We start from the raw sequence: 57,671 nt of genomic DNA, 5'->3' as shown, positions 1-57,671 counted from the left end.
ATCATGGGACCCTCGCTCGGCGCATGGCTGACCGAGACCTATTCCTGGCACTGGGTGTTCTTCGTGAACCTGCCGTTCGGTGCCATCACGGTGCTCGGGCTGATCGTCTTCATGGACGAGACCGAGACGAACATCAGCCTCAAATTCGACTGGTTCGGTTTCGCCGCCTTGGCGGTCGCGATCGGCGCGCTGCAGCTCGCCCTCGACCGCGGCGAGCAATTGGGCTGGCTGGAATCGAACGAGATCCTCGCCGAGTTCATCGTGTCGGCCGTCGCGTTCTACTTCTTCCTTGCGCATTCCTTCACGACTTCGACCCCGTTCATCCGCTTCGCACTGTTCCGGGACCGCAACTTCGTCACCGGCTGCATGTTCATGATCGTGATGGGGCTCGTGCTGTTCTCGACCATGGCGCTGGCCTCGCCCTACATGCAGAACGTGATCGGTTATCCCATCATCACCGCCGGCCTGCTGTTGGCGACCCGCGGCATCGGCACCTTCTTCGCCATGATGCTGGTCGGCCGCATGATGCGTTATTTCGAGGCGCGCACGCTGATCATCGCCGGGCTGGCGCTGACGGCCGCCTCGCTGTTCCAGATGACCGGCTGGACCGAACTGACCCAGGTGCCGGAGATCGTGACCGTCAGCGTCATCCAGGGGTTTGGCTTCGGCCTCGTCTTCGTTCCGCTCTCGACCGTGGCGTTCCTGACATTGTCGAACGAGCTGCGCACCGACGGCACTGCGATGCTGACCCTGATGCGAAACGTCGCCAGTTCGGTCGGCATTTCCATCGTGATCGCGCAATTGACGCAGGGCACGCGATGGACCTACGCGATCCTCTCCGAGCACATCAATCCCTTCAATCACGCGCTGCAGATGCCCGGCGTCAGCGGCCTGATCAATCTGTCGACCGACGCCGGCCGCGCCATGGCCGACCGAATGGTCAGCGTGCAGGCACAGATCATCGCCTTTTCCCATGATTACCAGCTGGTGATGATCTTCGTGCTCTGCACCATCCCGCTCGCGCTCCTGATCGGCTCGACCAAGGCCACGCTGCGCAAGCAGGCGGCCGGGCCGGAACATGCGGTGATGGAGTAATTGGCAGATCTCCTGCCCCGGACGCAGCGCAGCACACCAGTGATGCGCTGCTGAGCCGGGGCCATGCCACGCGGCATGCTGGGTCCCGGTTCTGCGGCGCACCGCTACGCGCTGCACCGCGCCCGGGACACGAGAGCCTTACAACAATTCCTCGCAGCCCAAATCGTCCACCGCCGCCATCACCCGCTCCAGATTGTTCCACCAGATCACCGGCGGGATGTCGATGCTCCACTGCCAGACCGGCCGCGTGATCTGCCAGAGCACCGCCCAGCGATAGTCGCGATCGAGCGCGCCGCGCGTATAGCCGGTGATACCGCCCTCGATCAGCGTGTCATGGTAGAGATTGAGCAGCGGGCGTTCGAGCGCCTGCCGGCGTTCCGGATACCAATGCATCGCCATCATGTAGGCGAGGTCGTGGGTTGGAACGTTGATGCTCCACAGATCGAAATCGAAGATCCGCACGGTATCGTCGACGCCCGCGCGCGGCAGCAGGAAATTCCAGACATGGGCATCGCCATGGGTGATGCTGAGGTGGCGGCGTGAATGGTAGCGCTGGGACAGCCGATCCGATTGATCGATCAGGCGCCGATAGAGCGTGCGCCGCTCCTCGCTGAGGCGGTCACCGAGATAATCGGCAAAGCGGTCGTAATGTCCGGCGAACGTTTCCATGCGCTCGGCGCTGTCCTCGGGGCTGGCGAAGGTGCCGACGGCATCGCCGAGGCCTGGATGGTCCCACCACGCCGCGTGCCAGCGTGCGAGCGTCGTCACGATCGCGATCGCCTGATCGCGCGATGGCGGCAGCGGCCAGGCCGCCGCGATGGCGTGGCTGTCGGTGAGGTCCTCGAGCAGAAGATGCCAGGCGAGGCTGTCCTCGTCGAAATGTCCGTCGAAGCAGCGGGGCACGAGTCCTGGCGGCATGCTCGGCGTCAGCTGCGTGTAGTATTCCACCTCGCGCCGGCCGCCATTGGCAAGTCTCTCGGCGAACGCGGAATTTGCGGTCTTCAGGATCAGCGATTGCGGGGCGCCGGCGGATTCGCCGACATAGCGCAGGCCAAGCCGGATGATGTGCGACACCAGGGTGTCGCGCTGGTGCAGCACCTTGACCTCGCGCACCGCGCCGGCGTCCAGCACGCCGCCGCGGCGCAGCGCGGCTGTCAGTCGGGCGGGCTCAACGACCGCCGGCAATTGTGGAGATGTCATGAACCACGATGCCCCTGTCCCGCGCCATCCTGCACGATTCGCACTCCCGGGCACCAGCAGCCGAAATGCCGCCGGGCTCAGGCTGCCGCGGTCGAGTCGCGCACGGTCCGTACCACGACCGAGCGCAGCTGTTCGAGATTGGCCGCCATGCCGGCGATCGCCTGCCTGACCTCGGCTGCGCGCTCGTTCACGGAGGCGGCGTCGCGGCTGACATTGCCGATCTTGGCCGAGACCTCCTTCGCTGCAGACGCCGATTCGGAAATCGACCGCGTGATCTCCCGCGTCGCGGCGTCCTGCTCTTCCATCGCAGCGGCAACAGAGGTCGCCACGCCGTCGATCTCGACGATGTGGCCTCCCATCGTCTCGACGGCATCGACCGCCGCCTGCGTCGAGGCCTGGATCTCGGCAATCAGCCGCGCGATCTCCTCGGTGGATTTGGCGGTCTGGTCCGACAGGGATTTCACCTCGGCGGCGACCACGGCGAAGCCGCGGCCGCCCTCGCCGGCGCGCGCCGCCTCGATCGTGGCGTTGAGCGCCAGCAGGTTGGTCTGGCCGGCAATGCCGCCGATGAGGTCGGAGACCTCGGCGATCTTCTTCACTGATCCGGCCAGCGCCTGGATGGTCGAACGCGCCTGCTCGCGGCCGGCGACCGCCGATTTCGTGACTGTGCTGGTCCGCGCGACCTGGCTCGCGATCTCGCGGATCGAGACGCTCAGTTCCTCGGCCGCGGCCGAGACGGTCTGCGAACTTCCGAGGGCCTGGGTGGAGGCTGCGGCGACGGCCTGCGACTGCGCCGAGAGCGAACTTGCAATCTCGGACAGGCTGGTGGCAGCCCGCTCCACGCCTTGGCTCGCCGCGCTGGCGGTGTCGACCGAGCGGCCGGTCTCACGCTCGACGGTCTCCGCCATCTGTTGCAGCGCACCACGTTTGGCCAGCGCCGCCTCCTGCTCCTGCCGCAACTGTTCCTCGCGCAGGCGGGAATTCTCGACCGCCGCCTGCTTGAACACCACGAGCGCACCCGCCATCGAGCCGACCTCGTCCTGGCGGTGGGCGAACGGAATGTCGGCGGCGAGATCGCCGGTCGAAAGCTTCTGCATCGTGTCCGTCATGCGCACGATCGGGCGCACCACGCCGACGGCAACGCCGAGCAGGCCGGCGGCAACAAAGGCCAGGACGGCGGCGGCGACGCCGAGGAGGATCCAAAGCATCGAGCTGTCGCGGTCCGCGGCCAGCTTCTCCATGGCGGCATTCTGCTTGTTGGCGCTCTCGACGATGCTGTCGATCACGGCGCGATGCGCGGTATAGGCCTCCTTGACCTGGGCATAGGCGCGCTCGGAGGCAGCCGTGTCCCTGGCCTTGAGGGCCGGCAGGAGCTGGTCGGACGCCTTCCAGAATTTCTGCACTTCGGCATCGGATTTCGACACCAGCGCCGTCTTCAGGTCGGCCGCAAGGCTGGAGGAGACCCAGAAGGCCTTGCGCTCGTCGTAGTCCTTGCGGAGCTGAACCAGGCGCTCGCCGTGGGCCGCCAGCTGATCCGGCTCGCGCATGGCCAGGGTCGCCTCGAGATAGGCCTCGATGACATATTCCGGCGGCGGCAGGATGTCCGCGATGAGATCGTTGCCCAGCTTGATGTCGGAATAGAGCGGACCCCCGACCTTGAGCTCACGGAGCGTATAGAGGCTGGTGGAGACCACCGCCGCAAAGCCAATCGCGAGAACGATTCCGAATGCGATGATCGCGGAGGACAGCGACAAACGAATTTTCATGAAATAATCCAGGGCGCGCGCCGAAACCGCGTGCAGCCTAGATCAATGTGGTAAATACGGGCTTGCACCCCGGGGCGGTGCTGAAAGAAAGGCTCCGCAAGACTACGGCAATTGGTCGCCGGTCAGTCGGTTTTAGGTCAACGGGACTGACGCACCGGCAACCAGAGAGACGCATGCGGCCGGAGACCAAGGCCGCTTGCGCTGGATGAGAAATGCGGTGCCGGCGATCTGGCGTCAGCGGCACCGTTTGTCTCACACGTCGAAGAACACCGTCTCGTTGTCGCCCTGAAGCCGGAGGTCGAGCCGGTAGACCGGCTTGCCACCCTCCCGCACGGCAATCAGCGTGGCGCGCCGATCGGCGGGCACCAGCGCCAGCACGGGATCGGCGGCATTACCGGACTCGTCGCTGAAATAGATGCGGGTGTAGAGATGCCGCAGCATGCCGCGGCCGAACACCGCGAGCAGGATGTGCGGCGCCTGCGGCTTGCCGTCGGGATCCGGCACCGCGCCCGGCTTGATGGTCTCGAAAGCGTAATTGCCGTCCTTGTCGGTGCCACAACGGGCGAAGCCGCGGAAGCTCGCATTCGGCAGCGCACGCTTGTCCTGGGGGTCGGCGAAGCGGCCTTGCGCGTCCGCCTGCCAGATCTCCAGCATGCAATCCGGCACGGCGACGCCATCGCCGTCGAACACGCGGCCTTCGATCCGGGCGCGATCGCCCGTGACGTCTGGGGTCAGCGTCGAGTTGGTGAACGCATCGTTCCAGGCATACTCGCCGGCCGGCGTCAGGCCGTATTTGAAGAACGGACCGACCGTTTGCGATGGCGTGATCCCATTGGGTTTCACAGAGTCTTGCACTTAGTGGTTCTCCATGGGGGTGGCGTTCTTGCCGCGCAGCACGATGTCGAAGCGGTAGCACAGCGCCCATTCGGGCTGGGTGTTCTCGAGATCGAACGAGGAGACCATGCGCGCCCGCGCCTTCTCGTCCGGCACCGAGTTGAAGATCGGGTCGAACGGAAACAGCGGATCGTTCGGGAAGTACATCTGCGTCACAAGGCGCGTGACGAAGGAATAGCCGAACACCGACAGATGGATATGCGCCGGCCGCCATGCATTGTGGTGATTGCCCCAGGGATAGGCGCCGGGCTTGATCGTGACAAAACGATAATAACCGGAGGCATCGCTCACGGTGCGGCCTGCGCCGGTGAAATTCGGATCGAGTGGCGCCGGATGCTGGTCGCGGACATGGACGTAACGCCCGCAGGAATTGGCCTGCCAGATCTCGACCAGCGAGTTCGGTACGCCGCGGCCGTCCTCGTCGCGCACGTGGCCGTGGACGATGATGCGCTCGCCGAGCGGCTCGCCGCTGTGCTGGCGGGTGAGATCGTTGTCGCCCTCGCGCACGGTCTCGTGGCCGTAGACCGGACCGGTGAGCTCCGACAAGGTATGACGCATCGGGATCAAGGGCCTGTTCGGCGCACGCTTGACCGAGCTCTTGTAATCGGGCGACAGCGGCAGCGGATGCGCCTTGTTGCTGTCGGTGGGATAGATGAACGTCATTGGCGAACTCCTCCCCGGCCATGTTGCTCCGGCCGGTCGGTCAATGAATACCGCCGATCATTATAGGATATAACTAATTTGGGGAAGCCGGTTTCGCGGGCTTTCCGAAGCTGTCATTCCGGGGCAGCCCGCAGGGGCTGAACCCGGAATCTCGAGATCCCGGGTTCAGCCCTGACGGGCTGCCCCGGGATGACCGGACGTTGCGCGTCCGGTCAGTTCAGCTTCTCGATCGCCACCGCGACACCCTGGCCGACGCCGACGCACATGGTGGCGAGTGCGAGCTTGCCGCCACGCTTTTCCATGCCGTGGACGGCGGTGAGCGCGAGGCGCGCGCCGCTCATGCCGAGGGGATGACCGAGCGCGATGGCCCCGCCATGCGGATTGACGAAATCGGCATCATCGGCGACGCCGAGCTGGCGCATGCAGGCGATGCCCTGGGAGGCGAAGGCCTCGTTGAGCTCGATCAGGTCGAAATCGCTGATCTTCTTGCCGAGGCGTTCCATCAGCTTGCGGGTCGCGGGCACCGGGCCAATGCCCATGATACGCGGCGGCACGCCGGCCGAGGCCAAGCCCAGGATGCGGGCGCGGGGCGTCAGGCCATGCTTCTTCACAGCTGCCTCCGAGGCCAGGATCATCGCGGCAGCGCCGTCATTGACGCCGGAGGCGTTGCCGGCGGTGACGGTGCCCGGATTGCGCACGATCGGCTTCAGCTTGGCGAGGCCCTCCAGCGTGGTCTCGGGGCGCGGATGCTCGTCCTTGTCGACGGTGATGGGGCCGGCCTTGCCGCCTGGAATGGTGATCGGGGTGATCTCTTCCGCAAAATAGCCGGAGGCGATCGCCTTGCCCGCGCGCTGCTGCGAGCGGATCGCGAAGGCGTCCTGGTCGGCGCGCGAGACCTGGAATTCCTCGGCGACGTTCTCGCCGGTCTCGGGCATGGCGTCGACGCCGTACTGTGCCTTGAGCAGCGGATTGATGAAGCGCCAGCCGATCGTGGTGTCGAAGATTTCGGCCGAACGCGAGAAGGCCTCCTGCGCCTTGCCCATCACGAACGGCGCGCGGGTCATCGACTCGACGCCGCCGGCAATGGCGAGCTCGATCTCGCCGGAGCGGATGGCGCGGCCCGCGGCGCCGACCGCATCGAGACCGGAGGCACACAGCCGGTTCAGGGTCTGGCCGGGAACCGAATCCGGCAGACCTGCGAGCAGGAGCGCCATGCGCGCGACGTTGCGGTTGTCCTCGCCGGCCTGATTGGCGCAGCCGAAGAAGACCTCGTCCACCTGCGCCCAGTCGAGATTGGGGTGCTTGGCCATCAGCGCCTTGATCGGGGCGGCGGCGAGATCGTCGGCGCGCACCTTGGCGAGCGAGCCGCCGAAGCGGCCGATCGGGGTCCGCACGGCATCGCAGATAAAGACGTCACGCATCGTTGTTCTCCCTGAATGCCGCGGTTCGGCCCAAATTCTTCAATGACGGCGGAGTTTTAGGAGGGCGCCCGCGGCAGGTCAATTGACGGATTCGCAGGTGGCGTATTCGGAACTCCCTGTCATTCCGGGGCGCGCCATTTGGCGCGAACCCGGAATCCATTTGTCCGCGCGACCTGCGGCCCGATGGATTCCGGGCCAGCGCCTGGCGGCGCATCCCGGAATGACGACCGAGAATGTGGCAACCGCGTGCATACACGGACAACGTGGAAAACCTTCTCTCTCCGGCCAAAGCGATAGGAGCAGGTGCCGAAATTTTGTAGGTTGCGCCGCCCATGACGATGCAGCAGCCGATACAAGCACCGCCCCCCGACGAAGCGCCCGCACCGCCGGCGGAAGCCGCCGCGCGCGTCACGCCGATGATGGAACAATATCTGGAGATCAAGGCGGCGCATCAGGGCCTGCTGCTGTTCTACCGGATGGGCGACTTCTACGAATTGTTCTTCGAGGATGCCGAGATCGCCTCCAAGACGCTCGGCATCGTCCTGACCAAGCGCGGCAAGCATCAGGGCGCCGACATCCCGATGTGCGGCGTGCCGGTCGAGCGCTCCGAGGATTATCTGCACCGCCTGATCTCGGCCGGTCACCGCGTCGCGGTCTGCGAGCAGACCGAGGATCCTGCCGCCGCGAAAGCGCGCGGCAACAAGAGCGTAGTCCGCCGCGGCGTGGTGCGGCTGGTCACGCCGGGCACGCTGACCGAGGACACGCTGCTCGACGCCCGCGCCAACAATTACCTGCTGGCGATCGCGCGCGCCCGCGCCTCCGGCGGCGGCGATCGCTTCGGCCTTGCCTGGATCGACATCTCGACCGCCGAGTTCATGGTCACCGAATGCGCGAGCGGCGAGCTCGCCGCGACGCTGGCGCGCATCAACCCGAACGAGGCGATCGTCACCGACGCGCTCTATAACGACAGCGAGCTCGGACAGACCCTGCGCGAGCTGCCGGCGGTGACGCCGCTGACCCGCGACGTGTTCGACGGCGCCACCGCCGAGAAGCGGCTGTGCGACTATTTCGCGGTCGCGACCATGGACGGGCTGGCGCAGCTCACGCGGCTCGAGGCGACCGCCGCGGCCGCCGCAATCACCTATGTCGACCGCACCCAGGTCGGGAAGCATCCGCCGCTGTCGCCGCCCGCGCGCGAGGCCTCGGGCGCGACCATGGCGATCGATCCGGCCACACGCGCCAATCTCGAGTTGACGCGGACGCTCGCCGGCGAACGCCGGGGATCGCTGCTCGATGCGATCGACTGCACCGTGACCTCGGCGGGCTCGCGCCTGCTGGCGCAGCGGCTGGCGGCGCCGCTGACGGATGCGCCCGCCATTGCGCGCCGGCTCGATGCGGTCAGCACCTTCGTCACCGATTCGGCCGCGCGCGAGGACATCCGCAGCATCCTGCGCGGCGCGCCCGACATGTCGCGGGCGCTGGCCCGTCTCTCGGTCGGTCGCGGCGGGCCGCGCGATCTCGCCGGCATCCGCGACGGCATTATCGCCGCGGACCAGGTGCTGACACGGCTCTCCGAACTGGATGAGCCGCCGCAGGAGATCGCGGCGGTGATGGCAGCGCTGCAGAGGCCGTCGCGCGAGCTGGCGACGGAATTCGCCGGCGCGCTCGACGAGCAGCTGCCGCTGATCAAGCGCGACGGCGGCTTCGTCCGACAGGGCTACGAGCCGGCACTGGATGAAGCGCGAAACCTGCGCGACGCCTCGCGCCTGGTGGTGGCCTCGATGCAGGCCCGCTACGCCGACGCGACCGCCGTCAAAGGCCTCAAGATTCGCCACAACAACGTGCTCGGCTATTTCGTCGAGGTCACGGCGCAGCACGGCGACAAGCTGATGTCGGCGCCGCTGAACGCGACCTTCATCCATCGCCAGACGCTGGCGGGCCAGGTGCGCTTCACCACCTCCGAGCTCGGCGAGATCGAGGCCAAGATCGCCAATGCCGGCGATCGTGCGCTCGGACTGGAGCTCGAGATCTTCGAGCGGCTGTCAGCGAAGGCGATGGCGATCAGCGACGATCTGCGCGCCGCGGCGCACGCCTTTGCCCTGCTCGACGTCGCGACATCGCTCGCAAAGCTCGCGGTCGACGATCATTACGTGCGGCCGGACGTGGACGATTCCCTCGGCTTTGCGATCGAGGCCGGCCGCCATCCCGTGGTCGAGCAGGCCCTGAAGCGCAATGGCGAGCCGTTCATCGCCAATGCCTGCGATCTTTCGCCGGCGCCTGGCCAAAAGTCCGGTCAGCTCTGGCTGCTGACCGGCCCGAACATGGCCGGCAAATCGACTTTCCTGCGCCAGAACGCGCTGATCGCGCTGCTCGCCCAGATCGGCAGCTTCGTGCCGGCCACCCGTGCGCGGATCGGCATCGTCGACCGCCTGTTCTCGCGCGTTGGCGCCGCCGACGATCTCGCCCGCGGCCGTTCCACCTTCATGGTGGAGATGGTCGAGACTGCGGCGATCCTCAATCAAGCCGGCGAGCGCTCGCTGGTCATCCTCGACGAGATCGGCCGCGGCACCGCGACGTTCGACGGCCTCTCGATCGCCTGGGCCGCGATCGAGCATCTGCACGAGAGCAACCGTTGCCGCACCCTGTTCGCTACGCATTATCACGAGCTGACCGCGCTCTCGGCCAAGCTGCCGCGGATGTTCAATGCCACCGTGCGGGTGAAGGAATGGCAGGGCAATGTCGTGTTCCTGCACGAGGTGCTGCCGGGCTCGGCCGACCGCTCCTACGGCATCCAGGTGGCCAAACTCGCCGGGCTGCCGCCGGCGGTGATCACGCGCGCGAAGTCGGTTCTCTCCAAGCTAGAGGCACAGGACCGCGGCCAGACCGCGCGCGCGCTGGTGGACGACCTGCCGCTGTTCGCCGTGCCCTCGCGCGCCGCAGCGGAAGCCGCCCCGCCGAGCGAGGCCGAGCTGCTGATGGACGCGGTGAAGGCGCTGCACCCCGACGAGATGTCGCCACGCGAGGCGCTCGATGCGCTCTATGCGTTGAAGGCCAAGCTGCCGAAGCAGTGACGGTGCCGCAGGGTGGGCAAAGCGAAGCGTGCCCACGCGCATCTGCTGGATCGCGAAGAGATGGTGGGCACGGCGCGCGAGAGCGCGCCCTTGCCCACCCTATTGTCTATCCTATGCCCGGTTGGCCATCGCCGCGGCTTCCGCCGCAGCGCGCTGCATGCTGGTCGACATCTCGTTCGTGACGGTGCTCTGCTCCTCGATCGCCGCGGCCGTCGACGTCACGTATTCGCTGACATTGTTGATGGCCTGCTTGATCGAGCCGAGCGCGCTGACGACGTCGCCGGAGATGCCGTTGAGGCTGCCGATCTCCGCGCCGATCTTGTCGGTGGCCTGCTTGGCCTGGTTGGCGAGGCTCTTGACCTCCGAGGCGACCACCGCGAAGCCGCGGCCGGCTTCGCCCGCGCGTGCCGATTCGATCGTGGCGTTGAGCGCGAGCAGGTTGATCTGTCCGGTGATGTTGTTGATCAGCTCGACGATACCGCTCATCGCCTGCGCGGCTTCCGTGAGGCGCTGCGCCTGCGCGTCCGCGGTGGCGACCTGATCCACCGCGCTCATCGCGGTCTCGCGCGATTTGGTCATCGCCTCGGAGATCTCCCGCACCGAGGCGTTGAGCTCCTCGGAACCCGCCGCGACCGATTCCATCATGCCGCGCACGCGCTCGTTGCCCATGCGGACCAGCACCTGCCTGGTGACGTCGGTGGCATATTTGACGACCTTGAACGGCTTGCCGTTGAGATCCATGATCGGATTGTAGGAGGCTTGGATGTAGACCTCCTTGCCGCCCTTGCCGATGCGCTTGTATTCGGCGGCCTGGTATTCGCCGCGGTTGAGCGCCGCCCAGAACTCGCGATAGGCGCTGCTGTCGCGCTCGCTGGGCTCGACGAACATGCTGTGATGGTGGCCCTTGATCTCGGCCAGCGAATAGCCGAGCGCGCCGAGGAAGTTGGCGTTCGCGGTGATGATCGTGCCGTCCATGTTGAACTCGATCACGGCCTGGGCCTTGTCGATCGCTGCGATCTGGCCGGCGAGATCGGCGTTCTTCAGCTTCTCCGCGGTCACGTCGGTCGCGAACTTGACGACGCCGTAGGGCTTGCCGTTCTCGTCGAGCAGCGGGTTGTAGGAGGCGAGGATCCAGACCTCGCGGCCGCCTTTGCCGATGCGCTTGAACTCCCCGGCCTGGTAGTCGCCGCGGTTGAGCTTGGCCCAGAACTCGCGATAGGCGGCGCCGTTGCGCTCGGCCTCGGCGACGAACAGGCTGTGGTGCTTGCCCTCGATCTCGGACAACGAATAGCCGAGCGCCTTGCAGAAATTCTCGTTGGCAGTGACGATGGTGCCGTCGAGCCTGAACTCGATCACGGCCTGGGCGCGGCCGATGGCGGCGATCTTCGAGGCATCCGTCATGCTGCGGATCTTCTTCGCGGTGATGTCGGTCGCAATCTTGGCGACCATCACCGTCTTGCCGTTGCCGTCGAGCACCGGATTGTAGGATGCCTCGATCCAGACCTCGTGGCCATCCTTCGCGATCCGCTTGAACTCCCGCGCCTGATACTCGCCACGGTTCAATGCCGCCCAGAACGCCTTGTACTCGGCGCTATCGCGCTGGTCGGCCGGCACGAACATGGAATGATGCTTGCCCTGGATCTCGTCGAGCCGATAGCCGAGGGCGTCGAGGAAGTTCTTGTTGGCCGTGATGATCGTGCCATCAAGGTTGAACTCGATCATGGCCTGCGAGCGGCCGATCGCATCAAGCCGGGCTTGGGCATCAATCTGGGACTTGCGACCGAACATCAAGAAATCTCCATCTCGAAATTGCGTGGACAGCTCGTCGGGGAAGTGACCGTTGCGGCGAAACAGCCGTACTCAAATCTACAATTCCCGCGAGTCCCCTGCACTCGGATGCAGCTCGGACGAGTTCGCGCCGATGACGGCGGAAGCGGGTACGCAGGATGTTCGTAAGGCAAAAGCTCGAACAAAGTTCTAATAGACGTATCGGAAATCGGCGGGTGCCGAAATGACCACTGCTCGCGTCGCGATCAGCGCGACCGGCGGCACGGTTTTGAAATGACGCATCTCATTCAACGGCTTACGAAGATGCCGCGCTGCATGCCGGACACGGACTTTTCGCCACCGCCGTCGCGCTCTGATCCGTAGTCTTACGGCTGCGACGTCTTGTGCATCGCTCGCCGACCGATGCCCCACAGCGTCAGATTCCAAGCAACGCAGGTGCCGAGCGCGAGGCACAGACCGACGCTTGATCCGAACGACACCACTGCCACGTGCAGGACGGCGATTGCCGTGCCGAATCCGAGCAGGCCCCACGCGGAGTTGGCGAGCACGGCGGCTGTCGGCGGGCCGCCGATGCGCGGATGCAGGATCACCATGATGCTGGAGAACACGACGGGATACAGCGCGATGATACCGCTGATGCGAGGCCCGACCCAGCCCGAGGTCGAGACCACGATGGCGACGAGCGTCGCCACCAGCGCAGCCCGCATCGGAACGTCATACCAGCGGCGCGTCACCAGCGGCATCTTCACGTGGCGGTAGCCGGCCAGCAGCGGAATGCAGATACCGAAGGCGATCAGGTTCGCGGCCAGTCCGGCGGTGAGCGACCATTCGAACTGACGGACGATCGACGCAAGCACGATCCAGACCGCGACCGCGCTGCCACAACTCACCAAAAGGTCGTACCGCTGCGCCAGCACGACATAGGTGAGGCACATGAAGATGGTCGCCGCATTGATCGGAAGACTCGCCAACGCGCCCTGCGCGATGAAGGCGGCGTCGTGGTCGAGCGCGAGGAAGACGTAGGACGGGCCGGCTGAGATCGGCAGGGTCGCGACCAGCGCGCCGATCACCGGTCCTGCGCGTTCGGTGATGATCGACGCCGTCACGACGAACGTCGCCGCGATCGCCATGCGCAGGAGCAGCAGGAGGATGAAATGGAGGTCGGGGGACATTCTGTCTGTCATTCCGGGGCGCGCAAAGCGCGAGCTCTGGTGCGAAATTGCGCACCTGAGAATCCATAACCACAGCCGGAGTGGTTTATGAGCTGAAGCTACGGCCGTCTGAAATCACGACGGCCTGGGGTTATGGTTCCCGGGCTCGCGCCAAGCGGCGCGCCCCGGGACGACACCGATGTTGTGCTGCGTCTCGCGCCTCACATCCGCTGCATCGACACCGAGACCTTCGGGCCGTTCTTGATGGTCTGGTAGACCACGCAATAGCGCTCGGTCAGCTTGAGCAGGAGATCGAGCTTGTCCTGCGGCGCGTCGGTGTCGACCTCGAAGCGCAGACGGATCTCGGCGAAGCCGACCGGGGTCTCCTTGTCGATGCCGAGCGTGCCGCGGAAATCGAGATCGCCCTCGGCATAGACGTTGCCGGTCTTCATGGGCACCTCGATCGCGGTCGCAACCGATTTCAGCGTGACGCCGGCACAGGCGACCAGGGCTTCGAGCAGCATGTCGCCGGAGCAGAGTTCGAGACCGGAGCCGCCGGTGGCCGGATGCAGGCCTGCCATCGCGATGGCGCGGCCGGTCTCGACCTTGCACGCGATGCCTTCGCTGTCGGTGGAGCCCTTGGCTTTCAGTGTGATCAGCGCGGTCTTGGGATCGGTTTTGTAGCGCTCCTTGATCGGAGCCTGCATCTGGCGCAGTTGGACGGCGTCCATCTTGTTCTCTCCCGGAAAGATTACCTTCGATGTACCGGCTCGAAGCGAAATTGTCACCACCACATGGCCTGACCGGGACCCTGGGTTGCGTCACGGTCGGGCACGCTCCGGTCCAGCGAGCGGTCGAGTGACGTCAGCACGCTCCGCTTGAAATTCTCGAACAGCGGCGAATTGCGGTCGCGCGGCCGGCCCAGATTGATCTCGATCTGGTCAAACAGCCGCCCGGGACGTGGCCGCATCACCAGGACGCGGTCGGCCAGCACCACGGCTTCGTCGACGTCGTGTGTGACGAGAATGAGCGTCGGCCGCGTGTCGGCCCATAGATCGAGCAGATGATCCTGGAGATCCCTGCGGGTAAAGGCATCGAGCGCGGAGAACGGCTCGTCGAGCAAGAGCACCTCGGGCTGCGGAACCAGCGCGCGTGCGATCGCGACGCGCTGCGCCTGCCCGCCCGAGAGCTCGCGCGGCCAGGCCTGCGCCTTGTCGGCGAGTCCCACGCGTTCGAGCGCGCGCATCACCTTCTCGCGCCGCTTCGCCGCCGGCAGATCGGCAAGTCCAAAGCCGATATTGTCGGCGACGCTGAGCCAGGGCAAAAGCCGCGGCTCCTGGAAGATGATGCCGATCTTGGCATGCGGCGAATTGATCGCCTCATTGTCGAGCGCGACCGTGCCCGAGCTGGCGCGATCAAGGCCGGCGATGGCGCGCAGCAATGTCGACTTGCCGCAGCCGGAGCCGCCGATGATGGCGATGATCTCGCCTTGCCTGATCTCGGCGGAGAAGCGCGCCAGCGCCTCGACGCCGTTGGGATAGGTCTTGCTGACCCGATCGAGCGCCAGCATCGCGTCACGCTCCCTTGGTGCGGCCGAACGCGTCCTGCCAGCGCAGGAAGGGCGCGGCCGCGACCTCGATCAGCCAGTCGGTGAGCTTGCCGAGGATGGCGAAGATCACGATGGCGGCGAGGATCTGCGCGGGCTTGCCGAGCTGCTGGCCGTCGAGCAGGAGATAGCCGAGGCCCTCGGAGGCGCCGATCAGCTCGGCCGCAACCACGAACATCCAGCCGAGACCAAGCCCGACGCGCAAGGATACGACATAGGCCGGCAGCACGGCGGGCAACAGGATGCGGCGGATCATCGCGAAGCCGGAAAGGCGGAAGGTGCGTCCGACCTCGACGATCTTGCGATCGACCGAGAGGATCGCTCCCATCACGCCGAGATAGACCGGGAAGAACACGCCGACCGCAATCAGCGCGACCTTCGAGGTCTCGAAGATGCCGAGCCAGAGGATGAACAGCGGCACCCAGGCCAGCGACGGGATGGCGCGCAGCGCCTGCACGGTCGGATCGAGCAGCCGCCGCGCCAGCGACCAATAGCCGGAGATGGCGCCGAGCAGCGTGCCTGCGACCACGCCGAACGCGAAGCCGAGCGAGACCCGCCACAGCGTCGCTGCGATGTGGCGGACCAGCTCGCCGGAGCGGGCAAGCTCAGCGATGGTGGCAAAGACGCGCGAGGGCGGCGGCACCAACCGCCCGTTGGACCAGCCGAGCCAGACCGCGAGCTCCCAGCCGAGCGCGAGCGTCAGCGGCAGCAATATCCCAAGCAGCGGCCGCGCATAGCGCGACATGCGCGAGGGCGCGGCAGCGCTTTCGGCTTGTTTTGAGGTTTGTTGCAACACTTGCGCGTCGGAGATCATGGTCATTAGCAAGCGCGTCTGGTCGGGGAATGCAAGGGCGTGCGGCTATCTCCGCCGTCGTCCCGGACAAGTGAAGCGCCGAACCGGGAGCCATCACCACGGGCCGCTGTCATTACGGGATTTGGGATAACCATCTTCGCGTCCAACCCCTCCCTGGGGCTGTGCCGTCCCGGGTTCGCTTCGCGCCCCGGGACGACAGCGGAGTTTGTTGCGCGCGGCTTGCCCTTTCCCTGCGAACTAATTCGTCGGCAGCGGGACCTGGTCGTCGATCAGGGCATCCAGCGTCGCCTTCACGTCGACCTTGGCGTCGACGACGCCGGCCTGCTGCAGCGCGAGGCCGGCGGCAAGGATCGACTCGCGCTGCGGCGCGCCGATACGGCTGTGGGTGAGCTCGGTGCGTTCCTTCAGCTGCTTGTCGACGACGGCCTCGGGAAGCCTGGTCACGGCGATGAAGGTCTTCTTCAGCTCGTCGTAGTTCGCCAGCGAATACTTTCGCGCTTCCTCGTACACAGCGAGCACGCGGCGGACGGCATCAGGATGGTCCTTCAAGAATTGCTCGCGCACATTGAGGATGCCCCAGGTGTTGGCGTCGGCCTTGCGGTAGAACAGCTTTGCGCCTTCCCCGACCTCGGCCTGCGCCATCATCGGATCGAGGCCGGCCCAGGCGTCGACGTCACCGCGGATCAGCGCGGTCTTGCCATCGGCGTGCTGCAGCAGCACCGGCGTGATGTCCTTCTCGGTGAGACCGGCACCAAGTAGCGCACGCACCAGGAAGATGTGCGGATCGGTGCCGCGCGTCACCGCGACGCGCTTGCCTTTGAGGTCGGCGACGCCAGCAATCTTGGAATCCTTCGACGTCACCAGCGCCGTCCATTCAGGGCGCGAATAGACATAGATCGACTTGATCGGGTTGCCGTTGATCTTGGCCACGAGCGCCGCCGAGCCCGCGGTCGAGCCGAAATCGATCGAGCCGGCATTGAGGAATTCGAGCGCCTTGTTGGAGCCGGCCGACTGCACCCAGGTGACCGTGATCCCGTCCTTGGCGAACTCCTTCTCGAGCAGTCCCTTCTGCTTCAAGACCATCGACACCGGATTGTAGGTCGCCCAGTCGATGCGGATTTCCTTGAGCGGATCCGCCGCCTTGGCCGCAGGCGTCACGGCGAGCGCAAACGCGCCCGCCAGCAGAATGCGTCGTGTCATCCAGATCATGCCCAGCCTCCTCCAAAACTTGATTGTTTTTCAAGGAGTTATATCTGGAAATCAACGAGAAAATCCGTCCCCTGAAGGCCCGCCGGCCGAGAACAGACTTGCCCGAAGCCGCGGCTTTCCAGCATGGAACGACTATTGCCAGAGAATGGCGGGTGACAGCGCCCGTCACCTCTTATATCCGGTGAGATATGGACAGCATCGCGACTGAGCAGAAGACCGGGGTGGACGATCGATTCGACACCGCGCGGATCACCGCCGCGGTCGATGCGCTTGCCGAAAAGCATCAGGGACGCGAAGACGCGTTCCGCACCGCCATGGCGCAATTGCTCAAGGCCGAGCTGATCGCGGCGCGCGCCGCGGCACAGGAAATCCTTTTGAAGGACCGCCACGGCCGCCGCTGCGCCGAGCGGCTGTGTCACGTCCAGGACGAGATCATCCGCATCCTGTATTCTGCGGCGACCCGTCATCTCTACCGCTCGCCGATCCCGAGCGGCGCCGAGCGCATGGCGGTGGTCGCGACCGGCGGCTACGGCCGCGGCCTGATGGCGCCCGAATCCGACATCGATCTGCTGTTCATCCTGCCCTACAAGCAGACCGCCTGGGGCGAGCAGGTGGCGGAGGCCATCCTCTATTGTCTCTGGGACATGGGGCTGAAGGTCGGCCACGCCACGCGCTCGGTCGACGAATCGATCCGGCAGGCGCGCGGCGACATGACCATCCGCACCGCGATCCTGGAGACGCGCTTCCTCACCGGCGACAGGCCGCTTTATGACGAGCTGGTCGCGCGCTTCGACAAGGAGGTGGTGCAGGGCACCGCCTCGGAGTTCGTCACCGCAAAGCTCGCCGAGCGCGAGGAGCGGCATCGCCGCGGCGGCCAGTCGCGCTACCTGGTCGAACCCAACGTCAAGGACGGCAAGGGCGCCCTGCGCGACCTGCACACGCTGTTCTGGATCGCCAAATACGTCTACCGCGTCCGCGACACCAGCGAGCTGGTCGAGCGCGGCGTGTTCGACGCGCAGGAATATCGCAGCTTCCGCCGCTGCGCCGATTTCCTCTGGTCGGTGCGCTGCAATCTGCATTTCTACTGCAACCGCGCCGAAGAGCGCCTCTCCTTCGACCTCCAGCGCGAGATCGCGGTGCGGCTCGGCTACACCTCGCATCCCGGCATGCAGGACGTCGAGCGCTTCATGAAGCACTACTTCCTGGTCGCCAAGGAAGTCGGCAACCTCACCGCCATCCTCTGCGCCAAGCTCGAGGATCAGCAGGCCAAGCCTGCGCCGGTGCTGAGCCGGATGATGGCGCGGCTGCGGCCGAGCACGGTGAAGCGGCGCGTCCCCGACAGCGACGATTTCATCGTCGACAACAACCGCATCAACGTCGCCGCGCCCGACGTCTTCAAGCACGATCCGGTCAACCTGATCCGCATCTTCCGTCTCGCGCAGAAGAACAATCTCGCCTTCCATCCGGATGCGATGCGCGGCGTGACGCGCTCGCTGGGCCTGATCAACGCAGGCTTGCGCGAAAATCCCGAAGCCAACCGGCTGTTCATGGAGATCCTGACCTCCGACAACGCCGAGATCGTGCTGCGGCGGATGAACGAGACCGGCGTGCTCGGCCATTTCATCCGCGCCTTCGGCAAGATCGTGTCGATGATGCAGTTCAACATGTATCATCACTACACCGTCGACGAGCACCTGATCCGCTGCATCGGCTTCCTCCAGGACATCGAGCGCGGCGGCGTCGAGGAATTCGCGCTCGCCAGCGATCTCATGCGGAAGACGAGGCCCGAGCACCGCGCGGTGATCTATATCGCCACGTTGCTGCACGACGTCGCCAAGGGCCGGCCGGAGGATCACTCGATCGCCGGCGCCAAGGTGGCGCGCCGGCTCTGCCCGCGGCTCGGCTTCAGTCCGGCCGACACCGAGCTGATCGCCTGGCTGATCGAGGAACATCTGACCATGTCCACCGTCGCGCAGTCGCGCGACCTGTCCGATCGCAAGACCATCGAGAATTTCGCCGCGGTGGTGCAGTCGGTCGAGCAGATGAAGCTCCTGACCATCCTGACCACGGCCGACATCCGCGGCGTCGGTCCCGGCGTGTGGAACGGCTGGAAGGCGCAGCTCTTGCGCTCGCTGTATTACGAGACCGAGCCGGTGCTCACCGGCGGCTTCTCGGAGGTCGATCGCGGCAAGCGCCTCGCGGCCGCTTATGCCGAGTTCCGCATGGCCTTTGCCGAATGGCCGGCGGACGAGCTCGATGCCTATATCGGCCGCCACTATCCGGCCTATTGGCTCAAGGTCGAGCTGCCGCGCAAGATCCGTCACGCCCGCTTCGTCCGCTCCAGCGAGCAGGCCGGCCACAAGCTCGCGATCAATGTCGGCTTCGACGAGGTGCGGGGCGTCACCGAGCTGACGATCTTCGCGGCCGACCATCCCTGGCTGCTCTCGATCATCGCCGGCGCCTGCGCCTCGGCCGGCGCCAACATCGTCGACGCCCAGATCTACACCACGACCGACGGCCGCGCGCTCGACACCATCTCGATCTCCCGGGAATACGACCGCGACGAGGACGAGGGACGGCGCGCCACCCGCATCGGCGAGATGATCGAGGACGTGCTGGAAGGCAAGCTGCGGCTGCCGGAGGTGGTGGCGCGGCGCACCGTGCGCAGCAAGGCGCGGCCCTTCGTGATCGAGCCGGAAGTGACCATCAACAACCAATGGTCCGACCGCTACACGGTGATCGAGGTCTCCGGCCTCGATCGCCCCGGCCTGCTCTACGAGCTGACCACCGCGATCTCGAAACTGAATCTCAACATCGCCTCAGCCCATGTCGCGACCTTCGGCGAGCGCGCGCGCGACGTGTTCTATGTCACCGACCTCCTGGGCGCCCAGATCAACGCGCCGACCCGCCAGGCCGCGATCAAGAGCGCGCTGACCCACGTGATGGCCGGCGACAAGGCGGTTCAACCGGCGGCGTGAGGCCTACCGTTCGAGCGCGTCTCTTTCCACTTGTCATTCCGAGGCGATGCGGAGCATCGAGCCCGGAATCCATCGAGCCACTCATCGCGCGGATAAATGGATTCCGGGTTCGCGGCTCGCGCGCCCCGGAATGACTTGGAGAGAGACCTAAACCTGCACCCCCTCGTGCCTTAGCAGCCACCTCTTCCGCTGCAGTCCGCCGCCATACTTCACCAGCGAACCATTCGCGCCGATCAGCCGGTGGCACGGCAGCACCACGCTGATGGGATTGGAGCCATTGGCATGGCCGACGGCGCGAATGGCTTTTGGCGTGTCGATCCTTGCGGCGAGCGCGCCGTAGCTCATCGTGGTGCCGGCAGGGATTTGCGCCAGCGCGGTCCAGACCTTTTGCTGGAACGCGGTGCCGGCGATGCGCCATGCGATGCCCGAGAGCTGACCGAGATCGCCGTCGAAATAGCCCGACAGCGCGATCCGCATGGCCGCAGGCGCGGGCTGGTCGCTCAGATCCACCACACCGTAATGCAGGCGCAGAAGCTCGCGCATGCGGTGCTCGTAGTCCTCCCAGTCGAGGGCGCGTAGGGCGCCTTCAGCATCGGTGACGAGCAGGGCGATCCCGATCGGCGTCGTCAGGCGATCGAGGCCGAAGCTAACGGAAGGTTTGGTTGATCGACTGGCCATTGCGTCACCATTGCATCGAAACGCGCCCATCGCACTTGCCATGCCGGCCGTGCTAACGTCCACCCGAAAGCTGACGCTTTTGGGGGAGCTCATCTTGATCCTGATCGCCAATGTCCTGGTGGCGCTGGTCGCCGCGCTGCACGTCTTCTTCCTGATCCTGGAGATGTTTCTCTGGGACAAGCCGCAGGGCCTGAAGGTATTTCGCAACACGCCGGAGAAGGCCGAGATCACGAAGGTGCTGGCCGCCAATCAGGGCCTCTATAATGGCTTCCTCGCCGCGGGCCTGATCTGGGGCCTCGTCCACGGCAATCCCACCTTCGCATTCCAGATCAAGGCGTTCTTCCTGCTTTGCGTGATGGTGGCCGGCGCCTATGGCGCTGCGACCGTCAGTTCACGCATCCTGATGGTGCAGGCGCTGCCGGCGGTGATCGCGCTGGCTGCGTTGCTCCTGGCTTAGTCTGTCGCTTGAGACGCTGCGGCGCGGCGTCGCGATCCTTGCGCGGCGCTGCGCCTTCCTCCACAATCTTCGGCAGCGATGGCGACCGTTGCAATCAACGGACAAAGACCATCGGCCGAAAATTCCGTCAGGAGGAACAACCAAAAATGAACAATCGCAGGGCCTTCCTAGCTGCCACGGCAGCGCTCGCGTTCGCGTTCTCCGCAAGCCAAGCTCTCGCCCAGAAGAAATACGACACCGGAGCGAGCGACACCGAGATCAAGATCGGCCAGACCGTGCCGTTCTCGGGCCCCTACTCCGTCTATGCCAATATCGGCAAGACCCAGGCCGCCTATTTCAAGATGATCAACGATCAGGGCGGCATCAACGGCCGCAAGATCAACCTGATCCAGTATGACGACGCCTACTCGCCGCCGAAGACGGTGGAACAGGTGCGCAAGCTCGTCGAGGGCGACGAGGTGCTGTTCACCTTCCAGCTGATCGGCACCGCCGCCAATGCCGCCGTGCAAAAATACCTCAACGGCAAGAAGGTGCCGCAACTGCTGGCCTCGACCGGCGCGGCGCGCTTCAACGATCCCAAGAACTATCCCTGGACCATCGCCTACAATCCCAACTACGTGTCCGAGGGACGGATCTACGCCAAGTACATTCTCAAGGAGCATCCGAACGCCAAGATCGGCGTGCTCTACCAGAACGACGACATGGGCCGCGACTATCTCGCGGGGCTCAAGAGCGGCCTCGGCGACAAGGCCGCCAGCATGGTCGTCGGCGAGGTCTCATACGAGGTCACCGACCCGACCGTCGACTCCCAGGTGGTCAAGCTGAAGTCGATGGGGATTGATCTGTTGTTCGACGCCTCGACGCCAAAATTCGCGGCGCAGGCGATCAAGAAGCTTGCCGATCTCGGCTGGACCCCCGTGCACATCCTCGACATCAATGCGAGCCCGGTGTCGGCGACACTCAAGCCCGCCGGCCTCGACATCTCCAAGGGCATCATCTCGACCAATTACGGCAAGGATCCGGGCGATCCCCAGTGGAAGGACGATCCGGGCGTGAAGGCCTTCTTCGCCTTCATGGAGAAGTATTTCCCGGAAGGCGACAAGCTCAACACCGTCAACACCTACGCCTATTCGGTGGCGGAGTTGCTGGTGCAGGTCCTGAAGCAATGCGGCGACGACCTCACGCGCGAGAACGTCATGAAGCAGGTCGCCAACATCAAGGGCTACACGCCGAGCCTGGCGCTGCCCGGAATCAAGATCAACACCGGGCCGAACGACTTCCGCGTCAACAAGCAGATGCAGATGATGAAGTTCAACGGCGAACGCTGGGAGCTGTTCGGACCGATCATCGAGGACACGGGGCCGTCGGGCTAGCAGCGGTTTCGTAGGGTGGGCAAAGACGCGCAAGCGTCGTGCCCACCATCTCTCCAAGAGAGAATCGGTGGGCACGCCCCGGGATGCGCATTCGCGCATTCCGGGGCTTTGCCCACCCTACGAGCTAGGAAGGTATCTCCCCGAAATTCTTTCCGACCGGCAGCACGGCGTGCCGAATCAATCGCGAATCCTCCACGGCTGCCTGCCGATGCTTCACCGCCTCGCGATAGACGGGGTCGCGGATCATCTCGACGAAGGCGGCGACGCTTGGATATTCGGCGATGAAGCAATGGTCCCAGCGCTCCTCCGCTGGGCCGATCAGCATCAGCTCGAACTTGCCCTGCCAGACGATGCGGCCGCCGAGGCGTTCGAACACCGGGCCGCTCTCGCGGCCATAGGCCGCGTAGGCTTCCGCGCCGCTCGCCTTGCGTCCGTCCGGATAGGCCGCCTCCTTGCGCAACCGCACCAGGTTAAGCATGTGGATCGGGCCGGGACGGTCGTTGTCCCGGAACTGCGCGAAGATCTCCTTGGTCGGATCGATATGGCCCATGCATGCTCCCTCTTCTTTGTGGCGACGATCCTAGCTGCGGCGCCAAGAGAGCGGAACTGCGGGGTGCGAATGCCCCACCTCCTAATCGCGCGTTAACGCCGGGGTAACCGGGCCTTAAACAGCGACCGCTAGCGTCTCGGCGGGGCAGGCTGACCGGGCGTTTTGCGTATGGCGTGGGGAAAGAAAAAGGGTGGGCGGAAGGAGCCGCTGTTCGGCTTGCCCGCAGCGCTCGCCGATCTGCGCCTGACCCCGGCGGACCGCGTCCCCGGCGGCGACGATAAGCCGAAGAAATCAGCGAAATCATCGACCAAGCGCAAGAGCGAAGATTCCGGCGACGAGCCGCCGCGCGAGCGCAAGGCGCCTGGCGGCCGCAGCGGCGCCAAGCGCCGCGCGAAGTCACGCGGCAGGTTCGGCCTCGGCCGCCTCGTCTATTGGGGCGCGGTGCTGAGCCTGTGGGGCGCCATCGCGGTGGTCGGCGTCGTGATCTATGTCGGCGCCCATCTGCCGCCGATCCAATCGCTGGAGATTCCGAAACGCCCGCCGACGATCCAAATCGTCGGCATCGACGGCAGCATGCTGGCGCAGCGCGGCGAGATGGCCGGCGCCAATGTCGCGCTGAAGGACCTGCCGCCGTATCTGCCGAAGGCGTTCATCGCCATCGAGGACCGCCGCTTCTATTCGCATTTCGGCATCGACCCGGTCGGCATCGCGCGCGCCCTCGTCACCAATTTGCTCCATCGAGGCGTCTCGCAGGGCGGCTCGACGCTGACCCAGCAGCTCGCGAAAAACCTGTTCCTGACCCAGGAGCGCACCATCCAGCGCAAGCTGCAGGAGGCGGAGCTCGCGATCTGGCTGGAGCGCAAGCATTCCAAAGACGAGATCCTGGAGCTGTACCTCAACCGCGTCTATTTCGGCTCGGGCGCCTACGGCGTCGAAGCCGCGGCGCAGAAATATTTCGGCAAGTCGGCCAAGAACGTCACGGTCGCCGAAGCGGCAATGCTCGCCGGCCTCGTCAAATCGCCCTCGCGCCTCGCACCGAACCGCAATCCCGAAGGCGCGGAAGCGCGCGCGCAGATCGTGCTCGCGGCGATGGCCGATGCAAAGTTCATCACCGACGCGCAGGCCAAGGCCTCGATCGGCCATCCCTCCTACAACGTGAAACCGGCCGGCGCCGGCACCGTCAACTACGTCGCTGACTGGATCGGCGAAGTGCTGGACGACCTGGTCGGCCAGATCGACGAGAGCATCAAGGTCGAGACCACGATCGATCCGAAGCTGCAAAGCGTGGCGGAAGCCGCCATCATCGACGAGCTCGCGGCCAAGAGCGTGAAGTTCAACGTCAGCCAGGGCGCGCTGGTGGCAATGACGCCCGATGGCGCCGTGCGCGCCATGGTCGGCGGGCGGAACTATTCCGACAGCCAGTACAATCGCGCGGTGACCGCCAAGCGCCAGCCGGGCTCCGCGTTCAAGCCGTTCGTGTACCTGACGGCGCTGGAGCAGGGCCTGACGCCCGACACGATGCGCCAGGACGCGCCGATCGAAGTCAAGGGCTGGAAGCCTGAGAACTACACCCATGAATATTTCGGCGCAGTGACGCTGACGCAGGCGCTGGCGATGTCGCTCAACACCGTCGCGATTCGTCTCGGCCTCGAGGTCGGGCCGAAGAACGTGGTGCGCACCGCGCACCGGCTCGGCATCTCGTCAAAGCTCGAGCCGAACGCCTCGATCGCGCTCGGCACGTCCGAAGTCTCGATGGTCGAGCTGGTCGGCGCCTACGCGCCGTTCGCCAATGGCGGCTTCGCGGTGGCGCCGCATGTCGTGACGCGGATCAGGACGCAGAGCGGCAAGCTGCTCTACATGCGCCAGCCGGACGAGCGCAATCCGGTGATCGATCCCCGCTATGTCGGCATGATGAACGCGATGATGCGGGAGACGCTTGTTTCGGGCACCGCCAAGAAGGCGGAGATTCCGGGCTGGCCGGCGGCCGGCAAGACCGGCACCAGCCAGGATTATCGCGACGCCTGGTTCATCGGCTACACCGCGAGCCTCGTCACCGGCGTCTGGCTCGGCAACGACGACAACTCGCCGACCAAGAAAGCCACCGGCGGCGGCCTGCCGGTGGAAGTCTGGTCGCGCTTCATGAAGACCGCGCACGAGGGTGTGGCGGTGGCAAACTTGCCGAGCTCGCCGGGCGGCTGGGGCCTGTCGAACCTTGCGCAGGCGGCTTCGCAAGTGTCACCGCCGACAGCGATCGCGCCCGCACCGGCGCCGGCCAACAATGGCGGCTATCGCCCGCCGCCGACTCGCGCCAATGCACGGCCGGAGGCCGCGGCGGGACTCGATGGCTGGCTGATGGACCGGTTGTTCGGCGGAAACCGATAGGCGCGGCCTGAGGGCATTGGCGACGTCAACACAAAAACCGCGAAAACAACCCCATGCACAGTAGCCGGCGCTAACGAAATCAACGGCTTGCGGGGGAAGCACTGACGTTCAAAGCGCGGGCTTGGACGTCGGCTGCAACCCTTCGGGATTGACGTTCTACACCCGGCGGATCGCGCCCCCATCAACCGGGATCGCAGCGCCATTGATGTAGCGGGCGAGTGGAGAGGCGAGAAACGCGACGAGGTGCCCGATATCCTCAGGCTCCCCGAAATAGCCGGCAGGGATGTTCTGCTTGATGAAGTCCGCCTTCGATTGCTCCGTTGGATGCAATTTCTGAACTTGAGCGGTGTTGATGCGGCCCGGTGCGATCGTGTTGACGGTGACACCATAGGGGCCGAGTTCGGACGATAGCGTTCGGGACCAGCTGACGAGAGCGGCCTTGGCCGGCGCCGCTCCATTGAGTTTGGGCGCAACAAGCGCACCCGAGATGTTGACGATCCGCCCCCAGTTTCGAGCCTTCATTCCCGGCGAGATGAGATCGGTCAAGCGACGTGCCGCAAGGAAGTTGAGCGTCATCGCCTCGTCCCAGAAGGCATCGTCGGCCTCGCTTGTCACGGGTCTCGCCCCACCCGCGTTGTTGACGAGGATATCGACGTGCCCGCCGAGCGCGGCCGACGCTTCGGCTGCAATTTGCGCCGGGCCGCCTTGCGCGCACACGTCTCCCACCACGATCACTGGGCGACCGCCGGCGCGCGAAGCGAGGGCTCCGGCTACCTTCTCCAGCGCGGCCGCCGTCCGCCCACTGATTGCGACCCGCACCCCGGCTTCTGCCAGTGAGCCGGCGATGCCGCTGCCAATTCCACCACTGGCCGCCGTTATGAGGGCGGTCTTGCCTTCCAGTCCGAGGTTCATCCGTTGATCTCCTCACAAATCAGGGGGATGCCCGTGGATTGATGATCAATGAAGAGGCTGTCGACTTGCGCGAAGGGGCTGATCGGACACCGAGGCCGGTGAGAACAAGTCCCATCAATCCATCAGCGCGCGCGGCTGTAAGCCCTCGCGCACAAGGCGGGCGATGACAGCGTCAGATGAGGCAAAAGCGAGCCCTAATCCTCGACGCCGTAGCGATGCAGATCGTTGCCGTAGGTGTCGAGCCACTTCTTGGCGCGCTCCATCGACGGGCAGACCTTGCCGCAGACGCGCCAGAACCGCGCCGAATGGTTCATCTCGACGAGATGGGCGACCTCGTGGGCGGCGAGATAGTCCAGCACGAAGGGAGGTGCGAGGATCAGGCGCCAGGAGAACGACAGCGAGCCGGCCGAGGTGCAGGAGCCCCAGCGGCTGGACTGATCGCGGATCGAGAGGCGCCTGACCCTGACACCGAGCTCGGCGGCATAGGCTTCCGACGAGCGTTGCAGATCGCGGCGCGCCTCGCGCTTGAGGAAGTCGCTGATGCGGCGATCGACATGCTCGAGCCCACCGGCGACGCAGAGGATGCGTTCACCGCTATCGCGAGTCTCGGTCCACACCGTGCCGCGCGTGCCGGCGCGATGAACGATGCGATGCGGCGTGCCGCGGAGCGGTATCACCGTGCCCGGCTGGAACGGCGCCGCCTTCGGCAAGCGACCGAGACGCGCGGCGATCCACGCACCATGGCGCTGCGCGAAGTCTTTGGCTTCGGCCAGCGTGCCGCGCGGCGGCATCGTAAGGATGGCTTCGCGATCGCTCGGATGAATTCTGAGTGTGTAACGGCGCGCGCGGCGGTGCCGGCGCAATCGGATGGCAAAAAATTGCGATCCGTGGGTGATCAGGACGGTCTTTGGTTCGTGGGGCCGACGATAAAGGAGTGCGCGGGTGGCCATGTCTGTCAGTCCGGGGGGCAGGAGGGCGCCCGGATTCTGCCATAACCGCCGCCATGGGAAGCGCTCGGCGCAAAAACAAATCATTTGCCCAATATACAGCGGTCAGGCGTCCGGGAGACCCTACAGACTGGGGTTGGAACCGGCTTTTTTCGCCCTCGCTGGATGCATGCGACACCCCCAAGAGGTGAGCGCTGACTCACTCCTATAAAGCTACCTAAATACCGCGAATCTGGCGGGAACTCAGGCTCGCCGGAGCCGTCAGCCAGGCCTGGATTCGCGACGGGAAAGCCGAAAACGCGACTTATTCGGCGGCGCGCGCCTGCAATGAGGACGGATTTGCCGCCGAGACCATGAAATCATGAATCCGCGGCACGATTTCCGACTTGAAGCGTGAGCCGTTGAACACGCCGTAATGTCCGACGCCCTTCTGGACGTAATGAACGCGGCGATGATCGGGGATGGAGCTGCACAAAGTGTGCGTCGCTTCGGTCTGACCGAGGCCGGAGATGTCGTCGTTCTCGCCTTCCACCGTCATCAACGCAACGCGCGTGACCTTGGAGGGATCGACGCGTGTTCCGCGATGGGTCATCTCGCCCTTGGGCAGTGAGTGCTTCACGAACACGGTGTCGACCGTCTGCAGGTAATATTCGGCGGAGAGGTCCATCACCGCGAGGTACTCGTCGTAGAACTCTCGGTGTTTGTCGACGAGGTCGCCGTCACCCTTCACCAGATTGGCGAACAGCTGCTTGTGGGCGTCCATGTGCCGGTCGAGATTCATGCTGATGAAGCCGTTGAGCTGCAGGAATCCCGGATAGACGTCGCGCATCATGCCCGGATGCGGGAACGGCACCTTGGTGATGACGTGGTTGCGGAACCAGTCGATGCCGCGCTCCTGGGCAAGGTTGTTCACCGCGGTCGGATTGCGACGGGTGTCGATCGGGCCGCCCATCAGCGTCATCGAGGTCGGCACGAACGGATCGCGCCGCGCTTCCATGATCGAAACCGCGGCGACCACGGGCACCGAGGGCTGGCACACCGCCATGACGTGGGTGTTGCCGCCGAGCACGTGCAGCATCTCGATGACGTAATCGATGTAATCGTCGAGATCGAAGCGGCCGTCGCTGAGCGGAACCATGCGGGCATCGGCCCAGTCGGTGATGTAGACTTCATGCGCCGGCAGGAAGGCCTCGACCGTTCCGCGCAGCAGCGTCGCGTAGTGACCGGACATCGGCGCCACGATCAGCACGCGCGGCTGCGGGCTGCGCAAGGGCCGTGCGAACTTGCGATCGAAGTACAGCAGCCGGCAGAACGGCTTTTCCCAGACCGAGCGGATCTCGACCGGGACGCGGATGCCGTTGACCTCGGTGTCGTTGAGGCCCCATTCCGGCTTGCCGTAGCGGCGCGTGGTGCGCTCGAACAATTCGCAGGCCGCGGCGACCGACTTGCCGACCTCGGTGCGCGCCCAGGGATTGAGCGGATTCTGAAACAGCAGCTTGGTCGCGTCGGTGACGGCGCGCGCCGGATTGAGAGAGGCATGCGCCATCTCGTACATCCAGTACATCGGCGTCGTCAGGACCGGACTGCCTTCAGCCGCCAGGGGCGGCGCGCCGCCAAACTCACCAATGGGCATCGCTATATTCCTCTTCGCATCGCAGCATACTGCCGAATGCGTAATATTGCGTCAATGCATGGTTCCGTACATCTACGTAGCCCAAAGCCGCAAACCACCCTGAATCCACGAGAAAGTGACGCTATTCGCCGCCCGACAGCAACGAGCCGTGCTTTTTTGCGCTGCGCAGAAGGGCAAGGAATGCCCCAAAAGATGCAATCAGAAGCACGGCATTGATGACCAGTGCGTCCAACATCAGGTCGGCGCGAAAGGTGTTCTCGATCAGCAGCGCGCGCATTCCCTCGAACACGTAGGTCGGCGGCAGCGTCCAGGCGACGTATTGCAGCCAGACCGGCAGCACGCTGACCGGATAATAGATGCAGGCGAGCGGCATGATCGCGAACATCAGGGTCCAGACGATGCTCTCGGCACCAAGGCCGTTTCGCAGCACCAGGCCCGAGACGAAGATGCCGACCGACCAACTCGTGAAGATCAGGTTGCAGAAGAACGCGATCAGCGGCAGGCCGAGCGCATAGACATTGAAGTGAAACAGGAACAGCGCCAGCAGCGTCATCGGGATCACCCCGATCGCGAGCCGGATCAGGCTCATGACCATCAGCGACAGCAGAAATTCGATCGGCTTGAGCGGGCTCATCATGAGGTTGCCGAGATTGCGCGCCCACATCTCTTCCAGAAACGAGATGGAGAAGCCGAGCTGGCCGCGGAACAGGATGTCCCAGAGGATGACGGCGCCGATCAGCGTGCCGCCGGCGCGCGCGAAGAAATTGGCGTTCTCGGCGATGTAGAGCTGGAGGAAACCCCAGGTGATGACCTGCAGCGCCGGCCAGTACAACAGCTCGAGCAGCCGCGGCCAGGACGACAGCAGCAGGTACCAATAGCGCAGGATCATTGCGCCGATGCGATGGATGGAGATGCCGGTGTGGAGGGAGAGCTCGGTCATTGGGCAAACCCGTAGCCCGGATGGAGCTTCGTCATTCCGGTGCGCGCGGAGCGCGAGCCATGATGCGCAATTGCGCATCTGAGAATCCATAACCACAGACGGCGGCTGTGGGACGAGACCGGTAACCCCGCGCCTTCGCCAAATTCAATCCTTTGGCTATGGATCCCGGGCTCGCGACGTCGCGCCCCGGGATAACAGGTTCTATCCGGGATACAATTACAACTTCCCCTCACCGCGCCGCCTCCTTCGCCCCGTTCACGCGGCCGCGCGCGACGTCGAGGAACACCTCCTCCAGCGTGGTGCGGTTGTAGCGGGCCATGATCGCCTCGGGCGTGTCGTCGTCCTCGATTCGGCCGCGCTTCATGATGATGACGCGGTCGCAGAGCCGCTCGACCTCGAACATGTTGTGCGACGCCAAGAGGATGGTGGCGTTGTTGTCCTTGCGATAGCGCTCCAGATGCGCCCGCACCCAGTCGGCGGTATCGGGATCGAGCGAGGCCGTCGGCTCGTCCAGCAGCAGGAGTTCGGGCTGGTTGATCAGCGCCTTGGCAAGCGCGACGCGGGTCTTCTGCCCGGCGGACAGCTTGCCGTTGGCGCGATCGATGAAGTCGGTGAGATCGAGATCGTCGGCGAGCTCCCTGATGCGGCCGGCGAGGTTCTTCACCGCATAAAGCTTGCCGAACACGGTTAGGTTCTGCCGCACCGTGAGCCGCATCGGCATGTCGACGTAGGGGCTTTCGAAGTTCATCCGCCCCAGCACCGCGGCGCTCTCCTCGGGCATCCGATGGCCCAGCACCCGGACGCGGCCGGAGGTCGGCAGCACCAGGCCCATGATCATCGCGATGGTTGTGGTCTTGCCGGCGCCGTTGCCGCCCAGGAGCCCGGTGATGCTGCCGCGCGGCAGCGAAAAGGAGATGTCGTCGACGGCACGGGTCTGCTTGTAGACCTTGACGAGATGATCGACCGCGATCGCCGCGGACGGGCTGCGATCCGCGACAGTCGGCCGGCTTGAAGCCTCGTCATTCTCGGTCATGCTGACCGTTCTTCTGCTATTGCGGCAGGGAGCGCAAGGCTTGTAATCCGGTGGTTCCGCGAGCCCCGCGTTTGTGACTTTGGAAGGCGCCGCCACATTGGCCGACATGACCGAAATTGCCGCTTCGAACTTCCGCCACCCGCAGCGGCATATCCGCCTGGACACGATCCTGCGGCTGCGCTGGCTCGCGGTGCTGGGCCAGCTCGCTGCGATCTTCATCGTGGCGCAGGGGCTGGAATTCGACGTCGAGATCGTCCCCTGCGTCAGCATCATCGCCTTGTCGGCGGCGGTGAACCTGGGGCTCCAGACCGCGGTCAACCCGATGCAGCGGCTGGAGCCGGTGCAGGCGGCCGGCCTGCTCGCGCTGAACATCGTGGAACTTGCCGGCTTGTTGTACTTCACGGGCGGCTTGCAGAACCCGTTCTCGTTCCTGTTCCTCGCGCCGGTGCTGATCTCGGCCACGGCGCTGCCGGCGCGCTTCACCTTCGGCCTCGGCCTGCTCGCGGTCGCCTGCGCCTCGGTGCTGTTCTTCTTCCACCTGCCGCTGCCATGGGATTCAGACGATCCGCTGGTGCTGCCGCCGATCTATCTGGTCGGCGTCTGGCTCTCCATCGCGCTCGCGATCGGCGTCACCAGCCTCTACTCCTTCCAGGTGACCGAGGAGGCGCGCAAGCTCGCGGACGCGCTGGCTGCGACCGAGCTGGTGCTGTCGCGCGAGCAGCATCTGACCCAGCTCGACGGCCTTGCCGCTGCCGCCGCACACGAACTCGGCACGCCGCTCGCCACGATCTTCCTGATCTCGCGCGAGCTGGAAAAGACGGTGAAGGACGCCAGCATCGCCGCCGACCTGAAGACGCTGCGCGAGCAAACCCAGCGCTGCCGCGACATCCTGAGCAAGATCACCCAGCTCTCCTCCATCGGCGCGCCGTTCGACCGCATGAAGCTGTCGGAGTTGATCGAGGAGGTGGTGGCCCCGCACCGCGATTTCGGCGTCGAGATCAAGGTGCGGATCGCGGTCGCCGTCGTGGCCGAGCCGGTCGGCTCCCGCAACCCGGCGATCCTCTACGGCGTCGGCAACATCGTCGAGAACGCGGTCGATTTCGCTCGCACCACCGTCGAGGTCAACGCGTGGTGGAACAAGGACATCATCGACCTCGTGATTTCCGACGACGGTCCCGGCATTCCCCCTGACATCCTGAACCGCATCGGCGAGCCCTATCTGTCGCGGCGGCGAACCGTGGACGAGGGCGGCGGTGAACGACGCGGCCTCGGATTGGGCGTGTTCATCGCGCGCACATTGCTCGAACGCACCGGCGCCAAGGTCTCGTTTACCAACCGGACCTTTCCGGAACACGGTGCCGTGGTCCAGATCAGTTGGCCGCGACAACGATTTGAGGCTATTGAGGCTATCGAGACCCTCGAAGAAACAATAGGGTAGGGTATGATCCGGAAGCGCCTTCAGCACGTTTCCGACACGATCATGCTGAAAGCGGGAATCGCTGGCGCGATGAGCATCCACCGCGCTTGTGTCCGCGACCTTGCGTCGCACAACGGGGCCGATCGACTATCGGCGGCCTTGGCACCGCCCGATAGCAAGGCCATATGTCAACGCGTTGGAGAGAGGACAAAACCTTGAACGCCATCGCCGAACTGAACGAACAGGCCGACCGCTCGCTGCTTATCGTGGAGGACGACAAGCCATTCCTGGAGCGCCTGTCGCGCGCCATGGAAACGCGCGGCTTCACGGTGACCTCCTGCGATACCGTCTCGGACGGTCTTGCGCAGATCGGCAGGGCTGCGCCCGCATTCGCCGTGGTGGATCTGCGGCTGGGCGACGGCAACGGCCTCGACGTGGTCTCGGCGCTGAAGAAGAAGCGTCCGGATGCGCGCGCGATCGTGCTGACCGGCTACGGCAACATCGCCACCGCCGTTACCGCGGTGAAGATGGGCGCAGTCGATTACCTCTCCAAGCCCGCGGATGCCGACGACGTGGTCGCGGCGCTGCTGTCGACCAACGCGGAGAAATCCGAGCTGCCGGCCAACCCGATGTCGGCCGACCGCGTGCGCTGGGAGCACATCCAGCGCATCTACGAGATGTGCAACCGCAACGTCTCGGAAACGGCGCGCCGGCTCAACATGCACCGGCGTACGCTGCAGCGGATTTTGGCCAAGCGCGCGCCGAGGTAATTCCGGCGCTCACTCCGGAAGCGCATGCCTGAAGTCGGTCGACGGCTGAACCTGCCCGGCCTGACGTCGTCTGCCCGATACCGACAAAGCCGGATGCTGGCGTCGTGCGCCCCTGAACCCGACGTTAACCTCAGGCGGCGGATCATCGCGCCGACCTGACGCGTCGAACATTCTCGAGAGAACGATGGTTCAGCCCACGCCGCTGCCTGCATTGCTTTGCATCTGGACGTTACGCACCATTGCCGTCGCTGTCGTCGCCGGAGCGGTAGCCGCACCAAGGCCGGGGCGTGCGCAGCAAATCTCCCCGCCAGTCTGGACGGTACCGGAAGTCGGCGCGCTGCCCGATGACGCTCATGGCCGGCTCGTGCGGCGCGGGCGCGACCTCATCACGGCGACCTACGCCCATATCGGGCCGGAGGTGCCGGACCCTGCCAAGCGTTATGCCGGCAACAATCTCGCCTGCAGCAACTGCCATCTCGAAGCCGGTACGAAAAAATTCGGCCTGCCGATCTTTGGATTGTTCGAGCTCTTCCCGCAATACAGTGCCCGCCTCGGCGCCGAGATCACGATCGAGAATCGTGTGAACTCGTGCATGGCGCGCAGCATGAATGGTCGCGCGCTGCCGCTCGACAGCCCCGAAATGCAAGCCATCGTGGCTTACATCAAATTCCTCTCGTCCGGCGTGCCGGCCGGAAAGGAATTGTCAGGACTCGGCACCGGAGCGATGCCTGAGCTCGATCGCGCGGCCGACCCCGTTCGCGGCAAGGCGATCTATGCGAACGCTTGTCTCTCCTGCCACAACGAGGACGGCTCCGGAATACGCCGCAGCCTGCCGAGCGTCGATCTCGGCTACATGGTGCCGCCGCTCTGGGGCGCCGATAGTTTCAATGACGGTGCCGGCATGGCGCGGCTGATTACGGCGGCGAACTTCCTGCACTTCAACATGCCGCACGGAACGGACTACACGAATCCGCAGCTCACGGTCGAGCAGGCATGGGACGTGGCTGCCTATATGATCTCTCAGCCGCGTCCGAGGAAAGCCGGTCTCGACAAGGACTATCCAGATCTTTCGAAGAAGCCGGTCGATACGCCTTACGGACCGTATGCCGACGGATTCGATCAGCAGCAGCACATGTACGGGCCTTTCGGCCCGATCCGGGCGGCGCAAGCCAAAAAATAGCTGTGATCGGCGACCTCTCGCATCACAAGGACTCCGGCCGCGCTTCGTTCAGCACGCGGCTATTCCCAGAAATCCGCGTGGCCTTGCGGATCGACCAGCCGGTTGATCCGCAGCGCTGCCGCCATTGCAAACCGCACGGTCATCTGCTTGCGCGTGGCGGCGGCGAGCTTGTGCTCGGGCGCCTCGCAATGCAGGTGCGCCCCATAGGCGTCGGCGACGATCAGGCCAGTGTCCTGCGGAAAGATCTCGCACGGCAGGTCCTGCGTGAAGGCGAAGAACAGCCGATCGCAATGGGCGCGGTATTCGTGCCATTTCTGGTCGGCACGCAGATCCTCCACCGACGATTTGATTTCGACGATCCAGATCTCGCCGCGCTCGTTCAGCGCGACCAGATCGGCACGCCGGCCAGAAGGCAGCGGCAATTCGCTGATGCAGGAAAAGCCGAGCGAGCGCAAAAGCCGCGATGTGCCGCGCGCGATCGCGAGCGCCGTCTCGGATTGGCGGCGGTCGGGCGGTGGAACGAGGGAGAGGTTGCGGGCGGCGCTGTCCATGGCGGGGGAGATTAGCCGATTCCCTTCACCCCGTCATTCCGGGGCGCGCGCAGCGCGAGCCCGGAATCCGTAGCCACAGGCAGTGGTGTGAGGCGACGCGGCAACTCCAAGCGTCGCAAACCTCCTTCCTGTGGTTATGGATCCCGGACTCGCGCCAAGTGGCGCGCCCCGGGACGACAGCGAGCGGGAACCTCCCCCTCCCCGCGCGCTTATCAGGCAGCCGCCGCACCTCGGCGGAACCCCGAGGCGGCGCGTGCATGATCGACGATCTCTGGTACAAGAACGGCGTGATCTACTGCTTGTCGGTCGGCTCCTATATGGATGCCAACGGCGACGGCATCGGCGATTTCAAGGGCCTGCTCCGCCGGCTCGACTATCTTCACGGGCTCGGCATCACCACGATCTGGCTGATGCCGTTCCAGAGCTCGCCGGGCCGCGACGACGGTTACGACATCGCCGATTATTACAGCGTCGATCCCCGCTACGGCACGCTCGGCGATTTCGTCGAGTTCACCCATGGCTGCAAGCAGCGCGGCATCCGCATCATCATCGACCTCGTTGTCAACCACACCTCGGACCAGCATCACTGGTTCAAGGAGGCGCGGCGCGACAAGGCCTCGCCCTACCGCGACTGGTATGTGTGGTCCGATACGAAGCCGGCCGGCGCCAACAAGGGCATGGTGTTTCCCGGCGTGCAGAAATCGACCTGGACGCGCGACAAGGAAGCCGGAGCGTACTACTTCCACCGCTTCTACGATTTCCAGCCCGATCTCAATACCTCCAATCCGCATGTGCAGGCCGAGATCCTCAAGATCATGGGCTTCTGGATCCAGCTCGGCGTCTCCGGCTTCCGCATGGACGCGGTGCCCTTCGTGATCGCGACCAAGGGCGCCAAGGTGAAGAAGCCGGTTGAGCAATACGACATGCTGCGCGCGTTCCGCGAATTTCTGCAATGGCGGCAGGGCGACGCCATCATCCTCGCCGAGGCCAACGTGCTGCCGAAGACGGACATGGAATATTTCGGCCACGACGCCGACCGCATGCACATGATGTTCAACTTCCACGTCAACCAGCACCTGTTCTATGCGCTGGCCTCGGCCGATTCGCGGCCGCTGGCGAAAGCGCTGAAGGCGACCAAGCCGCGGCCGGCCACCGCGCAATGGGGCCTTTTCCTGCGCAATCACGACGAGCTTGATCTGGGACGCCTGACCAAGTCGCAGCGCGACACGGTGTTCAAGGCATTCGGTCCCGACAAGGACATGCAGCTCTATGACCGCGGCATCCGCCGCCGTCTCGCGCCGATGCTGGGCGGGGACCGCCGGCGGCTCGAGCTCGCCTACAGTCTGATGTGCACGCTGCCGGGAACGCCCGTGATCCGCTATGGCGACGAGATCGCGATGGGCGACGATCTCTCGTTGCCCGAGCGCAATTGCGCGCGCACGCCGATGCAATGGTCGACCGAGCCGCATGGCGGCTTCACCAAGAGCGACAGGCCGGCCTGCCCTGTCATCGACAAGGGGCCGTACGGCTATCCGCATGTCAACGTCGCCAAGCAGCGGCGCGACCCCAATTCCATGCTGAACTGGACCGAGCGCATCGTCCGCATGCGGAAGGAGGTGCCGGAGGTCGGCTGGGGCGATTTCGCCATCATCCCGACGCGCGATCCCGCCGTGTTCATCATGCGCTACGACTGGCGCAACAATTCGGTGCTGTTCGTGCATAATCTGGACGAGAAACCGCGCGAGATCGCGTTCTCGGCCGGACTGCCGCGCGAGGCCGGCGCGCACCTGATCAATCTGCTCGCCGAGGACCACAGCCACGCCGACAAGCATGGCCAGCACCGCGTCGTGCTGGAGCCCTATGGCTATCGCTGGTACCGCGTCGGCGGGCTGGATTATCTGTTGAAACGGAGTGATATCGACGGCGATAAGGCGCGGGGCAAGAAGCATCCGGGATAGGCCGGGAATGCCGTCGCCTGCTCCGCCGCGCTTATCCGGGGCGATAGCTACGGCGGCGCCACCACCACGCCCTCATTGCCGCGCAGATCCAGCACGCCTTCGATCTGCTCACCCTCGCGATCCAGGAAGGTCGACAGCAGGATCCTGCTGCCGAAGCGGACTGCGCTGGTCGTCACGGTGACCGGGTCCGCACCGAGATTGAGCGCCACGATCACCGCCTTGCCCTCGGCCTGCCGGCGGTAGATCAGGAGATCGCCTTGCGCGGCGATCGGATCAAAATCGCCCGCGACCAGCGGCGGGCAGCTCTGCCGCAAGCCGATCAGGCGCTTGTAGAGGTTGAGGATCGAGTGCGCATCGGCTTCGAGAGTGGCGACATTGTCACGCACATGGTGCTCGGGCAGCGGCAGCCATGGCCGCACGGCGGAGAAGCCGGCGAATTCGGACGCGTCCCATTGCATCGGCGTGCGGCAGCCGTCGCGGCCGACGCCGATGCCGGGCACGTTCTTCTCGAAGGGATCGCGGACATCCTCCGGCGCGATGGCCACCTGGTGCATGCCGATCTCGTCGCCGTAATAGAGCGTCGGTGTACCGCGCAGCGTCAGCAGCAACATCGCGGCGACACGCGCCTGCTCCGTGCCGACGCGGCTCGCAACCCGCGGACGATCGTGATTGCCGAGCACCCAGTTCGGCCAGGCGCCGCGCGGCAGCGCCTTCTCGTAATCCTCGATGATCTTCTCGATCGAGCGCGCGCTCCAGAAGGTCGAGAGCAGCGCGAAGTTGAACGGCATCTGCGCGCCGGTGAGGTCGTTGCCGTAATAGGCCATCAGACGGTGCAGCGGCAGATAGATCTCGCCGATCAGGACGCGTGCGCGATACGCATCAGTGACGCGGCGCATTTCGGCAATGACATCGTGCACCTCCGGCTGGTCGGTCGAATATTGCGTCAGGATCTTCTCGTTGGGCGGCCGGCCTTCGACGTAGCGCGGGTTCGGCGGATTGTCGCGAAACTCTGCGTCCTTGACGAGGTGCCAGATCACGTCGACGCGAAAGCCGTCGACGCCCTTCTCCAGCCAGAACCGCATCACGTCGTAGATCGCGTTGCGGACGTCCGGATTGCGCCAGTTCAGGTCCGGCTGCTGGGCGAGGAAGGCGTGGTAGTAATATTGGCCCGTGGTCTCGTCGAACTGCCACGCGCTGCCGCCGAACTCGGACAGCCAATTGTTCGGCACGCCGCCGTCATGCGCGGGATCGCGCCAGATGTACCAGTCGCGCTTGGGGTTGTCGCGCGAGGCGCGGCTCTCGACGAACCAGGGATGCTGGTCCGAGGTATGGTTCGGCACGAGATCGAGGATCAGCTTCAGTCCGTTGTCGTGGACTGCCGCGATCAGCGCATCGAAATCGGCCATCGTGCCGAACAGCGGCTCGATGCCGGTATAGTCCGAGATGTCGTAGCCGAAATCGGCCATGGGCGACGGAAAGATCGGCGACAGCCAGATCGCGTCGACACCGAGCGATTTGACATAAGGCAGCCGCCGCAAGATGCCGGCGAGATCGCCGACCCCGTCACCGTTCGAATCCTGAAACGAGCGCGGGTAGATCTGATAGAAGATGCCGTCGCGCCACCAGTTCTCGTTGTCGTGAGCCATGCCGGAAGACCACCCAAAATCTGCCTCTCGCGCGGGAGAACGCGACAACGCCGCCCCGGTTCAAATTGGCAGGCCAATTGGGACGGTGGTGTGACTATTGTTCCGCGGTCCGGCACGAATCTTTTGCTTGGCGGCCTGGCAAAAATCGGCATTGTGGCGCCATGACCGAGCAAAACGACACGACAGCCAAGGCCGGCGCGATCATCGTCCCCGTGACGCTGTTCGAGCAGAACTGCACCATCATCTGGGACGAGCCGTCCAAGAAGGCCGTGGTGATCGATCCCGGCGGGGACGTGCCGAAGATCCTGGACGCGATCAAGCAGACCGGCGTCACCGTGGAGAAGATCTGGCTGACCCACGGCCATATCGACCATGTCGGCGGCGCGGCCGATTTGCGCGATGCGCTGAAGGTGCCGATCGAAGGCCCGCATGAGGCGGACAAATTCCTGCTCGACAACGTGGTCGAAAGCGGCGCGCGCTTCGGCATGACCGGCGTGCGCAATTTCGCGCCGGACCGCTGGCTCGACGAGGGCGACACTGTGTCGATCGGCGATCTCAACTTCGACATCTTCCACTGCCCCGGCCACTCGCCGGGCAGCGTGGTGTTCTTCAACAAGGAATTGCGGTTCGCCCATGTCGGCGACGTCCTGTTCGCGGGCTCGGTCGGGCGCACCGATTTGCCCGGCGGCAGTCACGCGACCCTGATCAATTCGATCATGACAAAGCTGCTGCCGCTCGGCGACGACGTCGGTTTCATCTGCGGCCATGGCGCCGGCTCCAGCATCGGCCAGGAGCGGATGACCAATCCGTTCATCACCGGGGAGATGTGAGCGTCGCTAAACTCCGCTGTCGTCCCGGACAAGCGCAAGCGCAGATCCGGGATCCATAACCACAGGGAGATGTGGTTACGGGGACTCGGAGTTACCTCTTCGTGCCCAACTTTGTCCTGTGGCAATGGGTCCCGGATCTTCGCGCGCTTGAGGCGCGCTTGTCCGGGACGACGGCTGAATGTGTGTCGACCAGCTACTTCATCAACCCCGCGGCGGTCAGCGCGCGCGTGATGATCTGGCTGAGGTCGAAGCCGCGCGCCCGCTCGCGCTTCGGCTCGGCCGGCTGCTCGGCGACCGCAGCGCGGATCGTGCGGGCGAGATGCGGCGCGGGCGAGAGCGCGGGCTTGGCTAAAGGCTTGGCGTCCGCAGGCTTGACGTCCGCACGCTTGGCGTCCGCCTTGGCGGCGTCCGCGATCCAGGCGGTGAGGCCGAAGAACTTGGCGATATGGTAGGACGAGGAAATGCCGGCCTCGATCAGGAACGCGCCTTCAATTCCATAGCGCTGGTCGTTGTCGGCGAGCCCCAGCGGCGTGCCATGGGCCATGTCGGCGATGGCGTAACACTCGACCAGCGTCTCGCCGTCCTTGCCCCACCAGACCTGCCGCGGATGACCGTCGACGATGGTCTCCGCCATCGGCGCGTCCGGCAGATCGTGCAGATCGAGCCATTGCTTGACAATCTCGTTGGCATTGCCGGGATTGACGGTGCGGTCGGCACTGCCGTGCCACACCGAGATCTTCGGCCAGGGGCCGCGATGATCGGAAGCGTTGCGCACGAGATCGCCGAGCTCGCGCGCCGGACGCACCGGGGAATGAAACATGCCCTCGAGCGCCTCGCGCAGGTTCGAGGCGATGCCATAGGGCAGTCCCGCAATGACCGCGCCGGCCGCGAAGACCTCCGGATAGGTCGCGAGCATCACCGACGTCATGCCGCCGCCGGCGGACAGGCCGGTGATGAAAACGCGCGCGGGATCGATGCGATGTGCCCCGACCATGTGCGCGATCATCTCGCGGATCGAATGCGCCTCGCCGCTGCCTCGCGCCGTGTCTTCCGGGTTGAACCAGTTGAAGCAGGTATTGCCGTTGTTGATGCGCTGCTGCTCGGGCATCAGAAGCGCGAAGCCATAGTGCTGGGCCAGCGTCGACCAGCCGGCGCCGAGATCGTAAGCCGCCGCGGTCTGCCCGCAGCCATGCAGCACGACGACCAGCGCGCGCGGCTTCTGCAATCGCGCCGGCACGAAGGCGAACATGTGCAAGGCGCCGGGATTGTCGCCGAAGCCGGTGACCTCCTGCAATGGACTTGACGCATCCGGGCCGCGACCGAACTCGGCAAAGCGCAGACCGTCCAGCCTCGGCAGACGTCTCAACAGATCGATATTCTTGGCGAGCGACACGGCAACTTCCTGGTGGGCGACGTTCAACGTCCAGCCAAACCAGATAGTTGCTGCATTGCAAAATAAAAAGACCGTGCGCTGTCAATTCACCGGGAATCACCCGGAAATGCTGCGGAAATCGGCACGCATTAACCGCATTGCCGCAACTTCATGCCGATGCGCGGCGCAGCCATGCCAGAAATGCGCGCAAATCATGATTAATGTCACAAACAGTGCGAGCGAAGCAGCATCAGCGACGCGTCGACGGCGATCGTGGGAATGGCTCCGTTCACGATCAAGGCAGCGACGCCGAACATGAACCGGGCGGCCACGACGCTTCGCCAATCCAGGTACGGTTCGTGCGCTCGTCACCCTCTCCCCGCAAGCGGTGAGAGCGAGACGAAGCATCTCGCTTCGCTCAACCGCATGCCTGCATTCCGCAGCACGGGACATGGCGCGATTGCGTTTGCCCCCTCCGGCACGTAGCCTTGCCGCATCAACAAACAGAAAATCAAAGCCGGAGAAACGCCATGGCGCGCCTCAAGTTCGGAGCCTTTCTTGCCCCGCATCACCCGATCGGGGAGCATCCGATGCTCCAGTTCCGGCGCGACCTCGACCTCGTCGAGCAGCTCGATGCGCTCGGCTATGACGAGTTCTGGTGCGGCGAGCACCATTCATCCGGCTGGGAGATGATCGCCTCGCCCGAGATGTTCCTGGCCGCGGCCGGCGAGCGCACCAAGCGGATCAAGCTCGGCACCGGCGTGGTGTCGCTGCCCTATCATCATCCCTACAACGTCGCCCAGCGCATGGTGCAGCTCGACCACATGACCGGCGGCCGCGCCATCTTCGGCTCCGGCCCGGGCGCGCTCGCCTCCGACGCCCACACGCTCGGCATCGACCCGATGACGCAGCGCGACCGCCAGGACGAGGCCATCGGCATCATCCGCCGGCTCTTCAACGGCGAGCGCGTCACCGCCAAGAGCGACTGGTTCACCATGAACGACGCCGCGCTGCAGATCCTGCCGTTGCAGGAGGAGATGCCGTTCGTCGTGGCCTCGCAGATCTCGCCGTCGGGCATGACGCTGGCCGGCAAGTACGGCATCGGCATCATCTCCCTGGGATCGATGACGACGCAGGGGCTGATGTCGCTGCAGCAGCAATGGCAGTTCGCCGAGGATGCCGCCAAGAAGCACGGCACGAAGGTGAACCGTGCCGATTGGCGCGTGCTGCTGACCTTCCACATCGCCGAGACCCGCGAGCAGGCGCGCAAGGAGGCCGGCGCCGGGCTGATGCGTTGGCACAACGAATATAATGTCGGCACGCTGCAGCGGCCGGGCCTCACCGCGTTCTCCTCGCCCGACGAGGCCGTGGACAAGACCGCCTTCGTCGAGGGCGCGGCCTCCACCATCGGCACGCCCGACGATCTCGTCAAGACCATCAAGAACGTGATGCAAGTGTCCGGCGGCGTCGGCGCCATCATCGGTTTCGTGCACGACTGGGCCAATCCGGAAGCGACGCGCCGGAGCTGGGACATGGTGGCGCGCTACGTCGTGCCGGAGATCAACGGCTATATCGACGGCCTGCGCAGGTCGCAGAAATTCGTGATCGAGAACCGCGCCATCTTCGAGCGCGCGGGCCAGGCGGTGATGGCCAAGATCATGGAGAACGAGAAGGCTGCCGAGGCGCTCAAGGTGACCGGCCCGGGCCGTGTCGCCATCCCCGCGGTCAACGCCCCGGATCTGCAGAAGGAGGCGGCGAAGCGGTAGTGACGATCTCGTGCGCTAGACGACCGCAGCCTATCACGGCCGGATCGTGCTATGTTCGCGGAGCTTGGCTTAACCGGAGCAATCGTCATGTCGATGCAGAATGTGGCCGCAGCTGCGCCCGACTACACCGCGCCCAAGCGCAACGCCCTGACGCACATTCCCGGCGATGAAGGCTGGCCGATCATCGGCAAGACCCTCCAGGTGCTGGCCGATCCCAAGGGCCATGTCGAGGCGAATGGCGTCAAATACGGCCCGGTCTACCGCACCCATGTTTTCGGCGAGACCAATGTCGTGCTGCTCGGGCCTGAGGCCAACGAGCTCGTGATGTTCGACCAGCAGAAGCTGTTCTCCTCGACCCACGGCTGGAACAAGGTGCTCGGCCTGCTGTTTCCGCGCGGATTGATGCTGCTCGATTTCGACGAGCATCGGCTGCACCGCAAGACGCTGTCGGTCGCCTTCAAGTCCGGCCCGATGAAATCCTACCTCGCCGATCTCGACCGCGGCATCGCCGCGCGGGTCGCGCAGTGGAAGGCCAAGCCCGGCGAGATGCAGCTCTATCCGGCGATGAAGCAGCTCACGCTCGATCTCGCCGCAGCCTCGTTCCTCGGCGCCGACATCGGACCGGAGGTCGACGAGATCAACCGCGCCTTCGTCGACATGGTCGCGGCTGCCGTCGCCCCGATCCGCCGCCCCCTGCCCGGCACGCAGATGGCGCGTGGCGTCAAGGGGCGCAAGCGCATCGTCGCGTATTTCCGCGAGCAGATTCCGCTGCGACGCGGCAATCACGGCGGCGACGATCTGTTCTCGCAGCTCTGCCGCGCCACCCACGAGGACGGCGCGCTGCTGACGGAGCAGGACATCATCGACCATATGAGCTTCCTGATGATGGCGGCACACGACACGCTGACCTCGTCGCTGACCTCCTTCGTCGGCGAGCTCGCCGCCAACCCGGATTGGCAGGACAGGCTGCGCGCGGAAGTTCTCGCGCTCGGACTGGCGCCAGGCGCGCCCAGCAGTTTCGACGACCTTGAGAAGATGCCGCTGTCGGAGATGGCGTTCAAGGAAGCACTGCGGATCAAGCCGCCGGTGCCCTCGATGCCGCGCCGCGCGATGCGCGATTTCACCTTCAAGGGTTTTACGATCCCCGCCGGCACTGCGGTCGGCGTCAACCCGCTCTATACCCACCACATGAAGGAGATCTGGCCGGAGCCGGACCGCTTCGATCCCATGCGCTTCACCGAGCAGGCCCAGCGCGGCCGCCATCGCTTCGCATGGGTCCCGTTCGGCGGTGGCGCGCATATGTGCCTCGGCCTGCACTTCGCCTACATGCAGGCGAAATGCTTCGCGCGGCACTTTTTGCAGAACATCGAGGTGTCGCTGGAAGAGGGCTACAAGCCGGACTGGCAGATGTGGCCGATCCCGAAGCCGCGGGACGGCTTGCGCGTGCGGGTGAAGGCGATCTAGCGGCCACTCTCGTGTCCCGGACGCGCGCAGCGCGAGCCGGGCCCCAGAATCGAGCGGCACATTCCAGCTTGGAGAGATGGGCCCCGGCTCTGCAGCGCATCGCTGAAGAAGCGCTGCGCTGCGTCCGGGGCACGAGGTCTCGTAGGGTGGGCAAAGGCGCGGAGCGCCGTGCCCACGTTTCGTCGCGATAAGAATGCGTGGGCGCGCTTCGCTTTGCCCACCCTACGGCACCACCGGTGGAGCGGCCGCTACGCCCCCTGATCGAACGCCTTGCGCAAGGCCACATAGCCCTGCTGCTGCTGGCTCCAGTTGCGGCCGCCGGTCATGGCGCCGTCGACGACGAGATCGTGGCCGTTGATGAAGCTGGATTCGTCGCTGGCCAGGAATACCGCCGCATGGGCGATGTCGTCAGGGAGGCCGGCGCGCGGGATCGGTTGCGCGGTCTTATAGACCTCGCGCATCACCGCCGGGGTCTTCTCTGCGGCATCGGTCGAGAGCCCCAGCGCCTTGCCGAAGATGCCGGTCGCGATCGCGCCGGGCGAGATCGAGTTGACGCGCACATTGGACTCGCCAAGCTCCATCGCCACGCATTTGGTGAGATGGATCACCGCGGCCTTGGCCGCGCTATAGACCATCGACGACGAGAAGCCGGCGAGGCGGCCGGCGATGCTGCCATTGTTGATGATGCTGCCTGCCCCCTGCTTCTTCATGACCGGCGCGGCGTGCTTCATGCCGAGCATGACGCTGCGTACCAGCGTCGCCATGGCCGCGTCGAACCGCTCGGCCTCGAGGCCCTCGATGCCGCCGGTCTGCGCCGGCCCGCCGGCATTGTTGAACAGGCAGTCGATCCGACCGAATTTGTCCACCGCGAGCGCGATCAGGGCCTGCATCTGCGCTTCGACCGTGACGTCGGTCTGGCGGAAGATGCAGTTGGCCCCGAGCTGCTTTGCCAGCGCCTCGCCTTCCGGTACACGCCGGCCCGCGATCACAATTTTGGCACCTTCGGCAACGAAGACTTCCGCAGTGCGCAATCCGATCCCGCTCGTCGCTCCCGTGATCACCGCAACCTTGCCGTCCAGCCTGCCCATGGAATGTTCCTGTTTTCAAACGATTTGACGCCAAATGGCGAAGCCTGGCGGCTGCCATGGCCGGAGCCGCCACTATTCCTGCCCGCTTCCGCCGAGGCAAGCTATGCTTGCGCGCGCGGCATGCGTAACATTCTGGTGCGCCGCGCGCCTTTCGAATGCCTATCGCAACTGGGCCGCGCATGGGGAAGCTGATCGACGAGTTCCGCAAAGGCTGGCAGGGGACGGCGCCGCCCTCGCTCGGTCTCAGCATCTCCTTTGCCGTCCTCTGCCTGTTGGCCGCGACCCTGGTGCGCTGGGGACTCGCCCATGTGCGCCCCGACATCTACTTCACGCCGTACTTCCCGGCCGTATTCTTTGCCGCCGCACTCGGAGGTTTCCGGATCGGGATCGTGACCGCGCTGGTCGGCGGCGTGCTGGGCGTGGTCGTGAATTTCGGCGATGCCTTTGCCGATCGCGCACGGTTTGCCCTGCTCGCACTCTATTGGGCGGTCTGCGCGCTCACCATCTGGGGCGTCGAGCACTATCGCACCATGCTGGCGGAGCAGCGCCGGATCTCCAAGCGCCTGATCGAGGAAGAAGAGTATCGCAAGCTGCTGGTCGACGAGCTCCAGCACCGTTTGAAGAACAAGCTGTCGACGGTTCACGCCGTGCTGCACCAGGTGCTGCATGACCAGCCGCAGGTCTGGGCCCGGGTCGATCCGCGGCTGCGCTCGCTGGCTGCGACCGACGATCTGATCTCGCGGATCGACAAGTCCGGCTGCGACATCCGCGATCTCCTCATCTCGGAGCTCGGGCCTTACGGCCATGTCCGCTTCACCCTCAATGGCGAGCGACTGTTCCTGCCGCCGAGGCTCGCGGTCACGCTGTCATTGATGTTTCACGAGCTCGCCACCAATGCCGGCAAATATGGTGCGTTCTCCGCACCGCGCGGCCTGTTGCAGGTGTCGTGGACCGTCAGCGACGACCGCCTGACCATCACCTGGGACGAGACCGAGGGGCCGAGCGTGGACAAGGTCTCCGAGCCCGGCTTCGGCACCAAGCTGCTGAAATCGGCCCTGTCGGCGTTCGACGGCAGGACCGAGATCTCCTACCTGAAGACCGGGCTGCATTGCATCATGCAGTGCCGAATTCCGCGAAGCGAATAGCAGCGCGCGCCAAGCGAAAGTGCATCCGCCCTTCGCCGGCTTTTCGCAGGCACCGTTGACGCTCTGTTAATGACGATCGTCAGCGCACCCCGCAACGCCGCAAGTTTCCGCCAAAACAGACCCGTATTTCTCCGGACCCCTTAACCAAACTTAAGAGGGAACCGCGCAAGATCGCGGCCATTGCAAAGCGCGCTGAAACAACAAGATTCATGACATCTATGAACGACAACGAATATTCCGGCGCGACTGAAGCCGAGCTCGGTTTTCTCAAGGAAATCGTTAGAATGCTGCCGGCCGGCCTGACCGTGCAGGATGCGGATGGCGAGCTGCTGCTGGTCAACGACGCCGCGGCCGCACAGCTCGGCATCGACGGCAGCCGTCCTTCACCTGACCTGGCACCGCGCCGCGAGGCCTGTCGCCGCGCCCTGAGCGCCGGCCAGGCCGTCGTCATGGAGGAAGCGCTGCACGGGGGCGCCGCGCGCCAGGTACTACTCACGACCCATCGTCCCGTTCGCCTCGCCGGACGCGAGCTCCTGATCTCGGCGTCCTCCGACATCACCGAGCAGAAGAATTTCGAGGACCAGCTGTTCCGCTCGGCCTATTTCGACGAGCTGACCGGATTGCCCTCGCGGCGCGTGATCGAGCATCGCGCCAACAGCCTGCTTGCTGAGAACGGCGGCGGGCGTTTCGCGCTGGCCTTCCTCGACGTCGACAATTTCAAGCATATCAACGACTATTACGGCCACGCCGTCGGCGACGCGCTGCTGGTCGAATTGTCGAAGCGGCTCGGGCGGGACTTGCGCGATTCCGACATGCTGTCGCGCATCTCGGGCGACGAATTCCTGCTGCTGCTGTCGCCGATCCAGAGCGTGGAGGAGGTGGCCGAATTCATACAATCGACGCTGGAGCGGCTGACGGCGCCGTTCTTCATCGACAATTCGGAGGTGTTCGCCTCCACCTCCGTCGGCATCAGCCTCTATCCCGATCACGGAAGCAGCTTCGAGGCACTGCGCCAGAACGCCGACATCGCGATGTACCGCGTCAAGAACGACGGCAAGGGATCGGCGGCCTTCTTCGACTCCAGCATGGAGCGCGAGGCATTGGCACGGATGAAGATCGAGCAATCGCTGCGACTGGCCATCCTCGAGAAGCGCTTCTGCTGCGCTTTCCAGTCCAAGGTCGACATCCGCACCCAGGCCGTGAAGGGCATCGAGGCCCTGGTACGCCTGCGCGACGACGAGGGGGTGATCCAGGCGCCCGGCTCGTTCATCAATCTCGCCGGCGAGCTCGGCCTGATCGACGAGCTGACCCACCTCGTGCTCGCCGAGATCGTCAAGTCGATCGACGCGATCAACGCGACGTTCGGCGCCGACGCGACCATCAGCATCAACGTCGCCGCAAAGCAGGCCGGCAACCCCGAGTTCATGCGCAGCTTTGCGCGGGCGCTGGAAGAGACCGGCTTTCCGCAGCGCTTCATGATCGAAGTGACGGAAGACGCCTTCGTCGCCAAGAATCATTTCCAGTCCGAGATCCTGCCGATGTTCCGCAAGCTCGGCGTCGGCATCTCGATCGACGATTTCGGCACCGGCTATTCCTCGCTCTCGGCGCTCGCCGACATCACCGCGGACGAGATCAAGATCGACCGCTCCTTCATCACCGACATTCACAAGCGTCCGCGCAGCCAGGGCATCCTGCGCGCGATCGAATCCTTGAGCGAAGCGCTCGGCATGACCGTGATCGCCGAGGGCCTCGAATCCTACGAGGAGCTCGCCTATCTCCAGGCCGCGACCAAGATCCGTTACGCGCAGGGCTATTATTTCTCGCGGCCGATCTTCCTGGAGGAGCTGAAGCTCGCAACGCCGCTCTCCAGCGAGGCGCGGGCCAACGTCGCGAGCCGCCCGCACCAGCAGAACCGCCAGGGCTATTCGCGGGCGAGCGGATATCGGCGGTAGGACGAAGGCGACGCCACATACCCCGCTGTCGTCCCGGGTTCGCTTCGCGCCCCGGGACGACGGCAGTTGCTAAGCTGGCTTCAGCGTCCGCCATTTTCCCCTTTGAAATCACTGGCCTTTTGCTAATACACGGACGGACTTCCCCTAGGATATGTCATGTCCGCTTCGTCCTCGATCAGCAATCCTGCCTATCTCCGTGCGCGCGCGATGGAGACGCTGTTCGAACGGCTGGAAAAGCTTTGCGAGGGCGCCATCGCGATCGACCGCGGCGGGCGGGTCGTCTACGTCAACGAAAAATATCTCGCAGCACTCGGCCTCGATCGCACCAGCGAGGCCATCGGCCGGCCGATCGAGGAAGTCATCCCCAACAGCCTGATGCGGAAGGTGGCCGAGACCGGGGAGCCGATCCTGCTCGACATCATGGAGCTCGGCGGCGAGCAGCTGGTGGTCACGCGGATGCCGATCGAGGACGAGAACGGGACGGTGATCGGCGCGATCGGCTTCGTGCTCTATGACCACCTCGAAAGCCTGAAGCCGCTGCTCGCCCGCGTCGCCCAGCTCGAAAGCGATCTGCGCCTGGCGCGCCGGCAATTGTCGAATGCGCGCGCGGCGCGCTTCACCTTTGCCGACTTCGTCGGCACCACGGCCGGCATCGCACAGGCCAAGGCGCTGGCAGGGCGCGCCGCGCGGCAGAGCGTCACGGTGCTTCTCACCGGCGAGACCGGGACGGGCAAGGAGATGCTGGCGCAGGCGATCCACAACGCGTCCTCGCGCGCAGACAAGCCGTTCGTCAGCGTCAATGTCGCCGCGATTCCGGAGACGCTGATCGAATCAGAATTCTTCGGCACCGCGCCGGGCGCCTATACCGGCGCCGATCGCAGAGGACGCGAGGGCAAGTTCCGCATCGCCGACGGCGGCACGCTGTTCCTCGACGAGATCGGCGAGATGCCGCTGCAATTGCAGGCCAAGCTGCTGCGCGTGCTGCAGGAGCGCGAGATCGAGCCGCTCGGCTCGGACAAGATCTCCAAGGTCGACGTGCGCGTGGTCGCGGCGACCAATGTGGACCTGCACAAGCGCGTCAGCGACGGCGCGTTCCGGCCCGATCTGTATTATAGGCTCAACGTGCTCTCGATCGACCTGCCGCCGCTGCGCCAATGCCTCGACGATCTCCCTGATATCTGCGCCCGGCTGCTCGAGGACATCAGCGCCTCCGGCGACTACGTCAAGGCGAAGATCACGCCGAGCGCGCTCGCCGCACTCGCACGCTACGACTGGCCGGGCAACGTCCGCGAGCTCCGCAACATCCTGGAGCGCGCACTGATCCTCAGCGATTCCGGCCGGCTGACCGGTGAGGACGTCGCGCGCATTCTTCCCATCGGCACCGAGGTCAGGCCCGTGCCATCCGAGCGACCGGCCGGCCTCGTCGTGCCCTATGCCGAAGCCGAGGCGGAGTTCGAGAAGCACACGCTCGAACAGGCGCTCGCCGCCAGCAACGGCCAAATCTCCGAGGCCGCCAGGATGCTGCGGATCTCGCGCGCGACCTTCTACAAGAAGCTCGCCAAGTTCGGCCTCGCCTCAGGGCAGGCCTCCGTCTGAGTTTCGAGACACGGACCTGTCCGGAGTCTCGGATTCCTGACACGGTGCCCGGCTACTCTTTCGGCTCCAACCATGCCGCAATTGCCTGGATCCGACAGCCTTTCGTGGGCCAAAGGTATCTGGCGCAAACCTTGCTCGTTGCTGCCCGCTCTCGCGGGAGCACGCTGTTCCAGGGCCGGTCCCTGCGATAGAATCAACGCAAAACAATATCGGCATGCGGTCGAAGGATCGGGAGGACCACCGTGAGCCATCATCCAGCTCTGCCCTATTTGCGCAATTCCGAGAAAGGCAAGGTCGTCACGGCGGCCGAAGCGGTCATGCTGATCCGCGACGGCGACACGGTGGCGACCGGCGGCTTCGTCGGCATCGGCTTTGCCGAGGAGATCGCGATCGCGCTGGAGGAGCTCTATCTCTCCAATGAGGGCGATGCGCCCTATACGCAGGGCAAACCGCGCAATCTGACACTGGTCTATGCGGCGGGCCAGGGCGACGGCAAGCTGCGCGGCCTCAACCATTTCGCGCATGACGGCCTGGTCCGGCGCGTGATCGGGGGACATTGGGGGCTGGCGCCGAAACTGCAGCAGCTAGCGGTCACCGGCCAGATCGAGGCCTACAACCTGCCGCAGGGCGTCATCACGCATCTGTTCCGCGACATCGCCGCGCACCGGCCCGGCCACATCACCCGCGTCGGCATGGGCACGTTCGTCGACCCCCGGCAGGGCGGCGGCAAGCTGAACGCGCGCACCACCGAGGATCTGGTGGAGCTGATCACGCTGCGCGGCGAGGAATGCCTGCTCTACAAGACCTTTCCGATCAACGTCGGCATCATCCGCGCCACCACGGGCGATCCCGACGGCAACCTCACGATGGAGAAGGAGGCGCTGACGCTGGAGGCGCTCGCCATTGCCATGGCCGCGCATAATTCCGGCGGCATCGTCATTGCCCAGGTCGAACGGGTGGCGGAGGCCGGCAGCCTCAATCCGCGCCAGGTCAAGATCCCCGGAATCCTGGTCGACTGCGTCGTGGTGGCAAGGCCGGAGAATCACTGGCAGACCTTCGGCACCCAGTACAATCCGGCGTTCTCGAGCGAGATCCGCGTCCGTGCCGCCTCGCTGCCGGTGATGCCGGTCAGCGAGCGCAAGATCATCGCGCGGCGCGCGGCGCTCGAACTCAAGGCCAACAGCGTCGTCAATCTCGGCATCGGCATGCCCGAGGGCATCGCCTCGATCGCCAACGAGGAGCGGATCATCGACCTCATCACGCTGACGGCGGAGCCCGGCGTGATCGGCGGCATCCCGGCGAGCGGCATCGATTTCGGCGCGGCGATCAACACGCAGGCCGTGATCGACCAGCCCTATCAGTTCGACTTCTACGACGGCGGCGGGCTCGATGCCGCCTTCCTCGGGCTCGCCCAGGTCGATCGCGCCGGCAACCTCAACGTCAGCAAATTCGGGCCGAAGCTCGCGGGCGCCGGCGGCTTCATCAACATCAGCCAGAACGCCAAGGAGGTCATCTTCGTCGGCACTTTCGGCGCGGGCAAGCAACGTATTGCGGTGGAGGGCGGGAAGCTCGTCATCGTCGACGAGGCCAAGTCGCGCAAATTCGTAGGCAATGTCGAGCATGTCACCTTCAGCGGCCCGTTCGCCGCCGCCCGCAAGCAGCGCACGCTGTATGTCACCGAGCGCTGCGTGTTCGAGCTCAGGCCCGACGGCCTCGAGCTCACCGAGGTCGCGCCCGGCATCGACGTCGAGCGCGACATTCTGCGCCTGATGGATTTCAAGCCGCTGATCCCGCGCGACCCCGCGTTGATGGACGAGCGCATCTTCCGCGAGGGCATGATGGACCTGCGCGAGCGCCTGCTCACCATTCCGCTCGACCAGCGCTTCACGCTGGACGAGCAGCAAAACCTGTTCTTCGTCAATCTGGAGCGCTATCCGCTGCGCAGCAGAGCCGAGATCGACACCATCGCTGCGATCGTCGAGGCGAGGCTCGCACCGCTCGGCCGCCGGGTCTACGCCATCGTCAATTATGACAATTTTTCCATCCTGCCGGAGCTGATGGACGAGTATTCGGCCATGGTCCGCCGGCTCGTTGACCGCTTCTATTCCGGCGTGTCGCGCTACACCACGTCCGGCTTCCTGCGCATCAAGCTCGGCGAAGCCCTGGAGAAGCGCGGCGTCGCGCCGCATATTTTCGAAAGCGCGGAAGAAGCGCAGTCCGACTGGCGCCACGTCGAAGGCGCCGGCACCGCGCGCGGCATGCAGCAGGCCCAGACATGATGCATGCTCGCGCGGCTGATCCGCGTCGCCGGAAGGTTCGATTGCAATGTTCGTAGCGTTGTGCAAATCGCTGTTGCCAGAAGCTTTACATCAGGAGGGACCATCGTGCGTCGATCATTCATCTTAACAACAACCATTCTCGCGCTCGCCGCGGGCACCGCCGCACGGGCCGACGATCTCAAGATCGGACTGATCTACGGCAAGACCGGCCCGCTCGAGGCCTATGCCAAGCAGACCGAGACCGGCCTGAAGATGGGTTTCGAATACGCCACCAAGGGCAGCATGACGCTCGACGGCCGCAAGATCGTCATCATCACCAAGGACGACCAGGGCAAGCCGGACCTTGCGAAGGCCGCGCTCGCCGAAGCCTATCAGGACGACAAGGTCGATATCGCTATCGGCACGACTTCGTCCGCCGCCGCGCTCGCGATTCTGCCCGTCGCCGAAGAGAACAAGAAGATCCTGATCGTCGAGCCCGCGGTCGCGGACCAGATTACCGGTGAGAAGTGGAATCGCTACATCTTCCGCACCGGGCGCAACTCTTCGCAGGACGCGATCTCCAACGCGGTCGCGATCGGCAAGCAGGGCGTCACCGTCGCAACCTTGGCGCAGGACTACGCGTTCGGCCGTGACGGCGTCGCCGCCTTCAAGGACGCGCTTGCCAAGACCGGCGCGACGCTTGCCGCAGAAGAATATGCCCCGACCTCGACCACCGACTTCACCGCGGTCGGCCAGCGCCTGTTCGACGCGCTGAAGGACAAGCCGGGCCGCAAGGTGATCTGGGTGATCTGGGCCGGCGCCGGCAATCCGCTGGCCAAGCTCCAGGATATGGACCCGAAGCGCTACGGCATCGAGCTCTCCACCGGCGGCAACATCCTGCCGGCGCTCGCCGCTTATAAGGGCCTGCCCGGCATGGAAGGCGCGACCTATTATTTCTACGACATCCCGAAGAATCCGGTGAACGACTGGTTGGTCGCCGAGCACCAGAAGCGCTTCAACGCGCCGCCGGACTTCTTCACCGCCGGCGGATTCGCCGCCGCGATGTCCGTCGTCGCCGCCGTCACCAAAGCGAAGTCGACCGATACCGAGAAGCTGATCACGGCGATGGAGGGCCTGGAGTTCGACACGCCGAAGGGCAAGATGGTGTTCCGGAAGGAAGACCATCAGGCGCTGCAGAGCATGTATCACTTCAAGGTCAAGGTCGATCCGAACGTCGCCTGGGCGGTGCTCGAGCCGGTGCGCGAGCTGAAGATCGAGGACATGCAAGTTCCGGTCAAGAACAAGCGCTGAGGTCTTCTTGCTTCACCTCTCCCGCTCTTGTCCGCCGCCGCCTTGGCGAAGGCGGATGGGAGAGGCCGGGAGAGGGCTTCCTCCTCTTGGGGCTCTCGCCTGTGGAGACCGCCCTCTCCCCCGCACGCGGGGGAGGGAGCGCAGCGTGACCTGCGGATATATCCCGGTTCATCATTTGTAAGATTCTCGATGCCGCTCACCCTCGAAACCCGCGATCTCACCATCCGCTTCGGCGGTCATGTTGCGGTCAACAGCGTCTCCTGCACGTTCCGTCCGGGCGAGCTGACCGCGATCGTCGGGCCGAACGGCGCCGGCAAGACCACTTATTTCAACCTGATCTCGGGCCAACTGCGAGCTTCGCACGGCAGCATCCTGTTCGACGGTGCCGACATCACCCAGCTTTCCGCGCCGCTGCGCACCCGCGCCGGACTCGGACGGGCTTTCCAGCTCACCAATCTGTTTCCGAACCTCACCGTGGAAGAGAACGTCCGCCTGGCGGTGCAGGCGGCAAACGGCACCCATTACGACATGCTGCGGCCCTGGATGGTGCGCCGCGACCTGATCGCACGCGCAGACGGCATCCTCGACCAGGTCGCGCTCGGCAGCCGCCGCGGCGTCGCCGCGACTGCGCTGTCACATGGCGACCAGCGCAAGCTCGAGGTCGCGCTGATGATCGCGCTCGAGCCGAAGGTTTTCATGTTCGACGAGCCGACCGCCGGCATGAGCATCGACGAGGTGCCTGTCGTCCTCAACCTGATCGCGCAGCTCAAGCAGGACAAGAGCAAGATCATCCTCCTGGTCGAGCACAAGATGGACGTGGTGCGCTCGCTCGCCGACCGCATCATCGTGCTGCATAACGGCCAGCTGGTCGCCGACGGCCCACCGGCCGAGGTGATCGCCTCGCCGATCGTGCAGGAAGCCTATCTCGGCGTCGCGCCCAAGAGCGCAGCAGAGAGTGCCGCATGACCGATTTGCTCAAACTTTCCGGCGTCCACACCCATATCGGCCGATACCACATCCTCCAGGGCATCGATCTCACCGTTCCGCAAGGACAGGTCACGATGCTGCTCGGCCGCAACGGTGCCGGCAAGACCACGACGCTGCGCACCATCATGGGGCTGTGGCAGGCCTCGAGCGGCGAGATCAGCCTCGGTGGCGAGCGCATCGAGGGCCGCGCCACGCCCGATATCGCGCGGCTCGGCGTCGGCTACGTGCCGGAGAGCATGGCGGTGTTCTCCGATCTCACGGTGAAGGAGAACCTCGTGCTGGCGGCGCGCGACGGCCCGCTCGACGACAGCCAGCTCGACTGGATCTTCGGCTTCTTTCCGGCGCTGCGCCGGTTCTGGCTGTCGCGCGCGGGAAGTCTCTCGGGCGGTCAGAAGCAGATGTTGTCGATCGCCCGCGCCATCATCGAGCCGCGCAAGCTGCTCCTGATCGACGAGCCGACCAAGGGCCTGGCGCCCGCGATCGTGATGGCGCTGATCGAGTGCCTGAAGGAAATCAAGCGCAAGGGCGCGACCATCCTGCTGGTCGAACAGAACTTCTTCGCCGCCCGCGAGCTCGGCGACAACGTGCTGGTGATGGACAACGGCACCATCGTCCATCGTGGCGAGATGGCGGCGCTCGCCGCCGACGTGCCGCTGCAGGAGCGGCTGCTCGGCCTGAGCCTGGAGACACATCAGTGACCGAACTTGCCGCAAATGATCCCCTGCCGAAGCCGAAGCGCGATCTCGCGCCGATCCTGCTGCCGGTCGCGCTCGCGCTGCTCATGATCCCGCTGATCGGCTCGACCTCGTCCTGGCTGACGCTGACGGCGGCGAGCCTTGCGATGGGCATGATGATCTTCATCATGGCCTCCGGGCTGACGCTGGTGTTCGGCCTGATGGACGTGCTGAATTTCGGCCACGGCGCCTTCATCGCCGTCGGCGCCTATGTTGCGACCCTGGTGCTGGCGCCGTTCGCGGCTTCGATTCAGGCCGATTCGCTGTGGATGAACCTCGCGGTGCTGGCCCCGGCCGCGCTGCTCTCGATGGCGGTGTCGGGCGCCCTCGGCCTCGTCGTCGAGCGCGTGCTGATCCTCCCCGTCTATGGTCAGCACCTGAAGCAGATCCTGATGACGACGGGCGGCCTCATCGTGGCCGAGCAGACGCTCTATGCGCTGTGGGGACCGCAGATCATCCCGATGCCGCTGCCGGCCTCGCTGCGCGGCTCCTTCATCATCGGCGATGTCGCGATTGCAAAATACCGCGTGCTGGCGATGCTGATCGGCCTCGGCATCTTCATCGCGATCCAGCTCGTGCTCAATCGCAGCAAGCTCGGCCTTCTGATCCGCGCCGGCGTCGAGAACCGCGAGATGGTGGAGGCGCTCGGCTATCGCATCCGCCGCCTGTTCCTCGGCGTCTTCATGACCGGATCGGCGCTCGCCGGCCTCGGCGGCGTGATGTGGGCGCTCTATCGCGAGCAGGTCCACGCCTCGATGAGCGACGACCTCACCGTGCTGATCTTCATCGTCGTCATCATCGGCGGCCTGGGATCGATCGGCGGCTGCTTCATCGGTGCGATCCTGGTGGCCATGGTCGCCAATTACGGCGGCTTCCTGGTGCCGAAACTCGCCCTCGTCTCCAACATCCTGCTGATGGTCGCCATTCTGATGTGGCGGCCGCGCGGCCTCTATGCGGTGACCAGCCGATGATGATCCTCTCCGGCGATCCGCCACGCAGCCGCGTCCTCACGCTCGTTCTCGTCGTCATCATCCTGGCGCTGGCGGCGACGCCGTTCCTGTTTCCGGGCGCCAAGGCGCTGAACGTCGCGGCCAAGATCTGCGTCTTCGCCGCGCTGGTCGCCTCCTACGACCTCCTGCTCGGCTATACCGGCTCGGTGTCGTTCGCCCACACCATGTTTTACGGCATCGGCAGCTACGCCATTGCCATCGCGCTGTATGGGATGGGTCCGAATTGGGCCGCGGTCGCAACCGGCATCGTCACCGGCCTGCCGCTCGCAGCCCTGCTCGCGCTTGCCATCGGGCTGTTCTCGCTGCGGGTTGCGGCGATCTTCTTTGCCATGATCACGCTCGCGGTCGCCTCCGCCTTCCAGGTGCTGGCCTCGCAGCTGTCCTGGCTGACCGGCGGCGAGGACGGGCGCAGCTTCCGGCTGCCGGAACTGCTCCGGCCGGGCACGGTGCTGATCCCCAAGGACATGTTCGGCCTCGAAATCAACGGCCGCATCCTGACCTATTACCTCGTGTTCGCCGGCTCCGCGTTGATGATCCTCGCTTTGCTCCGTGTCGTGAACTCGCCGTTCGGGCGGGTGCTGCAGGCCATCCGCGAGAACCGCTTTCGCGCCGAGGCGCTCGGCTTCCGCACGGTGTTTCACCTGACCTACGCCAATTGCCTCGCCGCCCTCGTCGCCGCCGGCGCCGGCATCCTGAACGCGCTGTGGCTGCGTTATGCCGGTCCCGATACCTCACTCAGTTTCTCGATCATGCTGGACATCCTGCTGATGGTCGTGATCGGCGGCATGGGCACGATCTACGGCGCGATCATCGGCGCCAGCATCTTCATCCTCGCCCAGAACTATTTGCAGTCGCTGATGGGCGTCGCCTCCAACGCGGCCTCGGAGGCCGGCCTGCCGCTTCTGCCCGGGCTGCTGCATCCCGACCGCTGGCTGCTGTGGCTCGGACTATTGTTCATCGCCAGCGTCTACTTCTTCCCGACCGGCGTGGTCGGACGGCTGCGCAACCCTGCGGGCGGCAAGAGCGCCGGCAGTTCGCATTAACGCACGATTCATGATGCAGCGCGGCGATTGCCGTGCGCGCAGCACAACCGCGAGGCGATTCCCGCTCGGCTAGGTATGACTGCGGTCGCACAACTCGATTAATGCTTAGGTAACTGGCTTTCCTAAGGTTTAGGCCATTTGTGCGGTGTATTCGTGTTCCTCCAGGGAGGGGGAATGCGCCAGGTCTTTTCCACGGTGGCCGCCGGAACGTCTCTAGCCGCAAGGAACGGCTGGGAGGCCTTGATGCGCCGTGGTCCCGTCCTGTGGTTGACCCTGTGCGGCGTGTTGCTGGTCGCGGGCATCTTCGGCGTGACGGCCATGGCCGTCGGCGAGTTTCGCGAGCGCACGCTGTCCAATCGCGAGCGCGAGCTCGAAAACACGGTGCAGCTGATCGCGCGGCACTTCGACCAGCAGTTCGAGGATTCCGACGTCGTCGCCGCCGATCTGATCGCGCAAATGAACCTGGCGGAGATCAACTCCCCGGAGACGTTCCGCGAGCGCATGTCCGGGCCTGCGGCGCACCAGATGCTGCGCGGCAAGATCAGCCCGGTGTCCTATCTCGGCGATATCGCGATCTACGATGCCGACGGCGAGCTGATCAACTGGTCGCGGGCCCAGCCGCTGCCCAAGGTCAACGTTTCATCCCGGGCCTACTTTCAGACATTCAAGACGAACCCGCGGTCCGAACCGGTGTTGCTGGAATCCGTCCGCAGCTTCATCATCAACAAATGGACCACGATCGTCGCCCGCCGCTTGAACGGCGCGGACGGCACTTTCCTCGGCGCGATGGTCCGCCGGATCGACCCGGACAGCTACCGGCACTATTTCGCATCCGTCGCGCTTGCCGAGGGCACGGCCATCTCGCTGTTCGATCGCGAGGGCAAGATGCTGGCGCGCTATCCGCATGCAGAGGAGCTGATCGGGCGGAACTTCAAGGACGCGCCGCTGATGCAGAAGGTGCTGGCCGAGGGCGGTCTGCAGACGCTGCGAGGCAACAGCCCGATCGACGGCGAGGCGCGACTCGGCTCGGCC

45 protein-coding genes (2 of these 45 running past the window's edge) are annotated in these 57,671 nt (G+C 65.0%); 23 read left to right on the top strand and 22 right to left on the bottom strand.

What is annotated here, in order from left to right:
- Positions 1-1,095, top strand: partial view of an MDR family MFS transporter gene (locus tag WI560_RS01285; RefSeq protein ID WP_375306579.1) — the 3' portion only. It extends 462 nt beyond the left edge of the window; only the last 1,095 of its 1,557 coding nucleotides appear in the window; the start codon falls outside the window, past its left edge; its stop codon occupies positions 1,093-1,095.
- A 138-nt stretch (positions 1,096-1,233) separates the two neighbouring features.
- Here the strand turns inward: WI560_RS01285 and WI560_RS01280 are convergent, their stop codons facing one another.
- The 5 genes from WI560_RS01280 to pcaF form a co-directional block, all read right to left on the bottom strand.
- The gene (locus WI560_RS01280) at positions 1,234-2,295 is read right to left on the bottom strand and encodes a phosphotransferase (RefSeq protein WP_375306578.1); all 1,062 of its coding nucleotides are present in this window, start codon (positions 2,293-2,295) and stop codon (positions 1,234-1,236) included.
- Positions 2,296-2,372: 77 nt separating this feature from the next.
- Positions 2,373-4,061: a methyl-accepting chemotaxis protein gene (locus WI560_RS01275; protein WP_375306577.1), complete on the bottom strand. Its 1,689-nt coding sequence runs from the start codon at positions 4,059-4,061 to the stop codon at positions 2,373-2,375.
- Between the two features lie 252 nt (positions 4,062-4,313).
- Positions 4,314-4,916 carry a protocatechuate 3,4-dioxygenase subunit alpha gene (gene pcaG, locus WI560_RS01270; protein WP_375306576.1) on the bottom strand — a complete coding sequence of 201 codons (603 nt, stop codon included), beginning with the start codon at positions 4,914-4,916 and terminating at the stop codon, positions 4,314-4,316.
- Positions 4,917-5,618, bottom strand: a complete 702-nt coding sequence (gene pcaH / locus WI560_RS01265; protein ID WP_375306575.1) for a protocatechuate 3,4-dioxygenase subunit beta — start codon at positions 5,616-5,618, stop codon at positions 4,917-4,919.
- Positions 5,619-5,830: 212 nt separating this feature from the next.
- Positions 5,831-7,039, bottom strand: a complete 1,209-nt coding sequence (gene pcaF, locus WI560_RS01260) for a 3-oxoadipyl-CoA thiolase (protein ID WP_257179250.1) — start codon at positions 7,037-7,039, stop codon at positions 5,831-5,833.
- A 332-nt stretch (positions 7,040-7,371) separates the two neighbouring features.
- Here pcaF and mutS point away from each other — a divergent pair, with 332 nt between their 5' ends.
- Positions 7,372-10,110 (top strand): DNA mismatch repair protein MutS, encoded by a 2,739-nt coding sequence (gene mutS, locus WI560_RS01255; RefSeq protein ID WP_375306574.1) that lies wholly within the window; start codon positions 7,372-7,374, stop codon positions 10,108-10,110.
- A 111-nt stretch (positions 10,111-10,221) separates the two neighbouring features.
- Here mutS and WI560_RS01250 read toward each other — a convergent pair whose 3' ends face one another.
- The 6 genes from WI560_RS01250 to WI560_RS01225 form a co-directional block, all read right to left on the bottom strand.
- Positions 10,222-11,898, bottom strand: coding sequence for a PAS domain-containing protein (locus tag WI560_RS01250; RefSeq protein ID WP_375306573.1), 1,677 nt, complete (start codon positions 11,896-11,898; stop codon positions 10,222-10,224).
- Between the two features lie 365 nt (positions 11,899-12,263).
- Entirely contained in the window at positions 12,264-13,070 is an 807-nt protein-coding gene (locus tag WI560_RS01245; RefSeq protein ID WP_375306572.1) for a hypothetical protein, read from the bottom strand.
- Positions 13,071-13,270: 200 nt separating this feature from the next.
- On the bottom strand, positions 13,271-13,780 hold the full coding sequence (locus WI560_RS01240) for an OsmC family protein (protein ID WP_028133787.1): 510 nt from the start codon (positions 13,778-13,780) through the stop codon (positions 13,271-13,273).
- Positions 13,781-13,833: 53 nt separating this feature from the next.
- The gene (locus WI560_RS01235) at positions 13,834-14,619 is read right to left on the bottom strand and encodes an ABC transporter ATP-binding protein (protein ID WP_375306571.1); all 786 of its coding nucleotides are present in this window, start codon (positions 14,617-14,619) and stop codon (positions 13,834-13,836) included.
- A 4-nt stretch (positions 14,620-14,623) separates the two neighbouring features.
- On the bottom strand, positions 14,624-15,469 hold the full coding sequence (locus WI560_RS01230) for an ABC transporter permease (protein WP_375308970.1): 846 nt from the start codon (positions 15,467-15,469) through the stop codon (positions 14,624-14,626).
- Between the two features lie 237 nt (positions 15,470-15,706).
- Positions 15,707-16,678, bottom strand: a complete 972-nt coding sequence (locus WI560_RS01225) for an aliphatic sulfonate ABC transporter substrate-binding protein (protein ID WP_257197188.1) — start codon at positions 16,676-16,678, stop codon at positions 15,707-15,709.
- A gap of 188 nt (positions 16,679-16,866) precedes the next feature.
- On the opposite strand from WI560_RS01225, the gene WI560_RS01220 reads away from it, so the two are divergent.
- On the top strand, positions 16,867-19,656 hold the full coding sequence (locus WI560_RS01220) for a [protein-PII] uridylyltransferase (RefSeq protein ID WP_257197189.1): 2,790 nt from the start codon (positions 16,867-16,869) through the stop codon (positions 19,654-19,656).
- Between the two features lie 147 nt (positions 19,657-19,803).
- Here WI560_RS01220 and WI560_RS01215 read toward each other — a convergent pair whose 3' ends face one another.
- Entirely contained in the window at positions 19,804-20,334 is a 531-nt protein-coding gene (locus tag WI560_RS01215) for a methylated-DNA--[protein]-cysteine S-methyltransferase (RefSeq protein ID WP_375306570.1), read from the bottom strand.
- Between the two features lie 40 nt (positions 20,335-20,374).
- On the opposite strand from WI560_RS01215, the gene WI560_RS01210 reads away from it, so the two are divergent.
- Positions 20,375-20,791 (top strand): DUF1304 domain-containing protein, encoded by a 417-nt coding sequence (locus WI560_RS01210; protein WP_375306569.1) that lies wholly within the window; start codon positions 20,375-20,377, stop codon positions 20,789-20,791.
- A gap of 146 nt (positions 20,792-20,937) precedes the next feature.
- Positions 20,938-22,164 (top strand): ABC transporter substrate-binding protein, encoded by a 1,227-nt coding sequence (locus tag WI560_RS01205; protein ID WP_257178917.1) that lies wholly within the window; start codon positions 20,938-20,940, stop codon positions 22,162-22,164.
- 124 nt (positions 22,165-22,288) lie between these two features.
- Here WI560_RS01205 and WI560_RS01200 read toward each other — a convergent pair whose 3' ends face one another.
- Positions 22,289-22,714, bottom strand: a complete 426-nt coding sequence (locus WI560_RS01200) for a DUF1330 domain-containing protein (RefSeq protein WP_257197192.1) — start codon at positions 22,712-22,714, stop codon at positions 22,289-22,291.
- Positions 22,715-22,882: 168 nt separating this feature from the next.
- Between WI560_RS01200 and WI560_RS01195 the strand changes: the two genes are divergently transcribed.
- Positions 22,883-25,096 (top strand): transglycosylase domain-containing protein, encoded by a 2,214-nt coding sequence (locus tag WI560_RS01195; RefSeq protein WP_375306568.1) that lies wholly within the window; start codon positions 22,883-22,885, stop codon positions 25,094-25,096.
- A 156-nt stretch (positions 25,097-25,252) separates the two neighbouring features.
- Here the strand turns inward: WI560_RS01195 and WI560_RS01190 are convergent, their stop codons facing one another.
- The 5 genes from WI560_RS01190 to WI560_RS01170 all read right to left on the bottom strand — a co-directional run bounded on the left by WI560_RS01190 (position 25,253) and on the right by WI560_RS01170 (position 30,561).
- Entirely contained in the window at positions 25,253-26,008 is a 756-nt protein-coding gene (locus WI560_RS01190; RefSeq protein WP_375306567.1) for an SDR family oxidoreductase, read from the bottom strand.
- A 194-nt stretch (positions 26,009-26,202) separates the two neighbouring features.
- The gene (locus WI560_RS01185; RefSeq protein ID WP_375306566.1) at positions 26,203-27,042 is read right to left on the bottom strand and encodes a M48 family metallopeptidase; all 840 of its coding nucleotides are present in this window, start codon (positions 27,040-27,042) and stop codon (positions 26,203-26,205) included.
- 217 nt (positions 27,043-27,259) lie between these two features.
- On the bottom strand, positions 27,260-28,588 hold the full coding sequence (locus WI560_RS01180) for a polyhydroxyalkanoate depolymerase (protein WP_375306565.1): 1,329 nt from the start codon (positions 28,586-28,588) through the stop codon (positions 27,260-27,262).
- Positions 28,589-28,709: 121 nt separating this feature from the next.
- A complete protein-coding gene (locus WI560_RS01175; RefSeq protein ID WP_375306564.1) occupies positions 28,710-29,528 on the bottom strand; it encodes an ABC transporter permease in 819 nt (272 codons plus the stop codon).
- A 229-nt stretch (positions 29,529-29,757) separates the two neighbouring features.
- On the bottom strand, positions 29,758-30,561 hold the full coding sequence (locus WI560_RS01170) for an ABC transporter ATP-binding protein (protein WP_375306563.1): 804 nt from the start codon (positions 30,559-30,561) through the stop codon (positions 29,758-29,760).
- A gap of 106 nt (positions 30,562-30,667) precedes the next feature.
- Here WI560_RS01170 and WI560_RS01165 point away from each other — a divergent pair, with 106 nt between their 5' ends.
- From WI560_RS01165 to WI560_RS01155, 3 genes are all read left to right on the top strand, one after another.
- Positions 30,668-31,999 (top strand): ActS/PrrB/RegB family redox-sensitive histidine kinase, encoded by a 1,332-nt coding sequence (locus WI560_RS01165; RefSeq protein WP_028133773.1) that lies wholly within the window; start codon positions 30,668-30,670, stop codon positions 31,997-31,999.
- 194 nt (positions 32,000-32,193) lie between these two features.
- Positions 32,194-32,748 (top strand): ActR/PrrA/RegA family redox response regulator transcription factor, encoded by a 555-nt coding sequence (locus WI560_RS01160; RefSeq protein ID WP_028133772.1) that lies wholly within the window; start codon positions 32,194-32,196, stop codon positions 32,746-32,748.
- A gap of 184 nt (positions 32,749-32,932) precedes the next feature.
- Positions 32,933-33,928: a c-type cytochrome gene (locus WI560_RS01155; protein WP_375306562.1), complete on the top strand. Its 996-nt coding sequence runs from the start codon at positions 32,933-32,935 to the stop codon at positions 33,926-33,928.
- Between the two features lie 59 nt (positions 33,929-33,987).
- On the opposite strand, the gene WI560_RS01150 is transcribed toward WI560_RS01155, so the two are convergent.
- Positions 33,988-34,479, bottom strand: a complete 492-nt coding sequence (locus WI560_RS01150; protein WP_375306561.1) for an MmcB family DNA repair protein — start codon at positions 34,477-34,479, stop codon at positions 33,988-33,990.
- A 257-nt stretch (positions 34,480-34,736) separates the two neighbouring features.
- Here WI560_RS01150 and WI560_RS01145 point away from each other — a divergent pair, with 257 nt between their 5' ends.
- Positions 34,737-36,437 (top strand): alpha-amylase family protein, encoded by a 1,701-nt coding sequence (locus tag WI560_RS01145; RefSeq protein WP_375306560.1) that lies wholly within the window; start codon positions 34,737-34,739, stop codon positions 36,435-36,437.
- Between the two features lie 47 nt (positions 36,438-36,484).
- Here WI560_RS01145 and WI560_RS01140 read toward each other — a convergent pair whose 3' ends face one another.
- On the bottom strand, positions 36,485-38,083 hold the full coding sequence (locus WI560_RS01140) for an alpha-amylase family glycosyl hydrolase (protein ID WP_375306559.1): 1,599 nt from the start codon (positions 38,081-38,083) through the stop codon (positions 36,485-36,487).
- Positions 38,084-38,244: 161 nt separating this feature from the next.
- On the opposite strand from WI560_RS01140, the gene WI560_RS01135 reads away from it, so the two are divergent.
- Positions 38,245-38,913 (top strand): MBL fold metallo-hydrolase, encoded by a 669-nt coding sequence (locus WI560_RS01135; protein ID WP_375306558.1) that lies wholly within the window; start codon positions 38,245-38,247, stop codon positions 38,911-38,913.
- Positions 38,914-39,106: 193 nt separating this feature from the next.
- Here the strand turns inward: WI560_RS01135 and WI560_RS01130 are convergent, their stop codons facing one another.
- Positions 39,107-40,306: a PHB depolymerase family esterase gene (locus WI560_RS01130; RefSeq protein ID WP_375306557.1), complete on the bottom strand. Its 1,200-nt coding sequence runs from the start codon at positions 40,304-40,306 to the stop codon at positions 39,107-39,109.
- 509 nt (positions 40,307-40,815) lie between these two features.
- On the opposite strand from WI560_RS01130, the gene WI560_RS01125 reads away from it, so the two are divergent.
- Both WI560_RS01125 and WI560_RS01120 read left to right on the top strand, forming a co-directional pair.
- Positions 40,816-42,051 carry an LLM class flavin-dependent oxidoreductase gene (locus tag WI560_RS01125; protein WP_028133767.1) on the top strand — a complete coding sequence of 412 codons (1,236 nt, stop codon included), beginning with the start codon at positions 40,816-40,818 and terminating at the stop codon, positions 42,049-42,051.
- A gap of 87 nt (positions 42,052-42,138) precedes the next feature.
- A complete protein-coding gene (locus tag WI560_RS01120) occupies positions 42,139-43,515 on the top strand; it encodes a cytochrome P450 (protein ID WP_375306556.1) in 1,377 nt (458 codons plus the stop codon).
- A gap of 248 nt (positions 43,516-43,763) precedes the next feature.
- On the opposite strand, the gene WI560_RS01115 is transcribed toward WI560_RS01120, so the two are convergent.
- The gene (locus WI560_RS01115) at positions 43,764-44,603 is read right to left on the bottom strand and encodes an SDR family NAD(P)-dependent oxidoreductase (RefSeq protein ID WP_375306555.1); all 840 of its coding nucleotides are present in this window, start codon (positions 44,601-44,603) and stop codon (positions 43,764-43,766) included.
- Positions 44,604-44,782: 179 nt separating this feature from the next.
- On the opposite strand from WI560_RS01115, the gene WI560_RS01110 reads away from it, so the two are divergent.
- From WI560_RS01110 to WI560_RS01065, 10 genes are all read left to right on the top strand, one after another.
- Positions 44,783-45,748, top strand: a complete 966-nt coding sequence (locus WI560_RS01110; protein WP_257178931.1) for a sensor histidine kinase — start codon at positions 44,783-44,785, stop codon at positions 45,746-45,748.
- Between the two features lie 218 nt (positions 45,749-45,966).
- Positions 45,967-47,700, top strand: coding sequence for a putative bifunctional diguanylate cyclase/phosphodiesterase (locus tag WI560_RS01105; RefSeq protein ID WP_375308969.1), 1,734 nt, complete (start codon positions 45,967-45,969; stop codon positions 47,698-47,700).
- 156 nt (positions 47,701-47,856) lie between these two features.
- Positions 47,857-49,296, top strand: coding sequence for a sigma-54 interaction domain-containing protein (locus WI560_RS01100; RefSeq protein ID WP_375306554.1), 1,440 nt, complete (start codon positions 47,857-47,859; stop codon positions 49,294-49,296).
- A 242-nt stretch (positions 49,297-49,538) separates the two neighbouring features.
- The gene (locus WI560_RS01095; RefSeq protein ID WP_375306553.1) at positions 49,539-51,575 is read left to right on the top strand and encodes an acyl CoA:acetate/3-ketoacid CoA transferase; all 2,037 of its coding nucleotides are present in this window, start codon (positions 49,539-49,541) and stop codon (positions 51,573-51,575) included.
- A gap of 105 nt (positions 51,576-51,680) precedes the next feature.
- The gene (locus WI560_RS01090) at positions 51,681-52,865 is read left to right on the top strand and encodes a substrate-binding domain-containing protein (protein WP_375306552.1); all 1,185 of its coding nucleotides are present in this window, start codon (positions 51,681-51,683) and stop codon (positions 52,863-52,865) included.
- 189 nt (positions 52,866-53,054) lie between these two features.
- Positions 53,055-53,831 carry an ABC transporter ATP-binding protein gene (locus WI560_RS01085; RefSeq protein ID WP_375306551.1) on the top strand — a complete coding sequence of 259 codons (777 nt, stop codon included), beginning with the start codon at positions 53,055-53,057 and terminating at the stop codon, positions 53,829-53,831.
- Positions 53,828-54,550: an ABC transporter ATP-binding protein gene (locus tag WI560_RS01080; RefSeq protein WP_375306550.1), complete on the top strand. Its 723-nt coding sequence runs from the start codon at positions 53,828-53,830 to the stop codon at positions 54,548-54,550. Before WI560_RS01085 ends, WI560_RS01080 begins: the two co-directional genes overlap by 4 nt.
- Positions 54,547-55,557: a branched-chain amino acid ABC transporter permease gene (locus WI560_RS01075; RefSeq protein ID WP_257178936.1), complete on the top strand. Its 1,011-nt coding sequence runs from the start codon at positions 54,547-54,549 to the stop codon at positions 55,555-55,557. Before WI560_RS01080 ends, WI560_RS01075 begins: the two co-directional genes overlap by 4 nt.
- The gene (locus WI560_RS01070) at positions 55,554-56,639 is read left to right on the top strand and encodes a branched-chain amino acid ABC transporter permease (protein WP_257197211.1); all 1,086 of its coding nucleotides are present in this window, start codon (positions 55,554-55,556) and stop codon (positions 56,637-56,639) included. The genes WI560_RS01075 and WI560_RS01070 overlap by 4 nt, the downstream gene beginning before the upstream one ends.
- A 174-nt stretch (positions 56,640-56,813) precedes the next feature.
- Positions 56,814-57,671, top strand: the 5' portion of a protein-coding gene (locus WI560_RS01065) for an EAL domain-containing protein (protein ID WP_375306549.1). 2,265 nt of this gene lie beyond the right edge of the window; the window shows 858 of its 3,123 coding nt (coding positions 1-858); the start codon lies at positions 56,814-56,816; the stop codon falls past the right edge of the window.

Source organism: Bradyrhizobium sp. A11, assembly GCF_042077125.1.
In the GTDB taxonomy this organism is placed as follows: domain Bacteria; phylum Pseudomonadota; class Alphaproteobacteria; order Rhizobiales; family Xanthobacteraceae; genus Bradyrhizobium; species Bradyrhizobium japonicum_B.
The sequence above is the reverse complement of the archived record's forward strand: the minus strand, read 5'-3'. Positions and strand labels throughout refer to the sequence as shown.

Excerpts from the sequence above, each read along its gene's own strand:
- WI560_RS01280 (WP_375306578.1), bottom strand. The coding sequence starts at position 2,295 with ATGACATCTCCACAATTGCCGGCGGTCGTTGAGCCCGCCCGACTGACA.
- WI560_RS01275 (WP_375306577.1), bottom strand. The coding sequence starts at position 4,061 with ATGAAAATTCGTTTGTCGCTGTCCTCCGCGATCATCGCATTCGGAATC.
- pcaH (WP_375306575.1), bottom strand. The coding sequence starts at position 5,618 with ATGACGTTCATCTATCCCACCGACAGCAACAAGGCGCATCCGCTGCCG.
- pcaF (WP_257179250.1), bottom strand. The coding sequence starts at position 7,039 with ATGCGTGACGTCTTTATCTGCGATGCCGTGCGGACCCCGATCGGCCGC.
- mutS (WP_375306574.1), top strand. The coding sequence starts at position 7,372 with ATGACGATGCAGCAGCCGATACAAGCACCGCCCCCCGACGAAGCGCCC.
- WI560_RS01250 (WP_375306573.1), bottom strand. The coding sequence starts at position 11,898 with ATGTTCGGTCGCAAGTCCCAGATTGATGCCCAAGCCCGGCTTGATGCG.
- WI560_RS01245 (WP_375306572.1), bottom strand. The coding sequence starts at position 13,070 with ATGTCCCCCGACCTCCATTTCATCCTCCTGCTGCTCCTGCGCATGGCG.
- WI560_RS01240 (WP_028133787.1), bottom strand. The coding sequence starts at position 13,780 with ATGGACGCCGTCCAACTGCGCCAGATGCAGGCTCCGATCAAGGAGCGC.
- WI560_RS01235 (WP_375306571.1), bottom strand. The coding sequence starts at position 14,619 with ATGCTGGCGCTCGATCGGGTCAGCAAGACCTATCCCAACGGCGTCGAG.
- WI560_RS01230 (WP_375308970.1), bottom strand. The coding sequence starts at position 15,469 with ATGATCTCCGACGCGCAAGTGTTGCAACAAACCTCAAAACAAGCCGAA.
- WI560_RS01225 (WP_257197188.1), bottom strand. The coding sequence starts at position 16,678 with ATGATCTGGATGACACGACGCATTCTGCTGGCGGGCGCGTTTGCGCTC.
- WI560_RS01220 (WP_257197189.1), top strand. The coding sequence starts at position 16,867 with ATGGACAGCATCGCGACTGAGCAGAAGACCGGGGTGGACGATCGATTC.
- WI560_RS01215 (WP_375306570.1), bottom strand. The coding sequence starts at position 20,334 with ATGGCCAGTCGATCAACCAAACCTTCCGTTAGCTTCGGCCTCGATCGC.
- WI560_RS01210 (WP_375306569.1), top strand. The coding sequence starts at position 20,375 with ATGCCGGCCGTGCTAACGTCCACCCGAAAGCTGACGCTTTTGGGGGAG.
- WI560_RS01205 (WP_257178917.1), top strand. The coding sequence starts at position 20,938 with ATGAACAATCGCAGGGCCTTCCTAGCTGCCACGGCAGCGCTCGCGTTC.
- WI560_RS01200 (WP_257197192.1), bottom strand. The coding sequence starts at position 22,714 with ATGGGCCATATCGATCCGACCAAGGAGATCTTCGCGCAGTTCCGGGAC.
- WI560_RS01195 (WP_375306568.1), top strand. The coding sequence starts at position 22,883 with ATGGCGTGGGGAAAGAAAAAGGGTGGGCGGAAGGAGCCGCTGTTCGGC.
- WI560_RS01190 (WP_375306567.1), bottom strand. The coding sequence starts at position 26,008 with ATGAACCTCGGACTGGAAGGCAAGACCGCCCTCATAACGGCGGCCAGT.
- WI560_RS01185 (WP_375306566.1), bottom strand. The coding sequence starts at position 27,042 with ATGATTTGTTTTTGCGCCGAGCGCTTCCCATGGCGGCGGTTATGGCAG.
- WI560_RS01180 (WP_375306565.1), bottom strand. The coding sequence starts at position 28,588 with ATGCCCATTGGTGAGTTTGGCGGCGCGCCGCCCCTGGCGGCTGAAGGC.
- WI560_RS01175 (WP_375306564.1), bottom strand. The coding sequence starts at position 29,528 with ATGACCGAGCTCTCCCTCCACACCGGCATCTCCATCCATCGCATCGGC.
- WI560_RS01170 (WP_375306563.1), bottom strand. The coding sequence starts at position 30,561 with ATGACCGAGAATGACGAGGCTTCAAGCCGGCCGACTGTCGCGGATCGC.
- WI560_RS01165 (WP_028133773.1), top strand. The coding sequence starts at position 30,668 with ATGACCGAAATTGCCGCTTCGAACTTCCGCCACCCGCAGCGGCATATC.
- WI560_RS01155 (WP_375306562.1), top strand. The coding sequence starts at position 32,933 with ATGGTTCAGCCCACGCCGCTGCCTGCATTGCTTTGCATCTGGACGTTA.
- WI560_RS01150 (WP_375306561.1), bottom strand. The coding sequence starts at position 34,479 with ATGGACAGCGCCGCCCGCAACCTCTCCCTCGTTCCACCGCCCGACCGC.
- WI560_RS01145 (WP_375306560.1), top strand. The coding sequence starts at position 34,737 with ATGATCGACGATCTCTGGTACAAGAACGGCGTGATCTACTGCTTGTCG.
- WI560_RS01140 (WP_375306559.1), bottom strand. The coding sequence starts at position 38,083 with ATGGCTCACGACAACGAGAACTGGTGGCGCGACGGCATCTTCTATCAG.
- WI560_RS01135 (WP_375306558.1), top strand. The coding sequence starts at position 38,245 with ATGACCGAGCAAAACGACACGACAGCCAAGGCCGGCGCGATCATCGTC.
- WI560_RS01125 (WP_028133767.1), top strand. The coding sequence starts at position 40,816 with ATGGCGCGCCTCAAGTTCGGAGCCTTTCTTGCCCCGCATCACCCGATC.
- WI560_RS01120 (WP_375306556.1), top strand. The coding sequence starts at position 42,139 with ATGTCGATGCAGAATGTGGCCGCAGCTGCGCCCGACTACACCGCGCCC.
- WI560_RS01115 (WP_375306555.1), bottom strand. The coding sequence starts at position 44,603 with ATGGGCAGGCTGGACGGCAAGGTTGCGGTGATCACGGGAGCGACGAGC.
- WI560_RS01110 (WP_257178931.1), top strand. The coding sequence starts at position 44,783 with ATGGGGAAGCTGATCGACGAGTTCCGCAAAGGCTGGCAGGGGACGGCG.
- WI560_RS01105 (WP_375308969.1), top strand. The coding sequence starts at position 45,967 with ATGAACGACAACGAATATTCCGGCGCGACTGAAGCCGAGCTCGGTTTT.
- WI560_RS01100 (WP_375306554.1), top strand. The coding sequence starts at position 47,857 with ATGTCCGCTTCGTCCTCGATCAGCAATCCTGCCTATCTCCGTGCGCGC.
- WI560_RS01085 (WP_375306551.1), top strand. The coding sequence starts at position 53,055 with ATGCCGCTCACCCTCGAAACCCGCGATCTCACCATCCGCTTCGGCGGT.
- WI560_RS01080 (WP_375306550.1), top strand. The coding sequence starts at position 53,828 with ATGACCGATTTGCTCAAACTTTCCGGCGTCCACACCCATATCGGCCGA.
- WI560_RS01070 (WP_257197211.1), top strand. The coding sequence starts at position 55,554 with ATGATGATCCTCTCCGGCGATCCGCCACGCAGCCGCGTCCTCACGCTC.